The organism is Streptomyces misionensis (assembly GCF_900104815.1).
GTDB classification, from domain to species: Bacteria; Actinomycetota; Actinomycetes; order Streptomycetales; family Streptomycetaceae; genus Streptomyces; species Streptomyces misionensis.
This window is the reverse complement of record NZ_FNTD01000004.1, coordinates 2,516,692-2,571,733: the sequence shown is the minus strand read 5'-3', so window position 1 is coordinate 2,571,733 and position 55,042 is coordinate 2,516,692. Positions and strand designations below refer to the sequence as shown.

57 protein-coding genes and 1 pseudogene (2 of these 58 running past the window's edge) are annotated in these 55,042 nt (G+C 71.9%); 33 read left to right on the top strand and 25 right to left on the bottom strand.

Annotated features, from left to right (window positions below):
• The 4 genes from BLW85_RS13310 to BLW85_RS13295 all read left to right on the top strand — a co-directional run.
• Window positions 1-375, top strand: the 3' end of a protein-coding gene (locus BLW85_RS13310; RefSeq protein WP_070027550.1) for a multidrug effflux MFS transporter. It extends 927 nt beyond the left edge of the window; the window shows 375 of its 1,302 coding nt (coding positions 928-1,302); its start codon lies beyond the left edge, outside the window; it ends in the stop codon at window positions 373-375.
• Window positions 315-1,496: a serine hydrolase domain-containing protein gene (locus BLW85_RS13305; protein ID WP_244174855.1), complete on the top strand. Its 1,182-nt coding sequence runs from the start codon at window positions 315-317 to the stop codon at window positions 1,494-1,496. The genes BLW85_RS13310 and BLW85_RS13305 overlap by 61 nt, the downstream gene beginning before the upstream one ends.
• Before the next feature lie 49 nt (window positions 1,497-1,545).
• Window positions 1,546-2,529: a small ribosomal subunit Rsm22 family protein gene (locus tag BLW85_RS13300; RefSeq protein WP_074992153.1), complete on the top strand. Its 984-nt coding sequence runs from the start codon at window positions 1,546-1,548 to the stop codon at window positions 2,527-2,529.
• Window positions 2,530-2,731: 202 nt separating this feature from the next.
• Complete coding sequence (locus BLW85_RS13295) at window positions 2,732-3,466, top strand: bifunctional DNA primase/polymerase (RefSeq protein ID WP_074992152.1); 735 nt, start codon at window positions 2,732-2,734, stop codon at window positions 3,464-3,466.
• Window positions 3,467-3,471: 5 nt separating this feature from the next.
• On the opposite strand, the gene BLW85_RS13290 is transcribed toward BLW85_RS13295, so the two are convergent.
• From BLW85_RS13290 to efeO, 4 genes are read right to left on the bottom strand one after another with little or no spacing between them, the layout of a single operon-like run.
• Window positions 3,472-4,464: an SCO2278 family lipoprotein gene (locus BLW85_RS13290; protein WP_074992151.1), complete on the bottom strand. Its 993-nt coding sequence runs from the start codon at window positions 4,462-4,464 to the stop codon at window positions 3,472-3,474.
• Window positions 4,418-5,296, bottom strand: a complete 879-nt coding sequence (gene efeU / locus BLW85_RS13285) for an iron uptake transporter permease EfeU (RefSeq protein ID WP_074992150.1) — start codon at window positions 5,294-5,296, stop codon at window positions 4,418-4,420. Before efeU ends, BLW85_RS13290 begins: the two co-directional genes overlap by 47 nt.
• A 3-nt stretch (window positions 5,297-5,299) precedes the next feature.
• Window positions 5,300-6,547: an iron uptake transporter deferrochelatase/peroxidase subunit gene (gene efeB / locus BLW85_RS13280; protein WP_074992149.1), complete on the bottom strand. Its 1,248-nt coding sequence runs from the start codon at window positions 6,545-6,547 to the stop codon at window positions 5,300-5,302.
• 12 nt (window positions 6,548-6,559) lie between these two features.
• Window positions 6,560-7,696 carry an iron uptake system protein EfeO gene (gene efeO / locus BLW85_RS13275; protein ID WP_074992148.1) on the bottom strand — a complete coding sequence of 379 codons (1,137 nt, stop codon included), beginning with the start codon at window positions 7,694-7,696 and terminating at the stop codon, window positions 6,560-6,562.
• A gap of 112 nt (window positions 7,697-7,808) precedes the next feature.
• Between efeO and BLW85_RS13270 the strand changes: the two genes are divergently transcribed.
• Window positions 7,809-8,675, top strand: coding sequence for a hypothetical protein (locus BLW85_RS13270; RefSeq protein WP_079172326.1), 867 nt, complete (start codon window positions 7,809-7,811; stop codon window positions 8,673-8,675).
• On the top strand, window positions 8,668-9,312 hold the full coding sequence (locus BLW85_RS13265; protein WP_070027543.1) for a PhzF family phenazine biosynthesis protein: 645 nt from the start codon (window positions 8,668-8,670) through the stop codon (window positions 9,310-9,312). Before BLW85_RS13270 ends, BLW85_RS13265 begins: the two co-directional genes overlap by 8 nt.
• A gap of 73 nt (window positions 9,313-9,385) precedes the next feature.
• Here the strand turns inward: BLW85_RS13265 and BLW85_RS13260 are convergent, their stop codons facing one another.
• Both BLW85_RS13260 and map read right to left on the bottom strand, forming a co-directional pair.
• Window positions 9,386-10,033: a biliverdin-producing heme oxygenase gene (locus tag BLW85_RS13260; RefSeq protein ID WP_074992147.1), complete on the bottom strand. Its 648-nt coding sequence runs from the start codon at window positions 10,031-10,033 to the stop codon at window positions 9,386-9,388.
• Window positions 10,034-10,173: 140 nt separating this feature from the next.
• Window positions 10,174-11,031, bottom strand: a complete 858-nt coding sequence (gene map / locus BLW85_RS13255; RefSeq protein ID WP_070027541.1) for a type I methionyl aminopeptidase — start codon at window positions 11,029-11,031, stop codon at window positions 10,174-10,176.
• Window positions 11,032-11,091: 60 nt separating this feature from the next.
• Between map and BLW85_RS13250 the strand changes: the two genes are divergently transcribed.
• Window positions 11,092-11,322, top strand: a complete 231-nt coding sequence (locus BLW85_RS13250; protein ID WP_070027540.1) for a hypothetical protein — start codon at window positions 11,092-11,094, stop codon at window positions 11,320-11,322.
• On the opposite strand, the gene BLW85_RS13245 is transcribed toward BLW85_RS13250, so the two are convergent.
• Window positions 11,323-12,600, bottom strand: a complete 1,278-nt coding sequence (locus BLW85_RS13245; protein ID WP_071828632.1) for an MFS transporter — start codon at window positions 12,598-12,600, stop codon at window positions 11,323-11,325.
• A 116-nt stretch (window positions 12,601-12,716) separates the two neighbouring features.
• Between BLW85_RS13245 and npdG the strand changes: the two genes are divergently transcribed.
• Together npdG and BLW85_RS13235 are read left to right on the top strand one after the other, a co-directional pair.
• Complete coding sequence (npdG, locus tag BLW85_RS13240) at window positions 12,717-13,421, top strand: NADPH-dependent F420 reductase (RefSeq protein WP_074992146.1); 705 nt, start codon at window positions 12,717-12,719, stop codon at window positions 13,419-13,421.
• Between the two features lie 101 nt (window positions 13,422-13,522).
• A complete protein-coding gene (locus BLW85_RS13235; RefSeq protein WP_070027538.1) occupies window positions 13,523-13,711 on the top strand; it encodes a hypothetical protein in 189 nt (62 codons plus the stop codon).
• Here BLW85_RS13235 and BLW85_RS13230 read toward each other — a convergent pair.
• A complete protein-coding gene (locus tag BLW85_RS13230) occupies window positions 13,701-14,501 on the bottom strand; it encodes a site-2 protease family protein (protein ID WP_070027537.1) in 801 nt (266 codons plus the stop codon). The genes BLW85_RS13235 and BLW85_RS13230 overlap by 11 nt on opposite strands.
• A gap of 216 nt (window positions 14,502-14,717) precedes the next feature.
• On the opposite strand from BLW85_RS13230, the gene BLW85_RS39380 reads away from it, so the two are divergent.
• From BLW85_RS39380 to BLW85_RS40895, 3 genes and pseudogenes are all read left to right on the top strand, one after another.
• The gene (locus tag BLW85_RS39380) at window positions 14,718-14,861 is read left to right on the top strand and encodes a hypothetical protein (RefSeq protein ID WP_167381404.1); all 144 of its coding nucleotides are present in this window, start codon (window positions 14,718-14,720) and stop codon (window positions 14,859-14,861) included.
• A 34-nt stretch (window positions 14,862-14,895) separates the two neighbouring features.
• Window positions 14,896-15,616 (top strand): annotated as a pseudogene (locus BLW85_RS40900) (AfsR/SARP family transcriptional regulator); the annotation flags it as partial.
• A 571-nt stretch (window positions 15,617-16,187) separates the two neighbouring features.
• A complete protein-coding gene (locus BLW85_RS40895; protein WP_244174854.1) occupies window positions 16,188-18,533 on the top strand; it encodes an ATP-binding protein in 2,346 nt (781 codons plus the stop codon).
• A gap of 13 nt (window positions 18,534-18,546) precedes the next feature.
• Here BLW85_RS40895 and BLW85_RS13220 read toward each other — a convergent pair whose 3' ends face one another.
• The 3 genes from BLW85_RS13220 to panB all read right to left on the bottom strand — a co-directional run bounded on the left by BLW85_RS13220 (window position 18,547) and on the right by panB (window position 21,410).
• Window positions 18,547-19,368, bottom strand: coding sequence for an ABC transporter permease (locus BLW85_RS13220; RefSeq protein ID WP_070027534.1), 822 nt, complete (start codon window positions 19,366-19,368; stop codon window positions 18,547-18,549).
• A complete protein-coding gene (locus BLW85_RS13215; protein WP_074992145.1) occupies window positions 19,365-20,390 on the bottom strand; it encodes an ATP-binding cassette domain-containing protein in 1,026 nt (341 codons plus the stop codon). Before BLW85_RS13215 ends, BLW85_RS13220 begins: the two co-directional genes overlap by 4 nt.
• Before the next feature lie 153 nt (window positions 20,391-20,543).
• Window positions 20,544-21,410, bottom strand: a complete 867-nt coding sequence (gene panB, locus BLW85_RS13210; RefSeq protein WP_074992144.1) for a 3-methyl-2-oxobutanoate hydroxymethyltransferase — start codon at window positions 21,408-21,410, stop codon at window positions 20,544-20,546.
• Between the two features lie 227 nt (window positions 21,411-21,637).
• On the opposite strand from panB, the gene BLW85_RS13205 reads away from it, so the two are divergent.
• From BLW85_RS13205 to BLW85_RS13190, 4 genes are all read left to right on the top strand, one after another.
• Entirely contained in the window at window positions 21,638-23,224 is a 1,587-nt protein-coding gene (locus tag BLW85_RS13205) for an MFS transporter (RefSeq protein ID WP_208624837.1), read from the top strand.
• Between the two features lie 103 nt (window positions 23,225-23,327).
• Entirely contained in the window at window positions 23,328-23,963 is a 636-nt protein-coding gene (locus BLW85_RS13200) for a TetR/AcrR family transcriptional regulator (protein ID WP_070027530.1), read from the top strand.
• 258 nt (window positions 23,964-24,221) lie between these two features.
• Window positions 24,222-25,190: an endonuclease/exonuclease/phosphatase family protein gene (locus BLW85_RS13195; protein WP_074996057.1), complete on the top strand. Its 969-nt coding sequence runs from the start codon at window positions 24,222-24,224 to the stop codon at window positions 25,188-25,190.
• A gap of 91 nt (window positions 25,191-25,281) precedes the next feature.
• The gene (locus tag BLW85_RS13190; RefSeq protein WP_074992142.1) at window positions 25,282-26,496 is read left to right on the top strand and encodes an MFS transporter; all 1,215 of its coding nucleotides are present in this window, start codon (window positions 25,282-25,284) and stop codon (window positions 26,494-26,496) included.
• Window positions 26,497-26,565: 69 nt separating this feature from the next.
• Here BLW85_RS13190 and BLW85_RS13185 read toward each other — a convergent pair whose 3' ends face one another.
• From BLW85_RS13185 to BLW85_RS39790, 3 genes are all read right to left on the bottom strand, one after another.
• Window positions 26,566-27,039 carry a ricin-type beta-trefoil lectin domain protein gene (locus BLW85_RS13185; protein ID WP_074992141.1) on the bottom strand — a complete coding sequence of 158 codons (474 nt, stop codon included), beginning with the start codon at window positions 27,037-27,039 and terminating at the stop codon, window positions 26,566-26,568.
• A 156-nt stretch (window positions 27,040-27,195) separates the two neighbouring features.
• On the bottom strand, window positions 27,196-27,603 hold the full coding sequence (locus BLW85_RS13180) for an ATP-binding protein (RefSeq protein WP_074992140.1): 408 nt from the start codon (window positions 27,601-27,603) through the stop codon (window positions 27,196-27,198).
• Window positions 27,600-27,821, bottom strand: a complete 222-nt coding sequence (locus tag BLW85_RS39790; protein ID WP_070027526.1) for a hypothetical protein — start codon at window positions 27,819-27,821, stop codon at window positions 27,600-27,602. The genes BLW85_RS13180 and BLW85_RS39790 overlap by 4 nt, the downstream gene beginning before the upstream one ends.
• Window positions 27,822-27,984: 163 nt before the next feature.
• Between BLW85_RS39790 and BLW85_RS13175 the strand changes: the two genes are divergently transcribed.
• The 5 genes from BLW85_RS13175 (at window position 27,985) to BLW85_RS13155 (ending at window position 31,223) form a co-directional block, all read left to right on the top strand.
• Window positions 27,985-28,818: a helix-turn-helix domain-containing protein gene (locus tag BLW85_RS13175; RefSeq protein ID WP_074996056.1), complete on the top strand. Its 834-nt coding sequence runs from the start codon at window positions 27,985-27,987 to the stop codon at window positions 28,816-28,818.
• Entirely contained in the window at window positions 28,790-28,987 is a 198-nt protein-coding gene (locus BLW85_RS13170; protein WP_074992139.1) for a DUF397 domain-containing protein, read from the top strand. The genes BLW85_RS13175 and BLW85_RS13170 overlap by 29 nt, the downstream gene beginning before the upstream one ends.
• Before the next feature lie 229 nt (window positions 28,988-29,216).
• Window positions 29,217-29,771 (top strand): hypothetical protein, encoded by a 555-nt coding sequence (locus BLW85_RS13165; RefSeq protein ID WP_074992138.1) that lies wholly within the window; start codon window positions 29,217-29,219, stop codon window positions 29,769-29,771.
• Window positions 29,772-29,949: 178 nt separating this feature from the next.
• Window positions 29,950-30,366, top strand: a complete 417-nt coding sequence (locus BLW85_RS13160) for a hypothetical protein (protein ID WP_070027523.1) — start codon at window positions 29,950-29,952, stop codon at window positions 30,364-30,366.
• A 101-nt stretch (window positions 30,367-30,467) separates the two neighbouring features.
• A complete protein-coding gene (locus tag BLW85_RS13155; protein ID WP_074992137.1) occupies window positions 30,468-31,223 on the top strand; it encodes a hypothetical protein in 756 nt (251 codons plus the stop codon).
• An 82-nt stretch (window positions 31,224-31,305) separates the two neighbouring features.
• Here the strand turns inward: BLW85_RS13155 and BLW85_RS13150 are convergent, their stop codons facing one another.
• The 3 genes from BLW85_RS13150 to BLW85_RS13140 all read right to left on the bottom strand — a co-directional run bounded on the left by BLW85_RS13150 (window position 31,306) and on the right by BLW85_RS13140 (window position 34,836).
• Window positions 31,306-33,261, bottom strand: a complete 1,956-nt coding sequence (locus tag BLW85_RS13150) for a S53 family peptidase (protein WP_074992136.1) — start codon at window positions 33,259-33,261, stop codon at window positions 31,306-31,308.
• 238 nt (window positions 33,262-33,499) lie between these two features.
• Entirely contained in the window at window positions 33,500-34,135 is a 636-nt protein-coding gene (locus BLW85_RS13145) for a DUF305 domain-containing protein (protein WP_070027519.1), read from the bottom strand.
• Window positions 34,132-34,836, bottom strand: coding sequence for a DUF3105 domain-containing protein (locus BLW85_RS13140; protein ID WP_074992135.1), 705 nt, complete (start codon window positions 34,834-34,836; stop codon window positions 34,132-34,134). The genes BLW85_RS13145 and BLW85_RS13140 overlap by 4 nt, the downstream gene beginning before the upstream one ends.
• Before the next feature lie 141 nt (window positions 34,837-34,977).
• On the opposite strand from BLW85_RS13140, the gene BLW85_RS13135 reads away from it, so the two are divergent.
• Window positions 34,978-35,430, top strand: coding sequence for an RrF2 family transcriptional regulator (locus BLW85_RS13135; RefSeq protein ID WP_074992134.1), 453 nt, complete (start codon window positions 34,978-34,980; stop codon window positions 35,428-35,430).
• 81 nt (window positions 35,431-35,511) lie between these two features.
• Here BLW85_RS13135 and BLW85_RS13130 read toward each other — a convergent pair whose 3' ends face one another.
• Window positions 35,512-36,699 carry a globin domain-containing protein gene (locus tag BLW85_RS13130; RefSeq protein ID WP_074992133.1) on the bottom strand — a complete coding sequence of 396 codons (1,188 nt, stop codon included), beginning with the start codon at window positions 36,697-36,699 and terminating at the stop codon, window positions 35,512-35,514.
• Window positions 36,700-36,967: 268 nt separating this feature from the next.
• Here BLW85_RS13130 and BLW85_RS13125 point away from each other — a divergent pair, with 268 nt between their 5' ends.
• The 4 genes from BLW85_RS13125 (at window position 36,968) to BLW85_RS13105 (ending at window position 41,517) form a co-directional block, all read left to right on the top strand.
• On the top strand, window positions 36,968-38,329 hold the full coding sequence (locus BLW85_RS13125; RefSeq protein WP_070027515.1) for a glutamine synthetase family protein: 1,362 nt from the start codon (window positions 36,968-36,970) through the stop codon (window positions 38,327-38,329).
• A 1,088-nt stretch (window positions 38,330-39,417) separates the two neighbouring features.
• Window positions 39,418-39,825, top strand: coding sequence for a hypothetical protein (locus BLW85_RS13115; RefSeq protein ID WP_074992132.1), 408 nt, complete (start codon window positions 39,418-39,420; stop codon window positions 39,823-39,825).
• Between the two features lie 178 nt (window positions 39,826-40,003).
• Complete coding sequence (locus tag BLW85_RS13110; protein WP_074992131.1) at window positions 40,004-40,789, top strand: 2OG-Fe(II) oxygenase family protein; 786 nt, start codon at window positions 40,004-40,006, stop codon at window positions 40,787-40,789.
• Window positions 40,786-41,517: an SDR family NAD(P)-dependent oxidoreductase gene (locus BLW85_RS13105; protein ID WP_074992130.1), complete on the top strand. Its 732-nt coding sequence runs from the start codon at window positions 40,786-40,788 to the stop codon at window positions 41,515-41,517. The genes BLW85_RS13110 and BLW85_RS13105 overlap by 4 nt, the downstream gene beginning before the upstream one ends.
• A gap of 167 nt (window positions 41,518-41,684) precedes the next feature.
• Here BLW85_RS13105 and BLW85_RS40120 read toward each other — a convergent pair whose 3' ends face one another.
• Entirely contained in the window at window positions 41,685-42,125 is a 441-nt protein-coding gene (locus BLW85_RS40120) for a hypothetical protein (RefSeq protein ID WP_167381357.1), read from the bottom strand.
• A 469-nt stretch (window positions 42,126-42,594) separates the two neighbouring features.
• On the opposite strand from BLW85_RS40120, the gene BLW85_RS13095 reads away from it, so the two are divergent.
• Window positions 42,595-42,984 carry a hypothetical protein gene (locus BLW85_RS13095; RefSeq protein WP_074992129.1) on the top strand — a complete coding sequence of 130 codons (390 nt, stop codon included), beginning with the start codon at window positions 42,595-42,597 and terminating at the stop codon, window positions 42,982-42,984.
• Between the two features lie 241 nt (window positions 42,985-43,225).
• Here BLW85_RS13095 and BLW85_RS13090 read toward each other — a convergent pair whose 3' ends face one another.
• Entirely contained in the window at window positions 43,226-43,825 is a 600-nt protein-coding gene (locus tag BLW85_RS13090; protein ID WP_074992128.1) for a hypothetical protein, read from the bottom strand.
• Between the two features lie 128 nt (window positions 43,826-43,953).
• On the opposite strand from BLW85_RS13090, the gene BLW85_RS13085 reads away from it, so the two are divergent.
• Entirely contained in the window at window positions 43,954-44,583 is a 630-nt protein-coding gene (locus tag BLW85_RS13085) for a response regulator (protein ID WP_074992127.1), read from the top strand.
• 10 nt (window positions 44,584-44,593) lie between these two features.
• Here BLW85_RS13085 and BLW85_RS13080 read toward each other — a convergent pair whose 3' ends face one another.
• Complete coding sequence (locus BLW85_RS13080; protein WP_070027506.1) at window positions 44,594-45,478, bottom strand: alkaline phosphatase family protein; 885 nt, start codon at window positions 45,476-45,478, stop codon at window positions 44,594-44,596.
• A 127-nt stretch (window positions 45,479-45,605) separates the two neighbouring features.
• On the opposite strand from BLW85_RS13080, the gene BLW85_RS13075 reads away from it, so the two are divergent.
• Window positions 45,606-46,496, top strand: coding sequence for a DUF72 domain-containing protein (locus tag BLW85_RS13075; RefSeq protein ID WP_074992126.1), 891 nt, complete (start codon window positions 45,606-45,608; stop codon window positions 46,494-46,496).
• On the opposite strand, the gene BLW85_RS40590 is transcribed toward BLW85_RS13075, so the two are convergent.
• Both BLW85_RS40590 and BLW85_RS13070 read right to left on the bottom strand, forming a co-directional pair.
• Entirely contained in the window at window positions 46,493-46,615 is a 123-nt protein-coding gene (locus BLW85_RS40590; RefSeq protein ID WP_279628595.1) for a hypothetical protein, read from the bottom strand. The two genes, BLW85_RS13075 and BLW85_RS40590, sit on opposite strands and share 4 nt — an antisense overlap.
• 72 nt (window positions 46,616-46,687) lie before the next feature.
• Window positions 46,688-47,287 (bottom strand): TetR/AcrR family transcriptional regulator, encoded by a 600-nt coding sequence (locus BLW85_RS13070; protein ID WP_074992125.1) that lies wholly within the window; start codon window positions 47,285-47,287, stop codon window positions 46,688-46,690.
• Window positions 47,288-47,401: 114 nt separating this feature from the next.
• Between BLW85_RS13070 and BLW85_RS13065 the strand changes: the two genes are divergently transcribed.
• The 3 genes from BLW85_RS13065 to BLW85_RS13055 all read left to right on the top strand — a co-directional run bounded on the left by BLW85_RS13065 (window position 47,402) and on the right by BLW85_RS13055 (window position 52,349).
• Window positions 47,402-48,151, top strand: a complete 750-nt coding sequence (locus BLW85_RS13065) for an SDR family NAD(P)-dependent oxidoreductase (RefSeq protein WP_074992124.1) — start codon at window positions 47,402-47,404, stop codon at window positions 48,149-48,151.
• 14 nt (window positions 48,152-48,165) lie between these two features.
• Window positions 48,166-48,915, top strand: coding sequence for an SDR family oxidoreductase (locus BLW85_RS13060; RefSeq protein ID WP_074992123.1), 750 nt, complete (start codon window positions 48,166-48,168; stop codon window positions 48,913-48,915).
• A gap of 434 nt (window positions 48,916-49,349) precedes the next feature.
• Window positions 49,350-52,349: a bifunctional [glutamine synthetase] adenylyltransferase/[glutamine synthetase]-adenylyl-L-tyrosine phosphorylase gene (locus BLW85_RS13055; protein WP_070027501.1), complete on the top strand. Its 3,000-nt coding sequence runs from the start codon at window positions 49,350-49,352 to the stop codon at window positions 52,347-52,349.
• 14 nt (window positions 52,350-52,363) lie between these two features.
• On the opposite strand, the gene BLW85_RS13050 is transcribed toward BLW85_RS13055, so the two are convergent.
• Together BLW85_RS13050 and BLW85_RS13045 are read right to left on the bottom strand one after the other, a co-directional pair.
• Window positions 52,364-53,218: a phosphatase PAP2 family protein gene (locus BLW85_RS13050; protein ID WP_070027500.1), complete on the bottom strand. Its 855-nt coding sequence runs from the start codon at window positions 53,216-53,218 to the stop codon at window positions 52,364-52,366.
• A 106-nt stretch (window positions 53,219-53,324) separates the two neighbouring features.
• Window positions 53,325-54,359: a LacI family DNA-binding transcriptional regulator gene (locus tag BLW85_RS13045; RefSeq protein WP_070027499.1), complete on the bottom strand. Its 1,035-nt coding sequence runs from the start codon at window positions 54,357-54,359 to the stop codon at window positions 53,325-53,327.
• Between the two features lie 377 nt (window positions 54,360-54,736).
• Between BLW85_RS13045 and BLW85_RS13040 the strand changes: the two genes are divergently transcribed.
• Window positions 54,737-55,042: the 5' portion of an extracellular solute-binding protein gene (locus BLW85_RS13040; RefSeq protein WP_070027498.1), read on the top strand. It continues 966 nt past the right edge of the window; the window shows 306 of its 1,272 coding nt (coding positions 1-306); it begins with the start codon at window positions 54,737-54,739; its stop codon lies beyond the right edge, outside the window.

Below are 55,042 nucleotides of genomic sequence, written 5' to 3'. Positions count from 1 at the left end.
ATCGCGCTCGCCGCCACCGCGCTGCTGCTGATGGCCGGCGGCGTCTTCGGCCAGGCGGGACTCGTCCCCGTGGCCGCCGCGCTGTTCGTCCTGATGTCCGCCATGGGCATCACCCTGCCCAACGCCCAGTCCCTCGCCCTGCTGCGCACCAAGCACGCCGCCGGGTCCGCCTCCGCGCTGCTCGGCACCTCCTCCTTCCTCGTCGGCGCGGTCGCCTCACCGCTCGTCGGGATCGCCGGGGAACGCACCGCCGTCCCGATGGCCGTCGTCCAACTGGCGGGCGCACTGGTCGCGGGAGCCTGCTTCGTGGGAATGTGCCGTCCCTGGAACACGCGGGAGCACACCCGTGCGGGGTCGGAAGGAGACGAGAACTGAGCGCCCCGAGACTGCGCGCCGGCACACCGGAACGGGCCGGGCTCGACCCCGCCGCGCTCGGCCACCTGGTCGGCGAGGTGCACGCCCTCACCGAGGGGCCGCGCCCCTGGGCATCCGGCGCGGTCGTCCTGGCCGGACGCGGACCCGTGATCGCCGTGGCGGAGGCCGCGGGCTGGGCCGTACGGTACTCCGCCTGCGACCCCGAGACCGGCGCCGGCGTCGAACTGCCGGCCGCCGACCGGGTCCCGGTCACCGTCGCCACCCCCTTCGACCTGGCCTCGCTGACCAAGCTGTTCACCTCGGTCGCCGCCGTGCAGCAGATCGAGCGCGGCACCCTGGGGATGGACGCCCAGGTCGGCCACTACCTGCCCGAGTTCCGCGCCGCCGCCGAACACGGCATCACCGTGCGGCAGTTGCTCACCCACACCTCCGGCCTGCGGCCCGAACTCCCGCTGTACGACTGCCCGGACCGCGCCGCCCGGCTGGCGATGCTGCGCGCCGAGGCGCCGACGAGCACGCGGGGCGGCTACCGCTACTCGGACCTGAACATGCTGCTGCTCCAGTTCGTCCTGGAGCGCGTCACCGGACGCCCCCTCGACGTCCTCGTGCACCACGGCATCACCCGGCCGCTCGGCATGACCGCGACCCGGTTCGGACCCTGCCCGGGGGCCGCGGCCACCGAGGACCAGTGGCGGCCGTGGGCCAAGGCCGACCGCGGGATGCTGCGGGGCGTCGTCCACGACGAGAACGCCTGGGCGCTCGGCGGGGTCGCCGGCCACGCCGGGCTGTTCTCCACCGCGGGCGACCTCGCCGTCTTCTGCCGCACCCTGCTCGCGGGCGGCTCCTACGGCACCGCGCGCATCCTCGGCCCCGACTTCGTGGACCTCCTGCTCTCCCCGCCCGGACTGGGCTTCGCCGTGGACCAGCCCTGGTTCATGGGCGAGCTGGCGGGCCCGGACGCGGCGGGGCACACCGGGTTCACGGGCACCTCCCTGGTCGTCGACCGGGCGACGGACACCTTCCTGGTGCTGCTGGCCAACACGGTGCACCCGCGCAGGCGGCCGGCGGACAGCCTGCCGCGGGCGCGGATGGCGACATGGCTGGCGAGAGCCGTCGTGTGAGCGGGTCACGGCGGACCGGCGCGCGCGGCGGGCGCCATAGAATCACCGGGTGAACGACCCCGTACAACCGGCCGAAGCCCTGCGCAGGAGTCTCGCCGAGCTGCTCGACGGGCTGCCGCCCACCCAGGCCGCGGGCGCCGTCGACCGGCTGATCGCGACCTACCGCGGCGACACCCCGACGCACGCGCCGATCCTCCGCGACCGCGCCGACGTCGCCGCCTATGCCGCCTACCGGATGCCGGCCACCTTCGAGGCGGTGCGCTCGGCCCTCGCGGCGTTCGCGGACGCGGTGCCCGGCTGGGTGCCCGGCAGCCACGTGGACGTCGGCGGCGGCACCGGGGCGGCCACCTGGGCGGTGACCGACACCTGGGCCGGAAAGCGGCCGGTGACCGTGCTCGACTGGGCCGAGCCCGCGCTCGCCCTCGGCCGGGAACTGGCCGCCGCCAATCCGGCCCTCGCCGGCGCCCGCTGGCAGCGCGCCCGCATCGGCGCGGGGCTCGACCTGGAGCCGGTGGACCTGCTCACCGTGTCGTACGTGCTCAACGAACTGACCGAGGCCGACCGCGCGGCGCTCGTCGACGCCGCCGCGCGCGCCGCCCGGTCCGTCGTGATCGTGGAGGCCGGCACGCCCGCCGGGTACGCACGGGTCATCGAGGCCCGCGACCGGCTGGTCCGGGCCGGGTTCCGGGTCGCCGCGCCCTGCCCGCACAGCGCCGCGTGCCCGATCGTGCCCGGCAGCGACTGGTGCCACTTCGCCGCGCGGGTCGGCCGCTCCTCCCTGCACCGGCGGGTCAAGGGCGGCTCGCTGGCGTACGAGGACGAGAAGTTCTCCTACGTCGCCGCGACCCGGCTGCCGGCCGAGCCCGCCGACGCCCGGGTGGTACGGCGCCCCCAGATCCGCAAGGGCCAGGTGCTGCTGGACCTGTGCGAGCGGGACGAGGCGCTGCGCCGCACCACGGTCACCAAGCGCCACGGCGACCTGTACCGGGCGGCGCGGGACACGGACTGGGGCGCGGCCTGGCCCCCGCGGTGACCCTCCCGGCCGGGCGCCCAGCCGGTGCGGCGGGCGGCGGCGCACTTCCGTCCCGGGGGCGTGCGCCGGCGCGTCCGGGCCGTCACCCGGTGTGAGGTGCGTCTCGCCGGAATCCCTCCCGTATCCGCCTGCGACCCCCCGAAGGGCACGAAGGTGGGACCATGAGGCATGCTGTCCGCACACCAGCGAGGCGAGGGGATAGATGAGCGGGACGTTCGGCGGCCGGGGCGGCCGACAGGGCAGACTCTCCCAGTGGCTGCGTGGACGCCGCCCGAAGGAAGCCGCCGACGACGGCGGCCGTGAGGCCCTGCTGCTCGCCGCCGGCGGCGCGGGACTGCCGCTCGCGCCCGCCGCGCACCCCGCGCCCGGCTACGGGTGCTCCTGCGACCGGGTGGGCTGTCCCACCCCGGCCCGGCACCCGGTGTCGTTCGCCTGGCAGACCCAGTCCACGACCGACCGCGCCCAGATCGAGCGGTGGGCCCGGCACCAGCCGGAGGCCAACTTCATCACCGCCACCGGCATGGTCCACGACGTCCTGGACGTACCGCTCCAGGCCGGGCGGGAGGCGCTGGAGCGGCTGCTCGCGGAGGGCGTCGAGGTCGGGCCGGTGGCCGAGAGCGACGACGGCCGGATGCTGTTCTTCACCCTCACCCGGGGCACCCCCGAGGACGAGGACGAGTGGTGGCCCTGCGAGCTGGACTGCCACCCCGAGACGATGGCCGAGCACCCGGGGCTGCGCTGGCACTGCCGGGGCTCCTACGTCCTCGTCCCCCCGGCCCGCCTCCCCGGCGACGGCCAGGGGGTCCGCTGGGTGCGCGGTCCCGAGCACCCGCTCCCCGAGCCGCTGACCCTGCTGGAGGCGCTCACCGACGCCTGCGCCCGCCACGCCGGCGACGGCTCCCCGCACATGGACCCGGCCTGGCCGCTGCGCCACTGAGCCGCTTACTCCCCCTTGGCGGCGGTGAGCCCCTGCACCCGTCCCAGCATCGAGATCTTCCCCTTGCCCGCCGGGTCGAGGGCCACCTCGCCGGCTATCGACTCCAGGGTCAGCGACTGGTGGATGTCGCCGGTGGTCAGGGCCTGGACCGCCTTGCTCGGAGCGGGGACCGAGGTGCCCGCGGCGGCCGTCTGCTTCTCGTAGTGGTGGGTGGTGAAGAAGACCAGCGCGCCGCCGTCGGCCGTGCGCAGGGCGAGGGGGGCGTAGTCGTCGTGGGTCAGGGGCTGGTCGATGTACTGGCGGACCAGACCCGGCTTGCGCGCCATGTTCGTGCGGTAGGCGCGCAGCGTGCTCGTGCTCGGCCCGTCGGCGAAGCCGTCGCCGCCCTTCTTCAGGTAGGAGACGTAGGCGCGGCTCAACTCGGCCGGTTCCGCGGCCAGTCCGGGCGATCGCGCCGGGACCGCCTCCGCCCAGCCGGCCTCGTCCTTCTTGAACTCCGGTACGTCGCGCGGCGCGACCAGCGTCAGGTACGCCACCCGCCAGCGCTCGCCCAGGTCCCCCCGGGTGAACACCAGCAGCCAGCGGTAGCCGCCCCCCTTGTTGCCGCGCGCGTCCGCCACGAACCAGCGGGGCCAGCCGGCCTTCTTCGGGATGGTGATCTTCACGTCCGTCAGCTTCAGCGGGACGTGACTCGCGTTGCCCGACGGGCTGTTGACGTGCCCCGCCTTCAGCCGGGCACCGTCGATGTCGGCGAGCGGGCCGGTGACGTAGGGCGCGTCGAGGGAGCGGTCGTACGCCTTGTCGGCCTTGTTGTAGGCGTCGGTGAAGGCGGCCACCGCCTTCGTCGCCTCGGCCCGGGTGGCACCGGGCAGCACCTCGCGTTCCCCGTGCACCACCACGCACCCGCTCGCCGTGAAGGACATCGCGGCCAGCGTGGCCGCCATCAGTGCGTCACGGCCGCGCCGGCGAAGCCGTCGAGGACTGCGTTCCCTGGTCATCGGGCTCCTTCACCTTCCCCTTCCCGGAGGCGAACCCTACCGGGGCGAGGAACACCATGAGCACCGGGACCAAGTACAGCGCCCACACCGTGACCTGGACGACCGTCGGGTCCGGCTGGAAGTTGAACACGCCCTTGAGGAGCGTGCCGTACCAGCTGTCCGGCGGGATGGTGCCGCTGATGTCGAAGGCCAGCCGGTTGATGCCGGGGATCCAGTCGGCCTCCTGGAGGTCGTGCACGCCGTACGCCAGCACGCCCGCCGCGACCACGACCAGCATGCCGCCGGTCCAGGTGAAGAACTTCGCCAGGTTGATCCGCAGCGCGCCCCGGTAGAACAGCCAGCCCAGCAGGACGGCCGTGGCGATGCCGAGGGCGACGCCGATCAGCGGGCGCGGGGTGCCGTCGCTGGCCGCGTGCACCGAGGCCCACACGAACAGTGCCGTCTCCAGACCTTCCCGGCCGACCGCGAGGAACGCCGTGGCGACCAGCGCGCCGGTGCCCATGGCGAGCGCCGCGTCCAGCTTGCCGTGCAGCTCCGACTTCAGGTGCCGGGCGGTGCGCCGCATCCAGAACACCATCCAGGTCACCAGGCACACGGCGATGATCGACAGGGAGCCGCCCAGTGCCTCCTGCGCCTGGAACGTCAGCTCCTGCGAGCCGAATTCGAGCGCGCAGCCGAAGCCCATCGCCAGCGCGATCGCGATGCCGATGCCGGTCCAGATCGGCCGCAGGGCGTCCCGGCGGCCGGTCTTGACCAGGTAGGCGATCAGGATGCAGACGACGAGCGACGCCTCCAGTCCCTCCCGCAGGCCGATCAGGTAGTTGGAGAACACGGGCTACGCCTCCTTCGAGAACAGTGAACGGCCCCACCAGTCGGTGGCGTCCCGGACCCCGGGCGGGATCGCGAAGACCGCCGAACCCACGTGCTGGATGTACTCGTTCAGCGCGTCGTGCGCCGCCAGCCTGCGTTGCAGCGGGATGAACCCCTCGCGCACGTCGCGCTGGTAGGCGAGGAAGAACAGGCCCGCGTCGAGACGGCCGAGGCCGTCGGTGCCGTCGGTGAAGGAGTAGCCGCGGCGCAGGATGGTGATCCCGCCGTTGGCGTCCGGGTGCGCGAGGCGCACGTGCGCGGTGGGCTTCATCGCCTTCAGGAACGGCTCGTCGTGCTCGCCCGCCTTGCCGACCGGCGCGCCCTCGCGCTTGTCCCGCCCGAACACGTCCTCCTGCTCCTGGAGCGAGGTGCGGTCCCAGGTCTCGATGTTCATGCGGATGCGCCGGGCGACCAGGTACGACCCGCCGGTCATCCAGTCCGGGCCGTCCCCTTCGCCGACCCACACGAACTTCTTCAGCCGGTCGGTCTCGGTGCCCGCGATGTTGCGGGTGCCGTCCTTGAAGCCGAACAGGTTGCGCGGGGTCTGCGCGTCCGGGGTGGTGGAGGAGGTCTTGCCGAAGCCGAGCTGGGACCAGCGCACGGCGACCTTGCCGAAGCCGATGCGGGCCAGGTTGCGGATCGCGTGCACGGCGACCTGCGGGTCGTCCGCACAGGCCTGGACGCACAGGTCGCCGCCGGTGCGGGCCTTGTCCAGGTTGTCCCCGGGGAAGTGGGGCAGGTCGGCCAGGGCGGCGGGCCGCTGCTCGCGCAGCCCGAACCGGTCGAAGAGGGACGGCCCGAAGCCGATGGTCAGGGTCAGCCGGGACGGGCTGAGGCCCAGCGCCTCGCCGGTGTCGTCCGGCGGGGCCTCGGCGAGCCCGCCGTAGGCGCCCTCGCCGACCGCCTTGCCCGCGGTCATCCGCCGGGCCGCGGCCGTCCAGTCCTTCAGCAGCTGGACGAACTCCGCGCGGTCGTCGGTCTTCACGTCGAACGCGGCGAAGTGCAGCCGGTCCTGCACGGGGGTGGCGATACCGGCCTGGTGGGCGCCGTGGAACTCCACCGCGCCGTCCGTCCCGGCCGCCTCCGCGCTGCCGGAGCCTGCGTTGGTCAGCGCCACCGCGCCCCCGGCGGCCACGGCCCCGAGCGCGATCCCGGCCCCGCCCCAGCCGATCAGCGCCCGGCGCGAGGGCCTGGTCTCCTGAGCCTCGGTCATCGACTCCCGCTCCTACTTCACGACCGCGGCGGCGAGCTTCGACAGCGGCTCGGCGAGCGCGTTCACCGCGTCCGACAGCTCCTTGCGCTGCTCGCCGGTGACCTTGTCGTAGGAGACGAACTCGTACGAGGTCTTGTCCGCGCGGTACTTGTCCAGCACGCCGTCGAGCGCGGCGAACTGCTTGTCCAGCTCCTTGACGAGCGCCGGGTCGTTCTTCACGGCGACCGGCTTGAGCAGCTCGTACGCCTTCCGCGCGCCCTCGACGTTGCCCTTGAAGTCGACCAGGTCGGTGTGCGAGTAGCGGTCCTCCTCGCCGGTGACCTTGCCGGTGGCGACCTCGTCCAGCAGCTCCTTGGCGCCGTTGGCCATGGAGGTCGGGGTGATCTCGGCGGTGCCGACCCGCTTCTGCCAGTCCGTCAGGTCGGTCACCAGCTGCCCGGCGAGGGTCTTCTCCTCGGCGCCGATCTTCTTGTCGGCCCACAGGGCCTTCTCCAGCCGGTGCCAGCCCGTCCACTTCTGGCCCTTCTCCAGGCCGTCGGCGCGGGTGTCCGTCTTCGGATCGATGTCACCGAAGGACTCGGCGACCGGCTCGGTGCGCTCCCAGCCGAGGCGGGAGGGGGCGTAGGCCTTCTTCGCGGCGTCGAGGTCGCCGGCCTTGATCGCGTCGGCGAACTTCCCGGCGAGCGGCACGGTGGCGTCGGCCTGGTCCTGCGCGTACTGCCGGTACTCGGCGACGGCCTTGTCCAGCGCGGGGTCGCGCCGGGCGGCGCTGGCGCCGCCGGTGACGGTGAGCGGCTGCCGGACGCCGTGGCCCTTCATGCCGGGGCGGCAGGCTATCTCGTACGAGCCCGCCTTCACCTCGGCGGTCAGCGTGTACTTGGTGCCCGGGCCGATGTTCTCCTTCTCGGAGACGATCCGGTCGTCCGGGAACAGGATCTCGACCTCGGTGGCCTTCGAGCCCTTGTTCTCTATCTTCAGCGTGACCTGACCCGCGGGGACCGACTTCGCGGAGGTGTCACAGGCGGAGTCCGCGGCGGTGACCTGGATGGCCTTGCCGTCCTCGGCCTCGCTCTTGGCGGTGCAGGCCGACAGGGCGGTCAGTGCTGCCGCGGTGGCGGCTGCGGCGACGGTCAGACGGACGGCACGCATGCGGGCTCCCTGCGATCCAGTTTGGTGAGGCTGCCCTAACTTACCTGAGCCTTACCCTTCTCATACCCTTCGGGGTGCGTGATCCGGATCTCACGCCGGGGAGGCTGCGGCCATGGGGAGGGCGCACAGGGAACCGCTGGGGCGGGAGGGCGTGGTGCTGCGGGTGCGGGGCCGCGCGGACCCGCCGCCGCTGCGGTTCGAAGTGGCCGACGCGGGGCGCCTGCTGCTGCGCCAGGGCGCGCGGATCCTGCTGCTCGGGCGCGTGACGGAGGGGAACCAGGGCGTGCGCCTGCGCCGGTACGAGGGCTACCGCTCGCCGCTGCCGCCGGTGCGGTCGGCGCTGATGCGGGAGGCGGGCGACTGGGCGCACACCTACGCGCGCCGTCTTGAGGAGGCGCCGGAGGGCCCCCTGTACGAGGCGCGCTGGCACCTCGGCGTCCGCCACTGGTTCCCGCCCTACGTCTGGCACGGGGAGGACTTCGTCCGGGAGTGGCCCGCCTGTCACCTCGACTGGTCGGCCGCGGGCTGGAACGGTGTGGTGCCCCTGCGCCGGCTGTCCCCGCCGGACGCGGCCCGCGTGAAGGCCTACCGCAAGCACGCCCGTGCGGGCACGCTCGCGCCCGTGCTGCTGTGGTGGGTGAGCTGCCTGGACGGCTGGCTGCTGCTCGACGGGCACGACCGGGCGGTGGCCGCGCTGGCCGAGGGGCTGACCCCGCCCTGTGTGGTGCTCACCCGGCTGTCGGACGAGGAGGACTGGCGCCGGGAGGCCGACGGGATCGCCGAGGCGTACCGGCTGCTGGTGGAGCGGCCCGCCGCCGGTGAGGAGCGGCGACGGCAGGTCGTGCTGCGGGCCTACGGCGATACCTTGGGGGGCCTGCCCCTCCAGGAGGCCCGCACGCGCTCCTGGCCCCTCGCCGGCGGCGCCCCCGCCTGGGACGCGCTCGCCGCGCGGGCGGTGTTTCAATGCCCGGGTGACTGACTACGACGTACTGCGCGTCTTCTGCGGCCCGACCGGCGGCTACGGCAACGAGCTGGGTGTCGTCCGCGACGGCTCCGCGCTGCCCGAGCGTGCCGACCGGCAGGCGCTCGCCGCCAAACTCGGCTTCAGCGAGACCGTGTTCGTGGACGACCCCGAGCGCGGAGTGATCGACATCTACACGCCCTCCGTGCGGCTGCCGTTCGCCGGGCACCCCTGCGTCGGCACCGCCTGGCTGCTGGACGTCCCCGAACTCGTGGTCCCCGCGGGCGTGGTGGGCGCCCGCCAGGACGGCGAGTTCTGCTGGGTCGAGGCCCGCCCGGAGTGGCCCGAGCCGCGCACCCTGCGCCAGTACGCCACCCCCGCCGAGGTCGACGCGCTCGACGTGCCGCCGCCCGGCGAGTGGGTGTACGCCTGGGCCTGGGAGGACGAGGCCGCGGGCCGGGTGCGGGCCCGCGCCTTCCCCGGCCGGGGCGACGGCATCGCGGAGGACGAGGCGACGGGCGCGGCCGCGCTCCAGCTCACCGCCCGGCTGGGCCGCGCCCTCAACATCACCCAGGGCAGGGGCTCCCAGCTGCTCACCGCGCCCCAGCCGGAGGGCTGGGTGGAGGTCGGCGGCCGGGTCTTCCTCGAACGCTGAACGCTGAACGCTGAGTGCCGGGCGCCGAGCCCTGAACGCCGGGCGCCGGTCGTGGGCGCCGGGTGCCCGGCGTTCAGGCGCTCAGCCGGAACTCCTCGCCCAGCGCCCCGAACACCGCCGTGTTCAGGGCGAACGCCCGCCCGCACTCCCCGGCGACCCGCTGCTTCTCCAGGTCGTCCATCGCGATCCCGTCCAGCAGCTCCCGGTAACTCCGCTTGAACGCGGCCGGGTTGGCGATCTCCTCGAAGACGTAGAACCGCACCCCGTCGCCCTTCCGGTCGAAGCCCCACGTCCGCTCCGCTCGGTCCCGGATGACCTGGCCGCCGGAGAGGTCGCCGAGGTAGCGGGTGTAGTGGTGGGCGACGTAACCGCCCGGCCACCGCTCGGCGCACTCGCGTATCCGCTCCGCGTACGCCCGCGTCTCGGGCAGCGGGTCGAGCCCCGCCCGCCACCGCGGCCCGCGCAGATGCGCCAGGTCCCGCTCCAGCGCGGCCAGCCGGTGCAGCTCCGGCCGGATGAAGGGCCCCGCCACCGGGTCCGCCGCCAGCCGCCCGGCCGCGCCCTCCAGGGCCTCGTAGACGAACCACAGCTGCTCCGTGTAGCGCGTGTACGCGTCCACCCCCAGCCGGCCGCCGAGCAGGTCGCTCATGAAGGCCGAGGCCTCCGCCGCCGCGTGCTGCTCATGGGTGGCGGTGCGGATCAGCGTCGAGAACGACTCCATGGAACACTCCTCGGTTTGCCGACGTGGTGTCGGCAAGTTTACCGACAGCGTGTCGGAAACACACCAGGAGAGGGCCGGTGGGCATGCGAAAGGGCCCGCCCCCGGGTGGGGCGGGCCCTTCTGCGTGCAAGGTGGAACGCCTACGGCAGGGTCAGGATGTCGGCGCCGTCGTCCGTCACCACCAGCGTGTGCTCGAACTGCGCGGTCCGCTTGCGGTCCTTCGTCACCACCGTCCAGCCGTCCTCCCACAGGTCGTACTCGTGGGTGCCCAGCGTCAGCATCGGCTCGATGGTGAAGGTCATGCCGGGGCGCATCACCGTGGTGGCGTGCGGGCTGTCGTAGTGCGGGACGATCAGCCCGGAGTGGAACGAGGTGCTGATGCCGTGCCCGGTGAAGTCCCGGACCACGCCGTAGCCGAAGCGCTTGGCGTACGACTCGATGACGCGGCCGATGATGTTGATCTGCCGGCCCGGCTTGACCGCCTTGATGGCCCGGTTCAGGGCCTCGCGGGTGCGCTCGACCAGCAGCCGCGACTCCTCGTCCACGTCCCCGACCAGGTAGGTGGCGTTGTTGTCGCCGTGCACCCCGCCGATGTACGCGGTCACGTCCAGGTTGACGATGTCGCCGTCCCTGAGGACGGTCGAGTCCGGGATGCCGTGGCAGATGACCTCGTTGACCGACGTGCACAGCGACTTCGGGAAGCCGCGGTAGCCCAGCGTGGACGGGTAGGCGCCGTGGTCGCACATGTACTCGTGGGCGACCTTGTCCAGCTGGTCCGTGGTGACGCCGGGCGCGATGATCTTCGCGGCCTCCGCCATCGCCCGCGCGGCGATGCGGCCGGCGGTCCGCATCGCCTCGACGGTCTCCGGAGTCTGCACCTCCGGCCCGGTGTACGGCGCCGGCGCGGGCTTGCCGACGTACTCGGGGCGACGGATGTTGCCCGGGACGGAACGGATGGGGGACTGTTCCCCCGGTACGAGCAGCGACTGGCCAGACATGCCGGCGAGTCTATCGAGCGCACATGGGGGAACATGTCGTTGGCGAGAGGAGCTGATCCAATGCCCCTGTTCAAGAAGCGCACCGCGGGCAAGCCGGGTGAGTGGTACTACTGCCTGGAGCACAAGAAGGTCGAGGAGGGCCCGGACTGCCCGGGCAAGGACCGCTTCGGGCCGTACGCCTCCCCGCAGGAGGCCCAGCGGGCGATGGACCTCGCCGCCGAGCGCAACCTCCAGTGGGAGAACGACCCGCGCTGGCACGACACGGCCGGGACGGACGCCGACGAGGAGTGATCACGCCTCCCCGGGCACGGCCGCGGCCCGCCGCTCCCGCATCCGCACCGCGTGGACGTTCGTCCGCGCGTCGTACGTCATGAGCCCCGGCAGGCACAGCGCGAGCAGGCCCACCGCGCCCGCGCAGGCCAGGCCGCCGGAGACGACGGAGGCCCGCAGCCCGGTCAGGGCGGCGAGGCCGCCCGCGCGGACCTGGCCCAGCTGGGGCCCCACCGAGTAGGACAGCAGTTCGATCCCGGCGAGCCGGCCGCGCAGCTCGTCGGGGATCGTCTGGTTCCACATCGCGGACCGGAAGATGCCGCTGACCATGTCGAAGGCGCCGCCGAGCGCCAGCAGGGACAGCACCAGCCAGACGTTCCGGGCCAGGCCCGCCCCCGCGACCGCGAGGCCGAAACCGGCCGCCGACAGCACCACCATCAGACCGTGCCGGCGCACCCGCGAGGCCCAGCCGCTGGTCAGGCTCACCAGCAGGGAGCCCGCCGGGATGCTCGCGTACATCAGTCCGAGCGCCCAGTCGGCGCCCAGGTCGTCGGCGAGGAACGGCAGCACCGCGAGCGGCATGGCCAGCGACATCGCCGCGAGGTCCACGACGTAGGTGCCGAGCAGCTCCTTGCGGCTCCACGCGTACCGGGCACCCTCCGCGACGGCCCGCAGCGACGGCTTCGCGGCCTCGTGGGCGGCGGGGGAGGCGGCGATCGGCACGATGTACGCCAGCGAGACGGCGAAGGTCAGCAGGTCGGCGGCGTACGCCCAGCCGAGGCCCGCGTAGGCCACCACCACCCCGGCGAGTGCCGGGCCCGCCACCCCGCCGACCGTCCAGCGCAGCGAGTTCAGCGAGGCCGCGGCGGGCATGTCGGCATGGGCGACGATCCGCGGCCACAGCGAGTCGAGGGCCGGACGCTGCACGGCGCCGAGGGCGGAGGACAGGGCGGCGACGGCGTACAGCGGCCAGACCGCGGGGTCCGGCAGCAGGGCGTTGAGCAGCAGCGCCGCGCTGAGCAGGCCCTGACCGGCCTCCGTCCACAGGATCAGGCGCCGCTTGTCCAGCGCGTCGGCGAGCGCGCCGCCGTACAGCCCGCACACGATCAGCGGCAGCAGCTCGACGGCGCCGACGGCGCCCACGGCGGCGGTGGACTCCGTGAGGTCCTTCAACTGAACGGGCAGGGCCACGAAGGTGAGGAAACTGCCGAAGTTGCTGATCAGCCCGGACTTCCACAGCCGTCGGAAGTCCGCGGACGCCTTCCAGGGGGAGAGGTCGGGGAGCAGGGCGGAGGTCACCCGGGCATGCTCGGGCGGCGGCGGTGCGGCGGCAACCCCTTTTCCGCTCCCGGCCGTCCGCGCCCTCGCCTTCCGTCCCGGCCGTCCGCCCGCACCCGGCGACGTAGAGTCACACCATGACCTCTAGCGACAGCGCACAGAAGGCCCCCGCCAAGGACCCCTGGGACCTGCCCGACGTCTCCGGACACGTCGTCGGCGTGCTCGGCGGCACCGGGCCGCAGGGCAAGGGACTCGCCTACCGGCTCGCCAGGGCCGGGCAGAAGGTGATCATCGGCTCCCGGTCCGCCGACCGCGCCCGGTCCGCCGCCGAGGAACTCGGGCACGGCGTCGAGGGCGCCGACAACGCCGAGGCCGCGCGCCGCAGCGACATCGTGATCGTCGCCGTGCCGTGGGACGGCCACGGCGACACGCTGAAGTCGCTCGCCGCCGAGCTGGCCGGCAAGCTCGTCGTGGACTGCGTCAACCCGCTGGGCTTCGACAAGAAGGGCGCCTACGCGCTCAAGCCCGAGGAGGGCAGCGCCGCCGAGCAGGCCGCCGCGCTGCTGCCCGACTCCCGGGTCACCGCCGCCTTCCACCACCTGTCGGCCGTGCTGCTCCAGGACCCGGAGATCGAGCGGATCGACACCGACGTCATGGTGCTCGGCGAGGCGCGCGCCGACGTGGAGATCGTGCAGGCGCTGGCCGGGCGCATCCCCGGCATGCGGGGCGTCTTCGCGGGCCGGTTGCGAGGCGCCCACCAGGTCGAGTCGCTGGTCGCCAACCTGATCTCGGTCAACCGCCGCTACAAGGCGCACGCGGGGCTGCGGCTCACCGACGTGTGACCTTCCGGCCCGCGAGTCCGGGCCGACCTTCCTGTGAGCCGCCGCCGGCCATGGGGGACACTGTTCGCCGTAGCAGTGTCCCCCGACAGGAGCCACCCGTCATGCCCCGCATCGCCCTCTACACCCTCGTCGTCTGCGTGCTCTCCGTGGCCGCGGCCGTCGTCTCCTTCGTCCAGGGCAGCTGGCTGGGGATCGTGTGGGTGCTGCTGGCGGGCCTGTCGTCCAACATGACCTGGTACTACGTCAAGCGGGCCCGCGCCGCCGCGCAGGACCGGCCGGTCACGGGCTGAACGTGCACACCTCGGGGGTGCCGTTCCAGAACCGGTACAGCCAGTAACCGCAGTCGGAGAACGCGGTGTCCACGCCCAGCCCGCGCAGGACCGTGTCGATCAGCGAGAAGAACGCGGTGTTCAGCGACGGCACCCACAGCAGCGCGAACACGAACAGCAGCCCGAACGGCGCGAACGGCTCCACCTGCCGCTTCACCCGGTACGACAGCCAGGGCTCCAGCACGCCGTAGCCGTCCAGACCCGGCACCGGCAGGAAGTTCAGCAGTGCCGCGGTCACCTGGAGCAGCGCGAGGAACGCCAGCGCGTACCGGAAGTCGCGCGGCACGCCGTCCAGCGCGTGCAGCCAGAACGGCGCGGTGCACACGGCGGCGAACAGCGCGTTCGTCAGCGGGCCCGCCGCCGAGATCAGACTCAGCCGCACACGGCCGCGGACACGGGACCGCTCGATGAACACCGCGCCGCCCGGCAGCCCGATCCCGCCCATGATCACGAACAGCACCGGCAGCACGACGCTCAGCAGCGCGTGCGTGTACTTCAGCGGGTTCAGCGTCAGATAGCCCTTGGCGCCGACGGTGATGTCGCCGCCGTGCAGGGCGGTGCGCGCGTGCGCGTACTCGTGCAGGCACAGCGAGAGGACCCAGGCGGCCGTCACGAACAGGAACACCGCGACGCCCGGCCGCGCCGCGTAGCCGGTCCAGGTGGCCCAGCCGGCCACCGCCGTCACGGCCAGGATCCCGACGAACACCGGACTGATCCTCCGGTCGCCGGGTCGGATGGTGGCGGTGGTCATGGGCGGCTCCTGCTGCTGCGACGGGCGGGCGGGTCCGGGAAGACCCCGGCGGACACGGGGAAAACGTCTCGCCCGCGCCGTCCGGTTCCTGGACAGTGGACGAATGCCACGCGAGAAGGTGTTCTACGAGAACCTGCCGTCCCGCCGCCGTCAAGTCCCCGGGACCGGGCGGGGGCTCGTGCCGCGGGCCGCGGGCCCGAACCGGTGCCCGATTCCGTGACCCGGGAACCCGTCGACCGCTGCCCGCGGTCCTTCCAGGAGCGGGATCTCGGCACGGCGGACGGTGCGCGCCGCGTCCGTCGTACCGTTGGCGTCCTCGTCACCCTCGACCTCGACGGGGCGGCCGGCCCCGGCCGGTGACCGCCCCCTGACCGCTTCCCGAGCCTCGGAGACAATGAACCCCGTGCGTTACCGCCTGCTCGGCCCCACCCAGGCGCTCCGCCCCGACGGCACGGCCGTTCCGGTCGGCGGGGCGCGGCTGCGTGCGCTGCTCAGCGTGCTGGCGCTGCGCGCCGGGCGGACCGTGCCGACGGGTGTGCTGGTGGACGAGGTGTGGGGCGCGGACCCGCCCGCCGACGCCGCCGGGGCGCTCCAGGCCCTGGTGGGCCGGCTGCGCCGGGCGCTCGGCGCGGACGCCGTCGCCTCCGCCGAGGGCGGCTACCGGCTCGCCGCCGCCGCGGACGACGTCGACCTCACCCGCTTCGACCGGCTCACCGGCGACGGCCTCGCCGCCCTGGCCGAGGGCGACGCGCCCAAGGCCGCCGCCCTCCTGGACGATGCCCTCGCCCTGTGGCACGGACCGGCCCTCGCCGATCTGCCCGACCGCACCGCGGAGGCCGCCCGCTGGGAGACCCGCCGTCTCGACGCCCGGCGCGCCCGGCTCACCGCCGCCCTCGCCCTCGGCCAGGCGGAGACGGCCCTGCCCGAGCTGACCGCCCTGTGCGACGCCCACCCGCTGGACGAGCCGCTCCAGGCGCTGCGCCTGCGCGCCCTGCGCGACCTCGGCCGCCCGGCCCAGGCACTCGCCGCCTACGAGGACGTCCGCCGGCTGATCGCCGACCGCCTGGGCTCCGACCCCGGCCCCGAACTGCGCGCCCTGCACGCCCGGTTGCTGGACCCGGACGACGACGGACATCCCGGCCCCCCACGGACCGCCCGGGGCACGAACCCCGGCCGGGGCCGCACGGGCGACCGGAGAGGCATGGACGCCGGGAGCGGCGTGGACGACCGGGACGGCTGGGGCGACCGGTACGGCGAGGGCGGTCCGGACGGGTCCACCGGCCGGTACGGGGACGGCGACCGGGGCGGTCGCGGCGACTCCGGCGGTGACGGCGGCTTCGGTGATTTCGGCAGCTCGTCGGGCCGGTACGGCGATGGTGGTCCGGGCGGCCCGGGTGACCGGTACGGCGAGGGAGCCCCGGGTGGCCGGGACGAGTCCGACGGCCCCGACGGCCGGTACGGCGACGGTGGCCGGGACGGTCGTGGTGGTCCCGGGGGCCGGGCGGCCACGGCGGGCGGGCCGGTGGGTCCGGACAGGGGAACATTCCCGCCCGGCTCACCTCCTTCGTCGGCCGGGAGGCCGACCTCGCCGCGATCGGGGCCGACCTCGGAACCGCCCGCCTGGTCACCCTGCTCGGGCCCGGCGGTGCCGGGAAGACCCGGCTGTCCCAGGAGGCCGCCGAGGCGGTGCGGGACTCCGTGCGCGACGGGGTCTGGCTGGCCGAACTCGCCCCCGTGGACGACCCGGACGCCGTACCGCAGGCCGTGCTCACCGCCATCGGTGCCCGCGAGACCGTGCTGCACGGCGCCGGCGCCGAGGGCATGCGCGCCGTGGTCGACGGGCACGACCCGCTGGACCGGCTGGTGGAGCACTGCGCCCGGCGCCGGATGCTGATCGTCCTCGACAACTGCGAGCACGTCGTCGACGCCGCCGCCCGGCTGGCCGAGCGGCTGCTGGCCCGCTGCCCCGGGCTGACCGTCCTCGCCACCAGCCGCGAACCCCTCGGCGTGCCGGGGGAGTTGGTGCGCCCGGTGGAGCCGCTGCCCGAGCCCGTCGCGCTCCGGCTGTTCGCCGACCGGGGTGCCGCGGCCCGGCCCGGCTTCCGCGTCGAGGACGACCCGGAGGCGTGCGCCGAGATCTGCCGCCGCCTGGACGGACTGCCGCTCGCCATCGAACTGGCCGCCGCCCGGCTGCGGATGCTGTCGCCCCGGCAGATCGCGGACCGCCTCGACGACCGGTTCCGGCTGCTCACCTCCGGCAGCCGCACCGTGCTGCCCCGCCAGCAGACCCTGCGGGCCGTCGTGGACTGGTCCTGGGACCTGCTGGACGCCGACGAGCGCGACGTCCTCGCCGGGCTGTCCGTCTTCGCGGGCGGCTGCGACCTGGCCGCCGCCGAGGCCGTGTGCGGGCCCGTCGCCCTGGAAGCCGTGGGTTCCCTGGTCGACAAGTCCCTGGTGGTCGCCGCCCCCTCGGCCGACGGCACGATGCGCTACCGGCTGCTGGAGACCGTCGCAGAGTACGCCGCCGAACGGCTCGCCGAGGCCGGCCGGCGCACCGAGGCGGAGCGCGCCCATCTGACGTACTACCGCGAACTCGCCCGCACCACCGACCCGTTGCTGCGCGGCCCGCGACAGCGCGCCGCCATCGCCCGGATCCAGCTGGAGTACGAGAACCTGCGCACCGCCCTCAGACACGCCGTCGCCGCGCGCGACGAGCAGGAGGCGCTGTGCCTGGTGCTGTCCCTGGTGTGGTTCTGGCAGATGCGCGACCAGCGGATCGAGGCCCGCACCTGGTGCCGCGAGGTCATGACGCTCGGCCCGGACCCGTTCACCGAGCCGGTGCGCCGCGCGGAACCGGTGTGGGAGCGCTGCACCGAGAACCCGCCGCCGTACACCGGGGAACTGCTCAACGAGGCCCGGCGCGGTCTCCACCTCGCCCACATGGCCTGCATGGACACCGAGTTGGACGCCTGGCAGAGCCCCGAGGCGCTGGCCAAGCTGCGCACCGTCGCGAAGGTCTACAGCCCGGGGATGCCGCAGACCTGCCGGGCGCCCGGCATGGTGTGGTTCTTCGCGGTGATGCTCACCGGCGGGGCCGAGCGGATGCGGACGATCGTCGACGCCAACGTGCGGACCTGCCGGGAGACCCCCGGCTTCGAGTGGGAACTGGCCGGCGCCCTCCAGTGGCGGGCCAACCTCCTGGCCAACCGTTCCGCCTGGGCGGGTGACGCCGCCCGCGACGCGGACGAGGCGCTCGCCCTCTACCGCCGCCTCGGCGACGACTGGGGCACCGCCGAGGCCCTGTCCGCGCGCGGCGAGGCCCGGGAGCGCAAGGGCGCCTACCAGGAGGCCGCCCTCGACTACCGGGCCGCCGTCGAACACGCCGAACGGCTCGGCGCCCGCGCCCAGACCGCCGTGCTCTCCGCCCGCCTCGGCAGCGTGCTCATGGAGTCGGGCGAGCTGGAGGAGGGCGAGCGGCTGCTGCGGGAGGTCGTCGCGAGCCAGGAGAACACGCACAGCGAGGCCATGCCCGCCGCCCGGCTCTTCCTCGCCTGCTGGCTGGGCCTGACCGGCCGGACCGGCGAGGCCAGGGAACAACTCAGGCTGCTGCGCGAGGAGTTCAGGGTCTCCAACTTCGTCGTCTTCGATGCCGTGATCCTCTGCCAGGAGGCCCTGCTGGACGCGCTGGACGGCCGGGAGGAAGAGGCCCTCGGCCGGGTCCGCACGGCGATCCGGCACGCCGAGGACCCGCTCGCCGAGGCTGTCACCCCGCAGCTGCCCTCCATCGCCCTCACCGCCGGCGCCATGGCGCTGGCCCGGGCCGGCTCCGGTGCCCGCGCCGCCGACGCCGCCCGCGCGCTGGCCGCCGCCGACGCCCTGCTGCCGACCGGGCACATCCTGTCCGGCATGGAGCAGCGGGCCCGCACCATGGCCGAGGAGCGCATCCGGGAGGCGCTGGACGAGCGGGCGTACCGGGCGGCGTACGCGGAGGGCGGTGGCCTCTCCCTCGTGGAGGCCACCGCCCTGCTCTGAGCCGCGGCGGACGTCAGCTCTTCGTACGGAACTTGTGGATCGCGACCGGCGCCATCACCGCGGTGATCGCCACCGACCAGCCCACGGTCACCCACAGGTCGTGCGCCACCGGGCCGCCCACCATCAGGCCGCGGGCCGCGTCGGCGAGCGTGGACAGCGGGTTGTAGTCGGTGAAGGCCTGGAGCCAGCCCGGCATCGACGCGGTCGGCGCGAAGATCGAGGAGCCGAACTGGAGCGGGAACAGCACCAGGAAGCCCACGCCCTGCACCGACTGCGCGCTCTTCAGGATCACGCCGAGGGTGAGGAACACCCACATGATCGAGGAGGCGAACAGCGCCGACAGGCCCACGGTCGCGAACAGTCCGGGCCAGCTGGTGATGTGGAAGCCGACCAGCACGGCGACGACCATCAGCACGGCGGTCGCGAACAGCATCCGCCCCAGCTCCACGGCGATCTTCGCGAAGAGCACCGAGCCGCGCCCGATCGGCAGCGACCGGAACCGGTCCATCACGCCGCTGTTGAAGTCCTGGCTGAAGCCGGTGCCGACGCCCTGGGACAGGGTCATGCTCATCATCGCCAGCATGCCCGGGATGACGTACTGGACGTACCGCTCCTGGCCGCCGCCGAGCGCCTGCCCGATGGAGCCGCCGAAGACGTACACGAACAGCAGGGTGAAGACGATCGGCATCAGCAGGGCGTCGAACATCGACTCCGGGTCCTGCCGGATCCACAGCAGGTTGCGGCGGATGAGCGCACCCGTGTGCCGCAGGTGCCCGCGCAGCGGGATGCGGACGTCGGCGGCGGCCGGTGTGGCGTTGGTGGTGACGGCGCTCATACGGCGGCCTCCTGGCGGGCGTCGGCGGGCGTGGTGTCCTGCGGGGCACCGGCGCGGTGGCCGGTGAGGGACAGGAACACCTCGTCCAGGCTGGGCAGTTCGGTGGTGATGGAGGAGAGGGTGATGCCGCGCGCGGTGACCGCGCCGACCACGGCCGTCAGCTGCTCGTCGCTGAGGATCGGGACGAGCAGGGTGCCGGTCTCGTTGTCCACGGTGGTGGTGGCGAGGCCGGTGATGCCCAGCTCGTCCAGCATGGTGGCGAGCGGGCCCAGCTCCAGCGGGTCCACCGGGCGCACGCGCAGCGTACGGCCGCCGACGCGGGCCTTCAGCTCCTCGATGCCGCCGGTCGCGATCACCTTGCCGCGGTCCACCACGGTCAGCTCCGAGGCGAGCTGCTCGGCCTCCTCCATGTACTGGGTGGTGAGCAGCACGGTGACGCCGTCGCCGACCATCGCCTGCACCTCCTCCCACACCTCGTTGCGGGTGCGGGGGTCGAGGCCGGTGGTCGGCTCGTCCAGGTACAGCACCGCCGGGCGGCCGATCATGGAGGCGGCGAGGTCGAGACGGCGGCGCATGCCGCCGGAGTACGTGCTCGCCGGGCGCTTGGCGGCCTCCGTGAGGGAGAACCGCTCCAGCAGTGCGTCGGCGCGGGCGCGGGCGTCCTTGCGGGACAGGTCCAGCAGCCGGCCGATCATGTACAGGTTCTCCCAGCCGGGAAGCTTCTCGTCGACCGAGGCGTACTGCCCGGTGAGACCTATCACCTTGCGCAGTTGCCGGGGCTGGCGCACGACGTCGTAGCCGGCCACGGTCGCCCGGCCGGCGTCCGGGGTGATCAGGGTGGACAGGATGCGGACGAGGGTCGTCTTGCCGGCGCCGTTCGGGCCCAGCACGCCCATCACGGTGCCCTCGCGCACGTCCAGGTCGACGCCGTCCAGCGCCTTGGTCTCGCCGTAGTGCTTGACCAGCCCCCGCACGCTCACGGCGTTCCGTCCGCCGCCGGGGTTCTCATCGATTCGCGTCATGGGAAGGACCATGTCAGCCGCCACCGACAAACCACCGACAACCGGCCGACAGCCCACCGACAGACCGCCGGCGCCGGCCCCGCCCGGCGGCGGACACAGGACAGCCCCGCCGACGGGGGAAGATCGACGGGGCTGCCGGTGGTGCCGTGGTGGCTAGTGGACGGAGTGCTCCTCCAGGGGGAACGCTCCGCCGACGACGTCCTCCGCGAAGGACTTCGCCGCGGACCCCATGACCTCGCGCAGGTCCGCGTACTTCTTGACGAACTTCGGGACCCGGCCGGACGTGAGCCCCAGCATGTCCGTCCACACCAGGACCTGCGCGTCCGTCTCGGGACCCGCTCCGATGCCGACCGTGGGGATGTGCAGCGTCCGGGTCACCTCGGCCGCCAGCTCGGCGGGCACCAGTTCCAGGACCACCGCGAACGCCCCCGCGTCCTGGACGGCCTTCGCGTCGCGCAGCAGCTGCGCCGCCGCCTCCTCGCCGCGCCCCTGGACGCGGTAGCCCATCGCGTTGACGGACTGGGGGGTCAGACCGATGTGCGCCATGACCGGGATGCCGGACTCCACCAGCAGCCGGATCTGCTCGTGCGAGCGCTCGCCGCCCTCCAGCTTGACCGCGCCGACCCCGGCCTCCTTGACCAGCCGGGTGGCCGAGCGCAGCGCCTGCACCGGGCCCTCCTGGTAGGAGCCGAAGGGCAGGTCGGCGACGATCAGGGAGCGGCTGGTGCCCCGGACGACGGCCGCCGAGAGCATCGTCATCTCGTCGAGGGTGACGGGCACGGTGGTGTCGTACCCGAGGTGACAGTTGCCCGCCGAGTCGCCGACCAGGAGGACCGGGATGCCGGCCTCGTCGAAGACGGACGCGGTCATCGCGTCGTAGGCGGTGAGCATGGGCCACTTCTCGCCCCGCTCCTTGGCGAGGGCGATGTCGCGGACCGTGATGCGGCGGGTGCCCTTCCCCCCGTACAGCGCCTTGCTGCCGTCGGAAGGCTTGTTCTGGGCAGCCGAAAGCTGCGTCATGGCAACGGCTCCTTCAGTCATCTCGAAGCGCCCGTACGGCGTCTCCGGATCGAGTCCATGGTGGCACCTCGTGCCATCCAGGGCCAGAGCACCCCCTGTGATCCTTGCCGTCGCCCGAAGCCGTCCTTCCGTTTACGGCGAAGTCAACCCTCCGGACGGGTAAGTTCTCGGTAAATTAATTAAGATACGAGACGGTTCCGTATCGGAATCCAATTAGGCTCGAACACATGACTACTTCCGTCCCTGCCTCCCGGATACCCGAGGCGGTGCACCGCCGCCGCTGGGCCATCCTCGGTGTGCTGATGCTGAGCCTGCTCATCGTGGTGCTCGACAACTCGATCCTGAACGTCGCCATCAAGACCATCTCCACCCCGGCCCCGACCGGCCTGGGCGCCACGCAGAGCCAGATCGAGTGGGCGATCAACTCCTACACCCTCGTCTTCGCGGGCCTGCTGTTCACCGCCGGACTCATCGGCGACCGCCTCGGCCGCAAGAAGGTGCTGCTCGGCGGCATCGCCCTGTTCGGCATCGGCTCCGCCCTCGCGGCCGAGTCCGGCTCCCCGGGCCAGCTGATCGCCTACCGCGCCCTGATGGCCCTCGGTGCCGCCTTCGTCATGCCGGCCACGCTCGCCGTCCTGATGAACGTCTTCGAGCGCGACGAGCAGCCCAAGGCCATCGGCATCTGGGCCGGCGGCGTCGGCCTCGCCATCGCCATCGGCCCGATCACCGGCGGCGCCCTGCTCGACCACTTCTGGTGGGGCTCGGTCTTCTTCGTCAACGTGCCGATCGTGATCATCGCGCTCGGCCTGATGCTCTGGCTGGTCCCCGACTCGCGCGACCCCAACCCGGGCCGCCTCGACCCGATCGGCGTCGTCCTGTCCGTCGTCGGCCTGGTGCTGCTGGTCTACGGCATCATCAAGGGCGGCCAGCTGGCCGACTTCACCGACCCGACCGTGCTCGCCACGATCGCCGCCGGCGTCGTCGTGCTCGCCGCCTTCGTCGTCTTCGAGAAGCGCAGCGACCACCCGTCGCTGGACGTCAGCTACTTCAAGAACAAGGTGTTCTCGGCCGCCATGGCCGCCATCGCGCTGGTCTTCTTCGCGCTGATGGGCGTCACCTTCTTCTCCGTCTTCTACACCCAGAGCGTGCGCGGTTACTCGCCGCTCAAGTCGGGCCTGCTGATGCTGCCGCTGGCCGCCGCGCAGATGATCTTCGCGCCGCGCGCCCGCCTGGTGGTCCAGCGGTTCGGCAACAAGGCCACCACCACCGTCGGCCTGGTGGTGATCGCGGGCACGCTCGCGACCTTCGCCACCTTCGACGCCGACACCCCGATCTGGCTGCTGGAGGTCATCTTCTTCCTGATGGGCACCGGCATGGCGCACATCATGACGCCGACCTCGGTCGTCATCATGCAGGCGCTGCCGCGCGAGAAGGCCGGTTCCGCCTCCGCGCTGAGCAACACCTTCCGCCAGGTCGGCGGCGCCCTCGGCATCGCCGTCCTCGGCTCGGTGCTGGCCACCGCCTACCGCAACGGCATCGAGGACAAGCTCGGCCCGCTGCCCGCCGCCCTGCGCGACAAGGCCGGCGACTCCATCGAGGCCACTCTCGGCATCGCCGAGAAGCTCGGCCCCCAGGGCAAGCTCCTGGTCGGCCCGGCCGACGACGCCTTCCTGCACGCCATGCACGTCACCGCCCTGTGGGGCACCGGCGTCGCCCTGATCGGCGCCCTGGTCACGGCCCTGTTCCTGCCGGGCAGGCCGAAGCAGGACGAGCGGCGCGACGAGGAAGCGGAACTGGTCGCCGCGATGGACTGAGACGCCGGCCACACGGCCGACGACCCGGTGTCCACCGAGGCTCAACGGGGGGAGGAGGCGGCTGCGGGACAATTCCCGCAGCACACCGAGAGGACGGAATGACGTGAGCCTTGCCGACAACCAGCCGGGCGCGGCCGGCCCCGCCCGGGGCCGGCCCCGCAGCGAGGCCGTGGAACAGGCCATCCTGGAGGGCGTGATGCAGCTCCTGGAGGACGGCGTACCGCTCGCCGAGATCTCCATCGAGCGCATCGCCCGCACGGCAGGGGTCGGCAAGGCCACCATCTACCGCCGCTGGAGCGGCAAGGAAGAGCTGTTCGTCGACGTCCTGCGCGCCGCCGAACCGCCCGACCCCGAGCTCCCCGGCACCTCCATGCGCGACGACCTGATCGTCCTGCTGGAGTCCCTGCGCCGGCGCGGCCTGGTCAGCCGCGCCTCCGCGATCCTGCACAACGTCTACGTGCAGATGAAGTCCAGCCCCCGGATCTGGGCGGCCTACCACGCGAGCGTCGTCGCGCCGCGCCGCGTCCTGATGCTGGAGGTGCTCCGGCGCGGGCAGCGCGACGGCGAGCTGCGCACCGACATCGACCTCGAACTGGCCAACGACATGTTCGTCGGCGCCATGCTGGTGCGCACCACCATGCGTCCCCAGGGCGACCTCCCCGAGGACCTGGCGGAGCGGATCGTCGACGCGACCCTCGAAGGGCTACGCCCCGTCAGCTCCGGTACGAGATCGCACTAATGTGCCCGTTCTGTCACAGACGCCCGCCACCGGGCGCCTGACCGGAACTCCCCGCACCGCCTGTTCGTCCTCGTCTTGCGTACGGCCGTCATGGGACGGCGGAACGGAGCCGATCATCCCCTAGGGTCGAACCCAGGGGGGCGAACGGTGTGCACGGCAGGCAGTGAGGCAGACGGTATGGCGCAGCAGGCGTACATGACGGAGACGGCTGACGGCGGTTCGGGACCCGAACGCCCGGGGTCCCGGCTGCGGCGTCTGATGCACCGTCTGATCGCTCCCTGGCGGGGCGACGCGGGCATCTGGCGCCGGGGCGCCGTCCTCGCCGGGGCCGCCCTGCTCCTCGCGCTGGTGATGCTGCTGCACGCGCACGTGCCCAACACCGTGGGCAACCTCGGCAGCCTCACCGAGACCTTCCTGCCCTGGCTCGGCGTGTTCGTGCCGGTCCTGCTGCTGCTCGGCCTGTGGCGGAAGTCGGCGATCACGCTCATCGCCGTACTCCTCCCGGCGATCGTCTGGCTCAACCTCTTCGGCGGGCTGCTCACCGACAAGTCGAACGGCGGCGGCGACCTGATGGTGGCCACGCACAACGTCAACGCCGACAACCCCGACCCGGCGGGCACCGCCCGTGAGGTGGCCTCCTCGGGCGCCGACGTCCTCGCGCTGGAGGAGGTCCCCGCCGGCAAGGTCCCGGTCTACGCGCGGGCGCTCGCGCCGACGTACAAGTACCACGCGGTCGAGGGCACGGTCGGGCTGTGGAGCAAGTACCCGATGAGCGGCGTGCGGGCCGTGGACATCAAGCTCGGCTGGAAGCGGGCGATGCGCGCCACGGTGGCCACGCCCGAGGGTCCGGTCGCGGTGTACGTCGCCCACATGCCCTCGGTCCGGGTGAAGCTCAAGGCCGGGTTCACCGCGCGGCAGCGGGACACCAGCGCCGACGCGCTCGGCGAGGCCGTCGCCGACGAGACCCTGCCGCGGGTCGTCCTGCTCGGCGACCTCAACGGTACGATGAACGACCGCTCGCTCAACGGCGTCACCTCCCAGCTGCGCTCCACGCAGGGCGCGGCGGGCAGCGGCTTCGGGTTCAGCTGGCCGGCGTCGTTCCCGATGGCGCGGATCGACCAGATCATGGTCAAGGGCATGGCCCCGGAAAGCAGCTGGACGCTGCCGCGCACAGGCAGCGACCACCTCCCGGTGGCGGCCCGTGTGAACCTGGACACGCGCTCGTAACCTGCTGGAATAGCGGGCCTGGGAGACTTTGTTCATCAGCTGAACAATTCAGCTGCTCCCCCCTTCGCTTTTGAAAGGCACAGGCCCCTCCATGCCCCTGGCCCTGCTCGCCCTGGCCGTCGGCGCTTTCGGTATCGGCACCACCGAGTTCGTGATGATGGGACTGCTCCCGGACGTCGCGGACGACCTGCACGTCTCCATCCCGGCCGCCGGCCATCTGGTCTCGGCGTACGCGCTGGGCGTCGTCGTCGGCGCCCCGCTGCTGGCCGCCGCCACGGCCCGGATGTCCCGGCGCACGGTCCTGATCGCGCTGATGGCGCTGTTCGTCGCGGGCAACGCGCTGTCGGCGTGCGCCCCCGGCAACGGCTCCCTGCTGGCGGCCCGCTTCGTCAGCGGCCTGCCGCACGGGGCGTTCTTCGGGGTGGGCGCCGTCGTCGCGACGAACATGGTCCCGCCGGAGCGCAAGGCCCGCTCGGTGTCGCTGATGTTCCTCGGCCTGACGGTCGCCAACATCGCGGGCGTCCCGGCGGCCACGCTGATGGGCCAGCACCTGGGGTGGCGCGCGACGTTCCTGGGCGTGAGCGCGATCGGCCTGGTGGCGATCGCCTCCCTGGCCTTCCTGATCCCCCGCGACCACACGCACGCCCCCTCGACGGGCCTGCGCGGCGAACTGGCCGCGCTGCGGTCCCTGCCGGTGTGGCTGGCCCTCGGTACGACGGTGGCGGGCTTCGGCGCGCTGTTCGCGGCGTACAGCTACGTGACGCCGATGCTGACCGGGGCGGCGGGGTACGCCGAGACGAGCGTGACCCTGCTGCTGGCGCTGTTCGGCGTGGGCGCGACGGCGGGCAATCTGCTGGGCGGCCGGCTGGCGGACCACTCGCTGCGCGGCACCCTCTTCGGCGGTCTGGCCTCCCTCGCGGCGGTCCTGGTCCTGTTCCCGCTGCTGATGCGGACGGAGTGGAGCGCGGCGCTGGCGGTGACGCTGCTGGGCACGGCGGCGTTCGTGACCGGTTCCCCCCTTCAGCTGATGGTGATGGAGAAGGCCTCGGCCGCCCCCTCGCTGGCCTCCTCCGCCAACCAGGCCGCCTTCAACCTGGCCAACGCGGGCGGCGCCTGGGTGGGCGGGCTCACCCTGGCGGCGGGCTGGGGCACGACCTCCCCGGCCCTGGCCGGAGCGGCGCTCGCGGTGCTCGGCCTGGGCGTGGCGGCGGCGGCGTACACGGTGGACCGCCGCCGGGCGACTCCGTCGACGGGACGGGTGGTCACCACGCACGTGCCGGAGGGGGCGACGGCGGTGCACCGCTGACGTCCCGTTTTTCCGGCCGGCCCGCCCCGACCTGGGCCGCGAGGCCGGGGCGGGCCCGCTCCCCGCGGATCAGGCGTAGGTCAGGCTGATCTGCCGGTCGTTGATCGTCCAGTGCTGGCCGCGGTCGAAGCCGTCGCACTGCCGGGTGCGGACCTCGGGGGTGTTCCAGGTGTTCGCGAGGCAGTAGCCGGACGCGTGGGTCAGGCTGATCTGCTGGCCGCGGACGGTCCAGTGCTGGCCGCGGTCGAAGCTGTCGCAGCGCCGGGTGCGGACCTCGGGGGTGTTCCAGGTGTTGGCCAGACAGTAGTCGGGGGCGTAGGTGAGCTTGATCATGTCTCCGTCGACGGTCCAGTACTGGCCGCGGTCGAAGCTGTCGCACTGCCGGGTGCGCACCTCCGGGGTGTTCCAGGTGTTGGCGAGACAGTAGTTGCCCGCGCGGGCGTCGGAGCCCGGTTCCGCGGCCGTGGCGCTGACGGCCGGCAGGAACGAAGCCGTCAGCGCGACGATCGCCGCGGCGACGGTCTTGCGCAGTCCGAGGGTCATGAGGCATCACCTTTCACACCAGCGGGTTGAGCGACCCACAGGCTGGGCCGATGCGTTGTTTTCCAGCCCATCGGGCGACAAACGGTGACACGCCCCATGTCACCCGAACAGCTCTGAATCGTCATTCAGCCGTGTGAACCCCCGGCGCCCTCCGGCTCACCTCTCGAAGGCCCCGCACCGGCCGGCCAGGCCGGCCGGCTCCCGGTCCGGCACCAGCTCGCACCAGACCGTCTTGCCGCCCGGCCCCTGCTCCACCCCCCATCGGTCCGCCAGCGCGGAGACGAGGACCAGCCCCCGCCCGCCCTCCGCGGTCTCCGCCGCCGAGCGCACGGTGGGCACGGCGCACGGGTCCGGGTCCGTCACCTCGACGCGGACCCGGCCCGGTTCGGCCGCGCCGAGCACCCTGATCCTGACCGGCGCTCCCTCGCCGACGTGCTCGACGACGTTGGTCAGCAGTTCGGTGGCGCACAGGCGGACGTCGTAGTCGTACTCCCGCAGCCGGTGACGCACCTCCGGCACGGCCCTCGGTGTCGCCCGCACGTGCAGTTCGACGGGCCGCGTCACTCGCCCGCCGCCTTCCTGAGCACGGCGGCGAGCGCCCGCGCCGTGGTCGTGTTGCAGTTGCCCAGCGCGAGGAGCCCCGTGGTCTCGCCGTACCTGGCCGCAAAGCTCGGCAGGTGGAGGCCGAGGGACGGCAGCGTGATGCCGTGCAGGGCGAGGGCCGCGCGCAGTTCCTCGACGCAGAGGGTGACGTCGTAGGCCGTGGGGGAGTGGTCCGACATGAAGTTGCTCTGCCTTCTGTGCGTTGCGTGACGAACACCTCACAGAGTGTCGCCCGGTTCGCTACCGTGGAAGCGGTTTCGCGTCCACGACGCGAACAGCGGAATCAGCACGGTGAGTTACGGCGGTGAGCGCGTGGTTCGGCGTAAGGACATCGACGGCTCGATGAGCGTCCCGACCTTCTACGGCAAGGAGCTGCGGTGGAAGCGGGAGGCGGCGGGCCTGTCGCTGGAGGCGTTCCTGGAGGGCAGCTTCTACGGCAAGTCCTACCTGAGCGACATCGAGCACGGCCAGCGCCGGATGCCACTGGACCTGGCGCGGCACGCGGACCGGGTGCTGGGGACGGACGGGTTCTTCGAGAGGCATTGCGAGGATGTGCGGAAGGCGAGGCGGGCCGGGCACGCCGAGTACTTCGAGAAGGTCCTGGAGGCGGAGAAGTATGCCCTCACTATCGAGGAGTGGTGCCCAACGCTCCTCCCAGGGCTGCTTCAGACCCCGGCCTACGCGCGGTCCGTGATCCTGGCCGGTCTTCCCCTGTCACCCGACGCCGAGGTGGACGAGAAGGTCAGCGGTCGAATGGCGCGTGCTGAACTCTTCGAGGTGGACCACCGAACGCCCGAGTATTGGGTGATCCTGCACGAGTCGCTGATCACCGATCCGATTCTGACGGACCAGGGGATGGCCGAACAGCTGCACCGAATCGTGGAGTTGGCTGAACGGCGCCGGATCACTCCGCAGATCGTTCCGCGGATGCGCGCGGCGTACCCCCTCATGGCCGCCTCCGTCATGAGTATGACCTTCGCGGACGCCCCACCGCTTATCTACATGGAGGCGTCCCACAGCGGAGGCACTGTCGATGATCCGGCCCTCGTGGCGCAGTACCGCAAGGCATACGATCGCCTCAGGGCCGTGGCGCTGTCCCCGGACACGTCCCTCGCCATGATCAAGGCTGCGACGGAGGATTACCGAAATGGCAAGCAACCAGACCGACTTGAATGAAGCCATCTGGTTCAAGAGCAGCTACAGCAACGAAAGCGGCGGTAACTGCCTCGAAGTCGCCGACAACATCCCCGGCCTCGTCCCCGTCCGGGACTCCAAGGTCCCCCACGGCCCCGCCCTCCTCCTCTCCGCCACCGCCTGGGCGCCCTTCGTCGCCTCGCTGAAGTAGAACTCCGTCCGGGGTACGTCCGGGTGCCTCCCTGGCCGGTCGAGGGCACGCAGTCCATCTTCCAAGGGGCGGCACCAAGACGGGGATGTCGCGGCAGCCCTGGAACGGGCGAAGCGAGCCGGGTGTCAGGTGGTGAAGAACGGACACCGATGGGGCTGGGTGGTGTGCTGTTAGGCGAACGCATCGATCGTTTCGTCCGGGAGCACCAGCACTGAAAGGACCCGCCGCCGTGCCAGAGTGGAGCTTCACCCTCCTGGTCAACCAGCCTCTCACCGCCGAGCAGGCGGATGTCTTCGACCACTGTGACGCCTTCGCGGACGGGTCCGTCTCCTACACACTGGGCCCCGAGAACCCAGGAGACTTCGCGCGTGTTCCGGATGCGAGCGCGCTGAGGGAACTGTCGTGCGACATCGACGCTCCGACGCTCCTGGACGCCGTCGCCCAAGTGGCCCGCGACCTCCGACTCGTTCCCGGCCTGAGGGCGGTCGGTGTCCGGTACGACGACATCGTGACCCTGGAGGAGGCCACCCAGCGCTCCGGACGGGAGTTGTCCCGGCGGCCGGAGGAGTCCGCCGGGTTTCCGGCCCCCGAACCAGGCGTGGGGGGAACGGAGTTCTACTCCTGGCGCAAGATCGCCGCATGGCTGGCCCGCATCGGCGACGACGTGCCCGAGACGCCCCCGGACCTCCGCGTCGCCGATCTGGCCCTTCGCCTGGCCGATGCCCTCGAAGGCGTCGACGTACCTCCGGGCGTGCTGCGTGCCCTGGGCCTCCCCGCCACCTGACCGTGCCTCCCGTCCCGGTGGGCACTCCGGGGGTTTGGCAGGGTTTCGTAAAGACGCCGGTCGAGACCCAACCCGACCCACCGGCCCACCCATCTGAAGGACCAGCGAGGCGCAATCGGGCGCTTTGGGATCGAAGCGGGTCTCGCCGGACGCCGGGGGACCCAGGGGAGGGAAGTCCATGAACGGGACGAAGAAGACGAGGGCGCGGGGCGTCCGGGGGGCCGTGATCGGCGCGCTGGGGCTGGCCGCGGTGACGCTGGCCGCCGTGCCGGCGTTCGCCAAGGGGGACGTGGAGATCACGGCACCTCGGACGGCGCACGTCGGCAAGACGTTCACGATCACCGCGCACGGCGACGACGACAGCGCCGGCTACCTGCACCAGCTGTGCCTGGAGGAGCGCGCCGGCAAGCAGCCGTGGCACCAGGAGAACTGCACCACCGCGGCCAAGGCCGGCGCGCGGCTCACCGCGCACGGCTCCGCCGCGCACCGCGGCGACCTGCAATTCCGTGCGGTGCTCTACGGCTTGAAGGACAAGCACGACCGCCACCCCGTGCGGCTGCACGCCTCCGACGTCGTCACGGTCCACGTCCGCTAGCCCCGGACGCGGCACGGAAACCGGCCACCGGCCGCGGCGAGCCCGCGCCGGTGGCCGTCCCGCGCGGACGGACTGTCACAGGCGGCTGGCACTCTGGACCCGTGCTGATACACGGTTTCGAGAACGCTCCCCTCGTCGACGGGGAGGAGCTGCCGGCGCTGCCCGGGTTCTGGGCGGCGTACCTGCTGTGGCTGAGCCAGACGGAGGAGTACGACCCCGTCCCGGAGTGGTTCGGTGCCGATGGTGCCGACACCGACGCCGCGTGGCTCGCGCTGACCGACGAGGACCGGTGGCCGGTGTTCCGGATTCCCTTCGGCGGCGGCCACACCGCGGTGGTCCTCGGCTGCAACATCCCCGACGACCCGGGCACGGAGTACCTCGTCACCCACCCCGAGTGGGACCGCACCGGCCACCTGGCCTCCGTCGGCGGCCACCAGGCCGGGCCGGGCCTGTCCTGGCGGGAGCTGGTCCACATCGCCCGCACCCCGGACCACGGCGCCCCGGGAATCCACGCGGAGCACGCGCGCCTGCTCCTCCTGCTGCCCGCCCTCGGCGACCAGGACCTGCCCGAGGAGGCCGCGGACGTCGTCGCCGACGCGCTGGAGCGGGCGGGCATCCCCGCCGAACTGGCCCCGGGCCTCGCGGAGGCACTCCTCGCGGACCACCCGCTGTGGGAGCCCGCCGCGTGGACGCCCTCCGCCGCCTCGCCCCTCTCGGGCGGCCAGGAGTCCTTCCTCGGCATCCTGCACTGCGACGAGCCGATGAGCCCGCGGTGCGGCGTCCGCCTCGCCCAGGGCATCACCCGCGAGCAGAACGACCGGCTGGCCCGCGCCCTCGGCACCTGGCCCGCCGGCTGACCCGCCGACGCGAAGGGGGCGCGGGGCCCGCCAGGACCCCACGCCCCCTTCCGCCCGGCCGGTCAGGCCCGGCGGCAGCGTGTCAGTGCTGCTTCTGGGCGCTCTTCGTGAACGACGTGACGTAGCCGTCCGCCGGGGAGCCCACGCCCGTCACGTCGTCGTAGCCCTTGGTCGCGGACAGCGAGCTGTCCTTGCCGAGGCTGCGGACGGAGTAGAGCAGGCCCTTGCTGTCGTCCACGCTGTTGGCGTAGTCGACGCGGACGACCGCGAGGCCGTGGCCCGTCGGGTTGTCCGTGACGTCGTGGTAGACGCCCTTCTCACCGAACTTGGCGTAGATCGACGGGTTGGCGAAGCCGATCGCCGCGCCGCCGCGCGCCTCCTGCGCCAGGGCCTGGACACCCGCGATGGTCGGCGCGGCCAGCGAGGTGCCGCCGATGCGGTACTCGCTGTACTGCTGCGACCCGTCGGGGAAGGTCTGGGTCTGGCCGACCAGGAAGCCGGTGTTCGGGTCGGCGATGGCCGCGATGTCCGGGACGACGCGGTTGCCGGAGGCGTTGTTCGCCTTGGCGAGCGCGTCCGGGACGACGCCCTTCTGGTAGTACGGCTCGGCGACCGTGCTGCTGGTGCCGCCGCCCGCACCCGAGTTGAAGGTGCCGGGGAAGTTCGTCCAGCTCGTGCCGTCCGCGGACAGGGTCGCCTTCTCGGTGCCCCAGCCGGTCTCCCACAGGTACTTGTCGTTCTTGCCGACCGCGAGGGACGTACCGCCGACGGCGGTCACCCAGGCGGAGTTGGCCGGCGTGTCGACCTGCTTCACACCGGTGTTGGCGACCTGGTCGCCGTCGTCACCGGAGGAGAAGTAGAAGCCGATGCCCTGCACCGCGCCCAGCTGGAACACCTGGTCGTAGGCGGCCGCGAGGTCCGGCGTCTGGTTGGCCTCCACGTCGCCCCACGAGTTGGAGACGATGTCGGCCAGGTGGTTGTCGACCACCTTGCTCAGCGAGTCGAGCAGGTCGTCGTCGTAGCAGGACGCCGCACCGACGTAGGTCACGTCGGCGTCCGGCGCGACCGCGTGCACGGCCTCGACGTCGAGGGTCTCCTCGCCGTACCAGCCGGCGGCACCGCACTCGTCCGTCTTGGTGTACGCGTTCGGCAGCACCTGGTGCAGCTGGCTGGTCTTCCACGCCTTGTCGCCGTTGTTCGCCGCGTACTTGCCGGCGTCGTAGGCGATGGTCGGCGAGGCGTAGGCGTCGGTGATGGCGACGCGGACGCCCTTGCCGGTGTACTTGCCGGCACCGTAGGCGGCGCGCAGCTGCTTGCCGGTGTAACCCTTGACGGCGTACGGCTGCTTCTGGCCGTACGCGCTCGGCAGCGTGCTCGCGATGTTGGAGCCGTAGTACGTGGAGAACGGCCCGGCGTTCTTGAACACGGCGTCCGGCGGCGGCAGCGTGTCGTCGTGGTTCGCCTTGTGCGGGGCGCTGTCCAGACCGGTGACGGTCAGGACGGTGCCCTTCAGGGCGGCCGGGACGGAGGCCGTCTGCGCCGGGGCGCGGTAGGTCTTCGAGCCCTTGGCGAAGTTGTGCAGCTGGGTGCCGAACGCCTTCTCGGCGGCGGCCACGTCACCGGAGACGGCGACGTAGTGCTGGGTGACCTCGGTGACCTTCAGACCGGACGCCGTCAGCCAGGACTTGACGGCCGCGACCTGGGCCTTGGTGGCGCCGAAGCGGGACTGGGCCTGCTTGGCGCTCAGGTACTTGCCGTACTGGGGCGAGCTGGGGTCGGACACGGCCTTCGCGTAGGCGGCGAGGCCCGACGCGTCCTTGCCGGCGAGGTAGACCCGGGCCTTGACCTGGGCGCCGTTCGAGGTGGCGCCCTTGTCCGCCTTGGCGGTGGCCCACAGCGGCTTGGTGCCCTTCAGTACGTCACGAGCGGGGCTGTCCGCGGCGTGGGCCGCGGGTATGCCCAGCGCCAGCGCACCGGCGATCATGGGCAGTGTCGCTGCCATGCTCACGGCGCGCGTCTTGGCGCGGTTGGATCTCATAGAACCCCCTGCGATGCGATACGCATGCACGTAGTAGGTAGGTGCATCGCGGCTCCGTGCGCCGGCCCGCGGCGGTGGTGTCGGCCGGCGAATGGATCACACGATGGGGGCAACTCTGGCCGATGAACCGTTCATGCCAGGGGAACGTAATGGTCAAGAGAAACTCAAGTAACCGTTACGCAGGGGGATTTGGGCAGTTTTTCCTTACGGCTGTGTTACGAACTGACTTGTTCCCTGGTCACGGAAGCGGTTCGGCACCGCGCTCCTTGAGCATCCCGGCCATCACCTGGAGCTCCGACTGCTGCGCGTCGACCATGCCCTGGGCCAGCCGTTTCTCCACGCCCACGGTGCACTTGGCGACACAGCCCTCCGCCATGTGGATGCCGCCCTTGTGATGGTTCGTCATCAGCTGGAGGTAGAAGATCTCGGCCTGCTTCCCGCTGAGCGTCCGCAGCTTCTCCAGCTGGGTGTTGGTCGCCATGCCGGGCATCAGCGAACCGTCCTTCGCGGTGACCATGCCGCCCATGCCCATCCAGGTCATCGGCGGATCGGCCGACACCTTCGGCAGCCCCCACAGATCGAGCCAGCCCAGCAGCATCCCGCGCTGGTTGGCCTGCGTCTGCGCGATGTCGTAGGCGAGCCGCCGCACGTCCTCGTCCTTCGTGCGGTCCCGCACGATGTACGACATCTCGACGGCCTGCTGGTGGTGCACGGCCATGTCCCGCGCGAACCCGGCGTCCGCCGAGTCCGCGCCCGGCGTCCTCGGCGCCGCCGGGCCGTCACCGGAATCGGCGACCGCGTACGTGATCCCGCCGGCCGCGACGAGCGCCGCCGCCGCGGCACCCGCCGCCCAGCCGATGACGCGCCGGCTCACTTCATCACTCCACCGGTGCAGGAGGCGCCCGGCTCGGGCGTCTGCGGCCCCTGGACGAAGTCCGAGAAGAACTTGTCCACTTCGGGGTCCTTCGCGCTCTTGACGGCCACCTGGTGGCCCCACGCGGACAGGATCAGCGGCGCGGACTGGCTCTCGTACGGGCTCATCAGCGAGTACGGCGTCTGCTTCACCTTCGCCGCCAGCGCCTCGACATCGGCCTTGCTCGCCTTGTCCGTGTACGTCACCCAGACCGCGCCGTGCTCCAGCGAGTGCACCGCGTTCTCGTCGTGCAGCTGCTGGTTGTAGACGTCGCCGTTGCAGTCGGCCCACACCGGGTTGTGGTTGCCGCCGACCGGCGGGTGCATGGGGTACGACACCTTGGTCGTCACATGGGTCCGCGCCAGCGTGCCCTTCCAGACGCGCACGCCGTCCTTGCCGGTGGTGAAGTGGCCGGAGTCCCCGGAGCTCTTGCTGTCGACGTTCTTGCCGCTGTCGCCGGCGGCCGCCGCGGAGTCCTTCTTGCCGGAGTCGGAGCCGGAGTCCACGAGGGCCACACCGCCGACCACGAGCCCGGCGACGACCACCACGGACGCGGCGACGATCAGCACCCGGTTGCGGCGCTCGCGGGAGCGCTCGGCGCGCCGCATCTCCTCGATGCGCGCCTTGCGCGCCGCGTTGCTGCTGTTGTTGGCGGAACCCATGAGGCGTTGTCCTTCTGGGGGAAAGGGGCGGACGGGGGGTGGGGCCCGCTGATCGTAATGGCGCGGTGGAGGGCTGCCGTAGACCGCGTGCGACAATCGGGAATATTTGCACCGCGGATGCGTATTATTTACGCTCGCGATATGCGGCTGCTGCGCTCCACCGACCTCGCCCTGCGCATCCTGATGCGCCTCGCCGTCACCACCGATGACACGCCCGCGACCCGCAAGGTCGCCGAGGACATGGGCGTGCCCTACACGCATGCCGCGAAGGTGGTCGCCGAGCTCCAGCACATGGGTCTGGTCGACGCCCGCCGCGGCCGTGGCGGCGGTCTGGCGCTCACCGAGCGGGGCCGTACCGCGTCGGTCGGTGCGGTGGTCCGCAGCTTCGAGGGCGAGGACGAGGTGGTGGAGTGCGAGGGCCCCACCCCCTGCCCGCTGCGCTCGGACTGCCGCCTGCGCGGTGCCCTGCGCCGGGCGCAGGACGCCTTCTACTCCTACCTGGACCCGATCACCCTGGACCAGATCGTCAAGGACCCCACGGGCCCGGTCCTGCTGGGCATCACGATGGGCCCCTCCGGCACCCCTCTCTCCTGAGACCCCGCCGTCGCCCGGCGCGCGGGCAAGGCGAAGGGCCGCCCACCGGTCTCACCGGTGGACGGCCCCCGCGCGGTGTGCTCAGTTGCCCGAGGCGAGCCACAGGTCGGGCCCGAAGACCTCGTAGTGGATGTCGGCCGGGGCCACGCCCTTCTCGATCAGCTGGGCGCGCACGGCGCGCATGAAGGGCAGCGGGCCGCACAGGTAGGCGCGGGTGCCGGAGGCCACCGGGATGCCGGACAGGTCGACCAGACCGGTGCGGGTGCCGGGCTCGGCGTCGCGCTCGTAGAAGAAGTGGGCGGCGCAGTCCGCGAGCTTGCCGGCGTAGGCCTGGTGGTCGTTGCGCAGCGCGTGGTCGGCGGGGGAGCGGTCGCCGTGCACCACGGTGACCGGGGCGTCGTGCCCGTCGGCCGCGAGCGCGGCCAGCATCGCGACCATGGGGGTCACGCCGATGCCGGCGGAGGCGAGCAGCAGGGGCCGCCCGGCGATGTCGTCGAGCACCAGGTCGCCGAACGGCTCCGAGAGTTCGAGCACGTCGCCCACCCGGACGTCGGCGTGCAGGTGGTTGGAGACCTCGCCGTCGGGGGTCGCCCCGCCGTGCACCCGCTTGACGCTGAACTGCCGCACCGACTCGCCGGGGGCGCCGGACAGGCTGTACTGGCGTATCTGGCGGGCGCCGTCGGCGAGCTTGACCCCGACGGAGACGTACTGCCCGGCCCGGAACTCCCGCACCGGGGCGCCGTCGACCGGGCGCACCCGGAAGGTGACCACGTCGGCGGTGTCCTCCTCGCGGCCCACGACCTCCCAGGCGTGCAGCTCCTTGGAGCCGCTCTCCTCGTAGAGGCGCTTCTCGATGGCGATGAGCGCGTTGGCCATCAGCCAGTAGACCTCGGTCCAGGCCTCGGCGACCTCGGGGGTGACGGCGTCGCCGAGGACCTCGGCGATGGCGGCGAAGAGGTGCTCGTGGACGACCGGGTACTGCTCGGGCACCACGCCCAGGGAGGCGTGCTTGTGGGCGATGCGGCTCAGCATCACGTCCGGACGCTCGTCCGGGTGCTGCACCAGGTGGCCGGCGAACGCCGCGATGGAGCCCGCGAGCGCCGACTTCTGGGCGCCGGAGGCCTGGTTGCCCCGGTTGAACAGGTCACGCAGCAGCTCCGGGTGCGCCGCGAAGAGGCGCGAGTAGAAGCGGTCGGTGATCTGTTCGATGGCCGCGCCCACGGCGGGGAGGGTGGCGCGGACGATGGCGGCGGACTGCTCGGACAGCATCGCGGACTCCTTGACGATCTCGACTGGTCAAACGCTATGGAAATTTGCATCTTGGATGCAAATTAAATGGGCGTGTTCTGCCTCACTCCGTCACCGGGCCCGGCCATGACGTATCCCGGCGCAGGCAGGCAAGATGGGCGACAGGGCAGTACACCTGCCGTAGAGGAGGCGTTCAGAACGCGGACGCCGGGGCGATCAAGGTCCGCAACACGCACGAAACGCGGTTGTGGTGGGATGCTCCTGACCAGCAAGGATGGGGAATCGGAAGATGGACAAGCAGCAGGAGTTCGTGCTCCGGACCTTGGAGGAGCGCGACATCCGGTTCGTACGCCTGTGGTTCACGGACGTGCTGGGCTTCCTGAAGTCCGTGGCGGTGGCCCCCGCCGAGCTGGAGCAGGCCTTCGACGAGGGCATCGGCTTCGACGGCTCGGCCATCGAGGGCTTCGCCCGCGTCTACGAGTCCGACATGATCGCCAAGCCGGACCCGTCCACCTTCCAGATGCTGCCGTGGCGCGCGGAGACGCCCGGCACGGCCCGGATGTTCTGCGACATCCTGATGCCGGACGGCTCCCCCTCCTTCGCCGACCCGCGCTACGTCCTCAAGCGCGCCCTGGCCCGCACCTCCGACCTGGGCTTCACCTTCTACACCCACCCGGAGATCGAGTTCTTCCTGCTGAAGGACCGCCCGCTGGACGGCTCCCGCCCGACCCCGGCCGACAACTCGGGCTACTTCGACCACACGCCGACCAGCGTCGGCATGGACTTCCGCCGGCAGGCGATCACCATGCTGGAGTCGATGGGCATCTCGGTGGAGTTCTCCCACCACGAGGGCGCGCCGGGCCAGCAGGAGATCGACCTGCGCTACGCGGACGCCCTCTCCACGGCCGACAACATCATGACCTTCCGCCTGGTCATGAAGCAGGTCGCGCTGGAGCAGGGGGTCCAGGCCACCTTCATGCCCAAGCCGTTCTCCGAGCACCCGGGCAGCGGCATGCACACCCACCTCTCCCTCTTCGAGGGCGACCGCAACGCGTTCTACGAGTCGGGCGCGGAGTACCAGCTGTCCAAGGTCGGCCGCTCCTTCATCGCCGGCCTGCTCAGGCACGCGGCCGAGCTCTCGGCGGTCACCAACCAGTGGGTCAACTCCTACAAGCGCATCTGGGGCGGCTCCGAGCGCACGGCCGGCGCGGGCGGCGAGGCCCCCTCGTACATCTGCTGGGGCCACAACAACCGCAGCGCCCTGGTCCGCGTCCCGATGTACAAGCCCGGCAAGACCGGCTCGGCCCGCGTCGAGGTCCGCTCCCTCGACTCCGGCGCCAACCCCTATCTGGCCTACGCGGTCCTGCTGGCCGCCGGCCTCAAGGGCATCGAGGAGGGCTACGAACTGCCGCCGGGCGCCGAGGACGACGTCTGGGCCCTCTCCGACGCCGAGCGCCGGGCCATGGGCATCGAACCCCTCCCGCAGAACCTCGGCGAGGCCCTCACCCTCATGGAACGCAGCGACCTGGTGGCCGAGACCCTGGGCGAGCACGTCTTCGACTTCTTCCTGCGCAACAAGCGGCAGGAGTGGGAGGAGTACCGCAGTGAGGTGACCGCGTTCGAGCTGCGGAAGAACCTGCCGGTGCTGTAGGGGAAGGTCAGGGCGGGTTTCCCATTGATTCGACGGGTGGGGCCGATGGTCGTGGACCGTCGGCCCTGCCGTCTCTCACTGAACCTGGGCCGTCCGGCGCCGGAGCGGTGCCCTCGAGAGTAGCGACGAGCGTGCGGCGCCTGACATCACCGGCTGACACCAACAAGGACGAACAGCAGCGGTCGGCGTCGGACCTCAGTGGACGATCGCCCGGGCGCAGGCGCGGTTGGTCGTCATTGACGGACCGCTGGCCGACCCCCGCCGCCTTGACCCAGCCGTGATCCATCGATCCGATTCTGAGGTGGCTGCGCTGAGGGCCTGTCCTCGGATTCACCAGAAGTGAGATCGTCCCCGATCGCGGCCGAGAAGTCTCCGGATCAGCAAGTACGTGCCCACGGCAATCAAGGTCGCCCCCAAAAGGATCAAGGCCACCCCGATAGTGATCAAGGATGTCCCGATAAGGACCAGAAGTGCCCCAAGCAGGACCAAGAGCGTCCCGATAATGAGGAGAAAGATCGCGAGGACGGTCACGGTTGTCTCCTGTCCTCCCTCCCGCTCTGCCTCCTTCCCTGCTCCCGTGGGAACACACCGCCTCACGCTCACTGACGGCTTGCCGCGGACACGAGGTCGGCTGCTTCGGGACGAAGAGGTCGGCGATGGCACCACCGGGCCGTCTGTGGGCCGTCGAAGGGTGGCCCGCAGTGACCGACAACGACCAACGATGGCCCTTCGATCGCAGGTCAGCCCTGCGTCGGTACTGATTCCGTGAGGTCGCTGCCCCGGCCGCAGGCCCGGTCCGGGGCGGGCGTCAGCGCCCCACGATGCCCCCGTATTTTTCACACACCCCCCACATGGCGGATGATGATCTTCTGTTCGCAATCTCAGGGGGGAACATGCGCGCTCGCGGTACCGCCGTGGCGGTCATGGCCATACTCGCGACCACCCTCGTCGGCTGTGGTGGCAGCGGCGAGCCGGGAAAGATTCGGGTGACGGTCACGGAGACCGTGACACCCGGAAGCACGGCCCGGACGGGAAGCGCCACTCCACGGGCGGGCGACGCGAGGCCGGGCAGTGCGGCGCTGAGGGAGGTGCGGAAGTTCAGCTCCCCGGGGGACGACGAGTACGAGGCCGCGGCGGGCACCGTCACCGTCCTGTCCTACACGCAGCCCGTCCCCTCACATGTCTCCGCCGCGGAGGAGGTCGGAGCCGCGGGTTACGTGTGGGGAGCGCTGGAAGTGAAGATCTGCGCCACCGATGGCGAGTTCACCACCTCGTCGCAGCCCTGGACGCTGGCGTACGCCGACGGCGCCCGCATCGAACCGAGCAGGACCACCTACGACGACTTCCCCAAGCCCGAGTACATCGAGGACGCCGACGTGACCGCGGGCGACTGTTCACGGGGGAAGATCGTCTATCCCGTGCCGGGCGGCGAGCGACCGGTCGAGGCGATCTACAGCACCGATGACACCCCCGCCATGAAGTGGTCCCTGTCCTAGGGGTTGTCCTCGAACGTCGGTCGGACTGTCCGTCAACTCCTGTCTGTAAAAGGGCAGTTGTCGATGTGATTGGCGACCAGCTCCTACGACTTGCGAATCCGCCAGTACCGCAAGACAGTGATTACAGAGCTTCTTCCTGCATCTACTCGCTCGCGCTTGTTCGAGGCGAGGTACTCCGATGCATACCGATTTAAACCGTTCTCTCTGCGGTCGCCGCTGGCTGGTACGCACGTTCCCCTTCCGCCACGTCCTCGCGGACAGCGTTTTCACCCCAGCGCTGCACGAGCAGTTGACAGCCGAACTGGGTGACCTCCTCGACGCGTCCGGCGGGCACGGGTTCGAGCGGAACATGCGCGGCTTCGAGGCGACAGGGCACGGCTTCCGTCCGGGCTACCGGGGAGCCTTCGACATCTTCTTCTCCGCGGAGTTCCGCCGGCTGATGTCATCCGTTTTCGACGCACCTCTCACATGCGACGTGGATGCGAGCCTGCATCATCACGAGCCGGGCGCCCGAAGCGGCCATATACACAATGACCTCAATCCAGGCTGGTTCCCGGCCCGGCCCCAGGATTCGCCTGACTCCGCCGTGAATCTCTCGGATCCCTCACGCTGCGATTACCGGTTCGGTGAGACCGGGGAAGCCGGGTTGGAGGTAGTGGAGCGGGTGCGCGCCGTGGCGCTCCTCTACTACCTGCACAACGGGCCGTGGGTTCCGGGGAACGGGGGCGAAACAGGACTGTATCTCGACAGGACGGGCCCCGTCGCGGAACCTTTCCTCGTGGCCCCTCCGAAGGACAATGCGCTGCTCGCATTCGAGTGCACGCCTCGGTCTTTTCACACCTACCTGGAGAGCCGTGTGCCACGCAATTCATTGATCATGTGGTGGCACCGTCCCAAGGAGGACGCGGTGGCCCGGTGGGGCGAAAAGGCGATCGTGCCGTGGCTGAGAGGGCAGCGGAAATGACCGACCAGCAATCCCCGGATGACACGAGGGTATGTCTGCTGCTGGGCGCCGGAGGACGACTGGGGCGGAATTTCTGCCGCTACCTCGGCACACGCTATCGCATCGCCGCTGTGTACCACAAAGACGGCGACGGCATCGTGCGGCACCAGGAACGGGTGGTCGATCCTCTCGCTCCGGCGCATCAATCCCCCGACATGCGGACCTATTTCTATCCGATCGTCGCCGACCTGGCCACTCCGGACAGTGCCGAGCGCATCGCCGAACTCGCCCTTGCGGCCTTCGGGCATATCGATCTCATCGTCAACGGCGCCGTGCACTACGATCTGGGCCCCGCCACCTCGGTCGATTTTCTCGAACGTCTCCCTTATCAATTTACCCTCAATGCCGTGCGGCCTCTCCAGGTGGCCGTGGAAGTGTACCGGCAATCCTGGCAGTCGACGCCGGAGGAGAACCGACGTTCCCGTCGGAATGTCATCAACCTGTCCTCGGTCGCCGCTCTCCACGTGTATCCCGACTTGGGCCAGCTCGGCTACAGCTCGTGCAAAGCGGCGCTCATCATGGCGAGCCGGCATTTGGCGTCAGAGCTCGGACCGGCGGGAGTCCGGGTGAATGTCGTCGCCCCCAACACCTTTCCGGCAATCGTCAGCGTCGAGCAGGTGCTCGCGACGGTGTGCGACTTGGATTCCGGATCCGCCACCGGCGAGGTCCGAGTGGTCGATCGAAAATAGAGTAATGCTCGACCTGGATACGAGAAAGAAAGGAGGGTGTGGAACATGTCCAACGGAAACGGCAGCATGGCGCTGTTTGAGGTCCCCGTTCCGGAGCCTCAGGCGCAAGCGATCCAGAACCAGTTGAACCAGTCCGGCCAGCTCTCCAGTCAGATCAGATCGGCCGCTCAAGGCGTCACCGACCCACGGGTCACCGACATCGGTACGGCATTGTCGAACGTATTCAGTTCGATTTCCCAGGGGAAGTCGATGCAGGAGGTGAAGGCCCGCGTCCAAGATCTGCAGAGCTCGCTCGCGAAGAACGGAAACGTCCTCACCACCGCGGCATCCGGGATACTCCAACACGCGCTGGACGCGGAAACCGCGGTCGAGAACGCATTCAATGCGATCGGCAATGTCAACCTCAGCAACTCCTCGACCATCGCTGACGCGCTGAGCGCGATCGTGAACGCGTTCATCGCGATCGGCCGCGTGGCGGTCGACTTGGGAGGCGCCCTCCTGGGGCTGAGCGGTGCCGCTCCGCTCGCAGCGGCCGTCGCCGTTGCCGACACCACCATGCAGCAGTCCGCCGAGACGGTCACGACTGCCGTGAACGCGATTGAGGCCACGTCCGAACCGGGAGAGCCGGGAGAACCAGGGCAACCCGGAGAACCTGGCGAGCCCGGGGAGCCCGGCCAACCGGGGGAGCCTGGGGGGCCTGGAGAACCGGGGGAGCCCGGAGAACCTGGCGAGCCCGGGGAGCCCGGCCAACCGGGGGAGCCTGGGGAGCCCGGACAACCAGGGGAGCCCGGAGAGCCCGGCCAACCGGGAGAGCCCGGAGAACCCGGAGGACCTGGAGAACCCGGAGAACCCGGAGAACCCGGAGAGCCCGGAGAACCCGGAGGACCTGGGGAGCCCGGAGGACCTGGGGAGCCCGGAGGACCTGGGGAGCCCGGAGGACCCGGAGAACCCGGAGGACCTGGGGAGCCCGGAGGACCCGGAGAACCCGGAGAACACGGCTTCGAGCGGAAGCTGGAGGAGTAAGTCGCCCATGAGGCAACGGGGGACGAGATCCGGAGGGGTGGAGAAAGGAACGCCATGAGTTTCGAGAGCGAGTTCACGTTCTGCATGCACGGCGCCGGCTTGCCGACGCCCGCGGAGGCGCTGACCTCTGCCGAAGAGGTGCTTCACTTCCTTGAGGAGTTCCACAACGCCGCCGAGCTCGCCGGGGGAACGGACGTCACGCTGACGGCGCTGGAAGCGGCGGGATTCACCGGGCTCGGCACCGTCGCGGCGGAAGCGGGGGCCGTCACGGCCGCCGCGTACGCCGGCGCGGTCGCCGGGTGTCTGCTGGCCGCGACCGGCAGCACCGTCTGGGACCTGCTGGCGCAGACGGGCACAGACCAGAACCCGGCGGTGGTGCACGACGTCGTCGTGGCGGCCAACGACGCCGGAGTCGCCGTCCCTTCCGAATTCGCGGTCGCCTGAAGGCCGGTGATACGGGGCTACTGCCGCTCGGTGGCAGCCCCGGTTGCGGAGCATTCGGCGCTTGGCAGCCTGGAGTTGGCAGTTTCTGCCCTATGCGCTGACCGGGGGCAACGCCGAGGAGCGCGCCGAGGTCGTCACCGGTCTCGTCCGGGCCGGCTGCGCGACGGGCCGCCGGGAATTCCCACCTCCGCAGGCGCGCGCGTGCTTCCGGGCTTCCGGTACCCGCTACCCGGGCCGGTGCTCACCGGCCCGGGTCGGGCCAGGTGTCCACGAGGGCTCGCAGGTCCGGGTAGCGGGGGCCGGGGACCGGTTCGTCGGCCGGCTCGCCGTTCAGCCAGCACACCCGCTGGGTGCCGCCGTCCCCGGTGTCGAACAGGCAGCACGCTCCGCCGGCGGCGGCGGTGAGGCCGGTGAACACCTCCCGGACGGTGGCCGACCGTTCGAACATGCGGCTCATCGTCGACGTCGCCGCCCAGAACTCCATCGACGCGTAATCGGGGTGCAGCGGGGACTCGAACCGGACCGTCAGATAGACGTACCCGATCGCGACCCGCCCGTCCGCCTCCGGCTCGTGGCCGCAGTGCTCCGCGTACTCGCGCACCACGTCGTCGACGCCGAACAGGAGGGACGTGTCGAGTTCGAGCGTGCCGCCCGCGGAGCAGTCGACCGGCTCGCTCTCGAAGCGGGACGTGAACGGGAGGGCGAGCCGGTCGCCCCCGGGCAGCGTGAGCGCGAGCGGCGGCACGTCACGGGAAGGCGGCGCCAGCCCGGCCAGGTCGGTCAGCGCCCTGGCGACGTTCCGGGGAGGCAGATGGATGTCGTAGCCGTAGGTCAGTCCCATGTCCTCCCCCTTCGCCGGGCCGGACCGCACCTTCTCATGCCCCTGGGGATCGTCGCCCGGGAATTACCGGCCCGGGGCCGTCCGCCCCTGCGACAATCGCGGCACGCCACCGATCCCGAGGGAGTGCCGTGAAGGACGCGACGGAGCTGATCAAGGCCCTGACGGGACTGGCCTGGCCGCTCATGGCGGGCCTGGTGCTGTGGCGGCTCTTCCCGCTGATCAAGGAGATAGCCAGGTCACGGGGGTTCACGATCAAGGTCGGCGAGGCGCAGCTGTCGGTCCAGGAGTACTCGGAGAGCCTGATCCGGACCACGGCCGACATCCAGGGCAGGCTGGCGGCCGTCGGCGCACCGGCGGCCGCGCACACCCTGGACTCGGTGCTCTGGGTGGACGACCGCCCCGAGAACAACGCCACCGAGGTGGCCCAACTCCGCGAGCTGGGCGTCGAGGTCACCTCGGTGAAGTCGACCGACGAGGGGCTGCGGGCCCTCGCCCGCGCCCGTCGCCCCTTCGGCGCGGTCGTCTCGGACCTGAGCCGCAGGGAACGCGGCCGCACCCACCGCGCCGCCGGCCTCGAACTGATCCGGGAACTGCGCGCCCAGGGCGACACGGTCCCGGTCTTCGTCTACGCGACCCCCCGCGCGCTCGCCCAGCGCGCGGAGATCACCGGGGCCGGCGGGGACGGGGTGGCCAGGTCGTCCACGGAACTGTTCGAACTCCTGCGGGGCGTGGGCGAGTTCCCGGCGCGGCGGAGCTGAACCGGCCGCCTCAGGAGGCCCAGATGCCGCTGATGTCCTTGGCGGAGGCCGCGTTGCCCGCGTGCGTGCTCAGGCCCTGCGTGTCCTCCAGGGTGCGCAGCACGTCGTAGTGGTTGTAGGTGGTGGAGCTGGAGGACCCGGCGGTCACCGGCTGGCCGTAGAGCACGGTCGGGATGCGGTTCCCGCTCTTCGAGTCGTCCTCGTCGAAGGTGACCACGAGCAGGCTGTTGTGGGTCTTGGCCCAACTCGCGTAGCCGCCCAGGTTGTTCTTCAGCCAGGTGTCACCGGTGGACACCGAGCAGTCGTGCATGTCGCTGCACAGGTTCGGGGTCACGAACGACAGCTGGGGCAGGGTCGAGTAGTCGGTCGGGAACTGGGCGAAGGTCTTCGCGCTCGACGTCGGCACGTTGCCGAACCCGAACCAGGGGTTGTGCTTGCGCGCGTACGATCCGCTGCTGCACGTGGTCGAACCCTGGCTCGGCAGCGACTCGTTGTAGCTGGCCCAGCTGCGCCCGGCGGCGATCAGCTCCGAGGCCAGGTTGGGGGCGGACGAGAAGCCGGGGGTGTAGCAGCTGTCGTCCGTGATGCCCTGCGTGGCACCGGAGAACAGGTCGAAGTAGTTCGGCTGGCTCGGGTGCGTCAGCGCGTACGACTGGGTGAGATTGGCGCCGCCGGACTTCAGCGAGTTGATGTACGGCGCGCTGGAGGACCCGATGACCTGGCTGTACGAGTGGTTCTCGAAGACCACGACGACCACGTGGTCGGGGCTGGGCACGGCGCCCGCGGCCTGCGCGGCCGCGCCGCCGGGCCCGGCCCACAGGCCGGCCGCGGCGGCGAGGGCGGCGGCGGCCGTCACGACGGTGCGGGCGCGGCGGAACGGGGAACTGCCGGACACATCGACCTCCGGGGGGAAGCGGGGCTGGCGGTACCGACTAAGCATGCACACGCCAAGATTCCCTTCTCCTGCCGTGTCCGAACCCCGCGCGTGAAGACCGGATGAACTACTGGGTACCCCCGCTCCCATGGCGAACATCCTCATCGGCACCTGCGGCTGGACCGACCGCGCCCTCCTCGCCTCCGGCTGGTACCCGCCGGGCCGGCGCGACACCGAGGGCCGTCTGCGCCACTACGCCACCCGCTTCCCCGTGGTGGAGGCGGACTCCCCGTACTACGCCCTGCCCACGGCCGCCACCACCGCCCGCTGGGCCGAGCGCACCCCCGACGGCTTCCGCTTCGACGTCAAGGCGCACGCCCTGCTCACCGGCCACCCGACCCGCCCCGCCGCGCTCCCCGCGGACCTGCGGGGCCGGGCCCGCGACGACGCCCTGCTGGCCGAGGTGTGGTCCCGCTACGCCGAGGCCCTGGAGCCGCTGCGCCGCGCCGGCCGCCTCGGCACGCTCCTCTTCCAGTACCCGCCCTCCCTCACCCCCGGCCCCCGCGCCGAGGCATTCGTCCGCGCGGCCCGTGAACGGGCCCGCGACTGGCCCTTCGCCGTGGAGTTCCGCGACCCCGCCTGGTGGCACAGCGACCGCACCGCCCCCTTCCTCGCCGACCTGGACGCCACCGCCGTGGCCGTGGACACCGTCCGGGGCCTTTCCGGCTCGCTGCCCCCGGACGCGCCCGTCACCACGCCCCGGCTCGGCCTGGTCCGCTTCCACGGCCGCAGCCCGCGCTGGGGCACCGGCACCAAGGAGGACCGCTTCCGCCACACCTATTCCGCGGCGGAACTGGCGGAATGGCTGCCGCGCATCCGCCGGCTGGCCGACCGCACCGACGAACTCCACCTGCTCTTCAACAACTGCTGCGGGGACGCGGCCGTCCGCGCGGCGGAGACGATGCGCACCCTCCTCACCGGCGCGCTGCCGGCCCCGCGAACGGAGATCCGCTCCTTCGAGACGCCTGGGCCGATCTAGCCTTTGTCGACGGCGAGTTCGCCGTTCAGGATCACCATGCGCAGGTCGCGGAGGCCACCGATGTCCGCGGTGGGGTCGGCGTTCAGCAGGAGCAGGTCGGCGCGCTTGCCGGGGGCCACCGTGCCGAGTAGGTGTTCAGGACTGGTGCATGGGGGACGGCCGGGCCGTCCGGGGCCTTGCGGGAGGTCCGGTCACGCCCGCAACCCGTCCACCGCCGCGTCGACCGCCGCCAGGGCCGCGGTCCTGTCGAGCCCCGCCCTCGACACGAGCGACAGACCCTGGACCAGGTAGAGCAGCATCCGGGCCTGGGCCTCGGGGCGGGCGCCGTCCGTGACCTCGCCGGCGGCCTGGGCGCGGCGGAGCGCGTCGGCGACGATGTCGGTGAACCGCCGGTACGAGCGGGTGACGATCTCCGTCGCCTCGCCGTCCTGGGGGACGAGTTCGGCGGTCGTGTTGCCGACCAGGCAGCCCTGCGGCACGCCCGCGTCGGAGACCAGTTCGTCCAGCCGCACGGGATGGGACAGGATCTCGCGCAGGGCGGGCAGGAGCGGGCTGGTGTCGAGCGCGGCGGTCAGGTGCCGCTCGTACACCTCCCAGTAGAGCCTGACGGCTTCGAGGTAGAAGCGGCGCTTGTCGCCGAACGCCCCGTAGAGGCTGCCGCGTTCGACGGCCAGTGCGTCGACCAGGTCCTGGATCGACGTCGCCCCGTATCCCCGGGACCAGAACAGTTCGAGTGCGCGCTCCAGCGTCTGTTCCCGATCGAACTCGCGGGGGCGTCCGGTTCGTGCCACGTGCTTGATCCTACGACTTCTTGACTGGTCGTTCAAGAAGTCGTAGCTTCCTCGGGTACTTCTTGAACGGACGCACAAAAGTCGGCCGCGCAGGCCGGCGTGAAGGGCGAAGCGATGGAATTCGCAGGCAAGAGGGCACTCGTCACCGGGTCCGGCGCGATCGGCGGACTCGGGCACGCGACGGCCAAGGTGCTGGCCGCGGGCGGAGCCGACCTGGTCCTGACCGGCACCGATCCCGAGCGCGGTGCCCAGGTGGTGGAAGACCTCCGCGGGGCCGGGGGCGAGTCCGCCGCGACGGTGCGCTTCGTCGCCGCCGACCTGTCCGACGTGGCGGGCGTGCGACAGCTGGCCGAGGACGCCGGAGCCGTCGACATCCTGGTCAACAACGCGAGCGTCATGACGTTCTCCCCGACCACCGGGCAGGACCTCGCGGACTACGACGCGGCCTTCGCGGTCAACGTGCGTGCTCCGTTCCTGCTCACCGCGCTGTTCGCGGAGAAGATGGCCGCGCGCGGCGGCGGCAGCATCGTCAACGTCAGCTCCACCGCGGCCGGTCTCGGCATGCCGGGCATGGCCGTCTACGGCGCCACCAAGGCGGCGCTCGAATCGCTGACCCGCACCTGGGCGGCGGAATTCGCCGAGTCGAACGTACGGGTCAACGCCGTCGCTCCCGGCCCGATGCGCACCGCGAAGGTGGTCGCGGCGATGGGCCCGGACATGGGGGGCATGGGCCTGACCACCGCGCTCAAGCGCACCTCCGACCCGGTCGAGGTGGCCCACGTGATCGCCTTCCTCGCCGGCGACCGGGCGAGCTACATGACCGGGGCGGTCGTGGCCGCCGACGGCGGCCGCACCGCGATCTGAGGGGGGACAGGACCATGGAACGTCTTGCGGGAAAGCACGCGCTGATCACCGGGGGGACGAGCGGGATCGGTCTGGAGACGGCCCGGGAATTCCTCGCCGAGGGGGCGACCGTCGCCATCACCGGCCGTTCCCGGGAGCGACTGGACGAGGCGGCCCGGCAGCTGGACGGCCCGCTGCTGACCATCGTCAGCGACGCCGGCGACGTACCCGGCCAGGCGGTGCTCGCGGCGCGGCTGCGGGAGGAGTGGCCGAAGCTGGACATCCTGATGAGCAACGCCGCCGACGTCACCCACCTCCCGATCGAGGCATGGACCGAGGAGGCGTTCGACCGGCTCCTCGCGACCAATCTCAAGTCGCCGTTCTTCCTGATCAGAGACCTGCTGCCACTCTTCTCCCGGCAGTCGTCGGTCATCCTCGTCGGCTCGGTCTCCGCGTACATCGGACACGACAACGCGACGGTCTACGGCGCGGCCAAGGCGGGCCTGCTCTCCTACACGCGGGGGCTGACCCATGAGCTGAAGGACCGGGGCATCCGCGTCAACGGACTGAGCCCGGGCCCGACGATCACCAACGTGTTCGCGTCCCTCGGGCCCGAGCGCCGGGCCGCCCTCTACGAGGAACTCCGGCGGACCGTGCCCCTCCACCGCCTCGGAACCGCCACCGAACTGGCGAAGGCGGCGGTCTACCTCGCCTCGGACGAATCCGCGTACACCGCGGGGACCGTGCTGCGCGTCGACGGGGGCATCGGGCAGCTCGCGTACTAGGAGAGGTCTCCGCACGGCGGCGGTCACCGCCACCGTCGCCGTGCCGTGGAAGACGTGCGCCCGCCGACCGGGGCGGCCCTTGGAGGGCTGCCTCCGCCCGGCGGGCGCGGTCTGGACGCCCGGCGTGATCCCGGGCCGCCGGCGCGCACGCGGAGCGCCCCGGACGGGCACCCACGTACTCTCCGGGGGTCGTTCCCCGACCCGTGCCGCCCACGACGCCGAGGGCCGGGTGCCCGCGCGGGGGCGGACCCCGCGTGACGGTCCGCGGCACGCGGTGCCCATGCTGCGCCCATGGCTCCGGACCCGGGCCGACGGGGGCGAATCCGGGGGGCACGGCACCGGCCGTGATCACCACGCGCGGCACCTCCCCCGGCACGGCCCGGCGCGGGCGACTACGCTCCACCCAGGACCAGTGACCCGAGGGGAGCCCCAGAATGACGCCGGGCCGCAGAAGCAGCACCTTCACGCGCCTGCTCCGACACGGCTTCACCGACGCCACCGCCGCCGAGCGGCTGCTGGACACCCCCGAACTGGCCCCCGTCCGCGACGACCCCTTCCTGCTGGAAGCCCTGGGCGCCACCGCCGACCCCGACCTCGCCCTGCACGGCCTGGTCCGCCTCCTGGAGGCCCAGCCCACCCCCGCCGCCCACCGCGAACTCCTCGACACCCTGATCGCGGCCAAGCCCCTGCGGGACCGCCTCCTCGGCGTGCTGGGCGCCTCGGCCGCCCTCGCCGACCACCTCGCCCGCCACCCCGGCGACTGGCAGGCCCTGGTCACCTACGAGTCCCAGGACCTCCACCCCGGCCTCGGCGAGTTCGAACGCGGCCTGGCCGGGGCCACCGACCCCGTCGCCCTGCGCATCGCCTACCGCCGCTGCCTGCTGTCCATCGCCGCACGGGACGTCTGCGGCACCACGGACGTGGCCGAGACCGCCGCCGAACTCGCCGATCTCGCCACCGCCACCCTGCGCGCCGCGCTGGCCATGGCGCGGACCGAGGCCCCGGCCGACGCCGCCGCCTGCCGTCTCGCCGTGATCGGCATGGGCAAGTGCGGCGGCCACGAACTGAACTACGTCTCCGACGTGGACGTGATCTTCGTGGCGGAAGCGGCGGAGGGCACCGACGAGACCAAGGCCCTCACCGCCGCCACCCGCCTCGCCTCCCACCTGATGCGCATCTGCTCGGAGACCACCGTCGAGGGCTCCATCTGGCCGGTGGACGCCAACCTCCGCCCCGAGGGCCGCAACGGCCCCCTGGTCCGCACCCTCTCCTCCCACCTCGCCTACTACCAGCGCTGGGCCAAGACCTGGGAGTTCCAGGCCCTGCTCAAGGCCCGCCCGGTGGCCGGCGACCAGGACCTCGGCCAGGCCTACCTGGACACCCTGCACCCCCTGGTCTGGCAGGCGGCGGACCGGGAGAACTTCGTGGCCGACGTGCAGCAGATGCGCCGCCGCGTCGTGGACAACATCCCGCCCACCGAGGTCGAACGGGAACTCAAGCTCGGCCCCGGCGGCCTCCGGGACGTCGAATTCGCCGTACAGCTCCTCCAGTTGGTGCACGGCCGCGCCGACGCCACGCTGCGCAGCGGCACCACCCTCAAGGCCCTCCAGGCGCTGGCCGCCGGCGGCTACGTCGGCCGGGAGGACGCCGCCCGCCTCGACGAGGCCTACCGCTTCCTGCGCGCGATGGAACACCGCATCCAGCTCTACCGTCTGCGCCGCACCCACCTCGTGCCCAGAGCCGAGGAGGACCTGCGCCGCCTCGGCCGCTCCCTCGGCCTGCGCGTCAACCCGGTCACCGAGCTGACCCGGGAGTGGAAGCGGCACACCTCGGTCGTCCGGCGACTGCACGAGAAGCTGTTCTACCGCCCGCTGCTGGACGCGGTCGCCCAACTCGCCCCCGGCGAGGCCCGGCTGCGCCCCGAGGCCGCCCGTGAACGCCTGGTCGCCCTCGGCTACGCCGACCCCGCCGCCGCCCTGCGCCACCTGGAGGCGCTGGCCTCCGGAGTGACCCGCAAGGCGGCCATCCAGCGCACCCTGCTGCCCGTCCTCCTCGGCTGGTTCGCCGACTCGGCCGACCCGGACGCGGGCCTGCTCAACTTCCGCAAGGTCTCCGACGCCCTCGGCAAGACCCCCTGGTACCTGCGCCTCCTGCGCGACGAGGGCGCCGCGGCGCAGAACCTGGCCCGGGTGCTGTCCGCGGGCCGCCTCGCCCCCGACCTGCTGATGCGCGCCCCCGAGGCCGTGGCGCTGCTCGGCGACGGCGACGGAGCGGGCCTCGCCCCCCGGGGCCGCGCGGCCCTGGAGCAGGAGATCCTCGCCGCCGTGGGCCGCGCCGAGAACGGCGAACAGGGCGTCACCGCCGCCCGCGGGGTGCGCCGCCGCGAGCTGTTCCGCACCGCCGCCGCGGACATCGTCGGCTCGTACGGCACCGAGGCCAGCCCGGTCGAGGCCGACCAGGGCGCCCTGGTGGACCTCGTCGGCGCGGCCGTCTCCGACCTCACCGCCGCCACCCTCGCCGGCACGCTGCGCGCCGTGGTCCGCTCCGGCTGGGGCGACACCCTGCCCACCCGGTTCGCGATCATCGGGATGGGCCGCTTCGGCGGGCACGAACTGGGTTACGGCTCCGACGCGGACGTCCTGTTCGTGCACGAGCCGCAGGAGGGCGTGGACGAGCACGAGGCCGCCGCGGCCGCGGGCAAGGTCGTCTCCGAGATGCGCCGACTGCTCCAGCTGCCCAGTGCCGACCCGCCGCTGCTGATCGACGCCGATCTGCGCCCGGAGGGCAAGTCGGGCCCGCTGGTGCGCACCCTGAAGGCGTACGAGGCGTACTACCGCCGTTGGTCCCTGGTCTGGGAGTCCCAGGCGCTGCTGCGGGCGGAGCCGGTGGCCGGCGACCCGGAACTGGGCCGGCGCTTCACCGAGCTGATCGACCCGCTGCGCTACCCGGCGCGGGGCCTGACCGAGGACGCCGTACGGGAGATCCGGCGGCTGAAGGCGCGGATGGAGTCCGAGCGGCTGCCGCGCGGCGCCGACCCGAGGCTGCACACCAAGCTGGGCCCCGGCGGCCTGTCGGACGTGGAGTGGACGGTCCAGCTGCTCCAGATGAGACACGGCCACGACATCGAGGGCCTGCGCACGACCCGGACGAGGGCGGCGCTGGCCGCGGCACGGGACGCGGGACTGCTGGGCGAGGAGGAGACCGCGATCCTGGACGAGGCCTGGGTGCTGGCCACCCGGGTCCGCAACGCGGTGATGCTGGTCCGGGGCCGCGCGGGGGACACCTTCCCCACCCAGCCCCGCGAACTGGCCGCGGTGGGCCGCTACCTCGGCTACGGCGAGGGCCACGTCGGCGACATGCTGGACGACTACGGCCGTACGACCCGCAGGGCCCGCGCCGTCATGGAGGAACTGTTCTACGACGACCAGCCCTGAGCCGCGCCGGGACGTCAGGCCCGGGCCGGCTCGGGCGCGGGCCCGCCCGCCACCGCCCGCGGCAGGGCGTACGGCACGGCGCCGTACCAGGCGCGGGCCACCAGGAACCCGAACGACAGGCACAGCACGCCCCCCACCGCGTCCAGCCAGAAGTGGTTCGCGGTGGAGACGATCACCAGCAGCGTCAGCGCCGGGTAGAGCAGCCCCAGCACCCGCACCCACGGCACCGACGCCAGCGCGAAGACCGTCAGCCCGCACCACAGCGACCAGCCGATGTGCATGGACGGCATCGCCGCGTACTGGTTGGACATGTGCTTGAGGTCCCCGGAGGCCATCGAGCCCCACGTGTGGTGCACCATCACGGTGTCCACGAAGTGCCCGCCCCGCATCAGCCGGGGCGGCGCGAGCGGGAACAGGTAGTAGCCCACCAGCGCGCCCCCCGTGGTCGCGAAGAGCGCCAGCCGGGCGGCCGCGTACCGGCCCGGATGCCACCGGTACAGCCACACCAGCACCCCGATGGTGATGACGAAGTGCAGTGTGGCGTAGTAGTAGTTCATGCCGACGATCAGCCAAGTCACCGAGTTCATGGCGTGGTTGACCGAGCGTTCGACGTCGATGCCGAGCGCGCCCTCCGCGGACCAGATCCAGTCCGCGTTGCGCAGCGCCTTGTCCTTCTGCTCCGGGACGGCGTTGCGGATCAGCGAGTACGTCCAGTAACTCACCGCGATCAGAAGGATCTCGAACCACAGCCGGGGTCTGCGCGGCCGCCGCAGCCTGCCCAGCGCACCCCGGCTGTCCCTGTCCGTGACGGCCTGCGGACCGGCCTGTTCCTCGCGACCTTCCCACTGCGTCACGGTCGAGTCACTCATAGGCATCAAGTCTGCCAGAAAAGACTTCTTCGCCCGATCATCCCAAGGTCGGGTCCGCACCGCACCTTCTACGACGCACGGACGAGGCCGCGCGGCGCCCGCGCCGTCAGGAGGCCCGCAGCGCGTGCGGTGCCGAGGCCGTCGAGCCCCGCACCACCAGCTCCGGCATGAACACGAACTCGCTGTGCGGGGCGGGCGTACCGCCGATCTCCTCCAGGAGCGTGCGCACCGCGGCCTGGCCCATCGCCGGGACGGGCTTGCGGACGGTGGTGAGCGGCGGGTCGGTGAAGGCGATCAGCGGGGAGTCGTCGAAGCCGACCACCGAGAAGTCCGTGGGCACTTCCAGGCCCCGCTGGCGGGCGGCCCGTATGGCGCCCAGGGCCATCATGTCGCTGGCGCAGACGACCGCGGTGCAGTCCCGGTCGATCAGCGCCGACGCGGCCGCCTGGCCGCCCTCCAGGGTGTACAGCGAGTGCTGCACCAGCTCCGACTCCACGACCTCCGCGGCGAGCCCCAACTGGTCCTGCACGGCCCGCACGAAGCCCTCGATCTTGCGCTGCACGGGCACGAACCGCTTCGGTCCGAGCGCGAGCCCGATCCGGGTGTGGCCGAGAGAGACCAGGTGGGTCACCGCGAGGGTCATCGCGGCCCGGTCGTCGGGGGAGATGAACGGCGCCTGCACCAACGGCGAGAAGCCGTCCACCAGCACGAACGGCACGCCCTGGGCGCGCAGTCGCTCGTAGCGCTGCATGTCGGCGGTGGTGTCCGCGTGCAGCCCGGAGACGTAGATGATGCCCGCGACCCCGCGGTCCACCAGCATCTCCGTGAGTTCGTCCTCGGTGGAGCCGCCGGGGGTCTGGGTGGCGAGCACGGGGGTGTAGCCCTGGCGGGTCAGCGCCTGGCCGATGACCTGCGCCAGGGCCGGGAATATCGGGTTCTCCAGCTCCGGCGTGATCAGGCCCACCAGGCCCTCGCTGCGCTGCCGCAGCCGGACCGGGCGCTCGTAGCCCAGCACGTCGAGGGCGGCGAGCACGGACTGGCGGGTGGTGGCGGCGACGCCCGGTTTCCCGTTGAGGACCCGGCTGACGGTCGCTTCGCTCACCCCCGCCTGCGCAGCGATGTCGGCAAGCCGTGTGGTCACGCCACCGGACTGTACCGGTCGTCTCTCGCCTTGCCCACCGCCCGGACGCCGGGCACGTCCGGTCGGACGTCCCGCTGCGGGTTGCTGCCTCATCGCACTCCCTCGTGTTGGTGGTGGCAAGAGCTTGCAGAGTCTTGCACAAGTCGGCTGCCGCCGCCTCACCGGCTTCATTGCACGGTTGCGAGCCGGTCGAGGCCGGGTTACGGCGCGATAACCATCGTGTTCCCTTGCACTTTTTTTCTGCAAGGTCTTTCGCAGCGCTTACAACGCTGTTACGTTCCTGGTCGCCCGGCCGCGGCAACGGCGCAGTCGGCAAGTCGCAGGGGCGGGCGGGACCGCCCCCTGTACCACTCGGGCTTTACCCTCAAGGAGAACTCATGCGGCGTGGCATAGCGGCCTCCGCGCTGGTGGCGTCCCTCGCCCTGGCGGCGACGGCGTGCGGCGGCGGGAGCAGCGACGGCAAGTCGGACGGGCCGGTGACCATCACCTGGTGGGACACCTCCAACGCCACGAACGAGGCGCCGACGTACAAGACCCTGGTGCAGCAGTTCGAGGCTGCCAACAAGAACATCAAGGTCAAGTACGTCAACGTCCCGTTCGACCAGGCGCAGAACAAGTTCGACACGGCCGCCGGTGCCACCGGTGCCCCGGACGTGCTGCGCTCCGAGGTCGGCTGGACCCCC

Bases quoted from the DNA above. Each gene is read 5' to 3' on its own strand.
- BLW85_RS13105 (WP_074992130.1), top strand. From the start codon at position 40,786: ATGACCGACCAGCAATCCCCGGATGACACGAGGGTATGTCTGCTGCTG.
- BLW85_RS13195 (WP_074996057.1), top strand. From the start codon at position 24,222: ATGCACCGTCTGATCGCTCCCTGGCGGGGCGACGCGGGCATCTGGCGC.
- BLW85_RS13140 (WP_074992135.1), bottom strand. From the start codon at position 34,836: ATGGGTTCCGCCAACAACAGCAGCAACGCGGCGCGCAAGGCGCGCATC.
- BLW85_RS13170 (WP_074992139.1), top strand. From the start codon at position 28,790: ATGGCAAGCAACCAGACCGACTTGAATGAAGCCATCTGGTTCAAGAGC.
- BLW85_RS13055 (WP_070027501.1), top strand. From the start codon at position 49,350: ATGACGCCGGGCCGCAGAAGCAGCACCTTCACGCGCCTGCTCCGACAC.
- BLW85_RS13250 (WP_070027540.1), top strand. From the start codon at position 11,092: ATGCCCCTGTTCAAGAAGCGCACCGCGGGCAAGCCGGGTGAGTGGTAC.
- BLW85_RS13290 (WP_074992151.1), bottom strand. From the start codon at position 4,464: ATGACCAGGGAACGCAGTCCTCGACGGCTTCGCCGGCGCGGCCGTGAC.
- BLW85_RS13190 (WP_074992142.1), top strand. From the start codon at position 25,282: ATGCCCCTGGCCCTGCTCGCCCTGGCCGTCGGCGCTTTCGGTATCGGC.
- BLW85_RS13130 (WP_074992133.1), bottom strand. From the start codon at position 36,699: ATGCTGTCCGAGCAGTCCGCCGCCATCGTCCGCGCCACCCTCCCCGCC.
- BLW85_RS13090 (WP_074992128.1), bottom strand. From the start codon at position 43,825: ATGGGACTGACCTACGGCTACGACATCCATCTGCCTCCCCGGAACGTC.
- BLW85_RS13050 (WP_070027500.1), bottom strand. From the start codon at position 53,218: ATGAGTGACTCGACCGTGACGCAGTGGGAAGGTCGCGAGGAACAGGCC.
- BLW85_RS13075 (WP_074992126.1), top strand. From the start codon at position 45,606: ATGGCGAACATCCTCATCGGCACCTGCGGCTGGACCGACCGCGCCCTC.
- BLW85_RS13110 (WP_074992131.1), top strand. From the start codon at position 40,004: ATGCATACCGATTTAAACCGTTCTCTCTGCGGTCGCCGCTGGCTGGTA.
- BLW85_RS13205 (WP_208624837.1), top strand. From the start codon at position 21,638: ATGACTACTTCCGTCCCTGCCTCCCGGATACCCGAGGCGGTGCACCGC.
- npdG (WP_074992146.1), top strand. From the start codon at position 12,717: ATGACCTCTAGCGACAGCGCACAGAAGGCCCCCGCCAAGGACCCCTGG.
- BLW85_RS13295 (WP_074992152.1), top strand. From the start codon at position 2,732: ATGAGCGGGACGTTCGGCGGCCGGGGCGGCCGACAGGGCAGACTCTCC.
- BLW85_RS13230 (WP_070027537.1), bottom strand. From the start codon at position 14,501: ATGACCACCGCCACCATCCGACCCGGCGACCGGAGGATCAGTCCGGTG.
- BLW85_RS13060 (WP_074992123.1), top strand. From the start codon at position 48,166: ATGGAACGTCTTGCGGGAAAGCACGCGCTGATCACCGGGGGGACGAGC.
- BLW85_RS13135 (WP_074992134.1), top strand. From the start codon at position 34,978: ATGCGGCTGCTGCGCTCCACCGACCTCGCCCTGCGCATCCTGATGCGC.
- efeB (WP_074992149.1), bottom strand. From the start codon at position 6,547: ATGACCGAGGCTCAGGAGACCAGGCCCTCGCGCCGGGCGCTGATCGGC.
- BLW85_RS13065 (WP_074992124.1), top strand. From the start codon at position 47,402: ATGGAATTCGCAGGCAAGAGGGCACTCGTCACCGGGTCCGGCGCGATC.
- BLW85_RS13220 (WP_070027534.1), bottom strand. From the start codon at position 19,368: ATGAGCGCCGTCACCACCAACGCCACACCGGCCGCCGCCGACGTCCGC.
- BLW85_RS39790 (WP_070027526.1), bottom strand. From the start codon at position 27,821: ATGTCGGACCACTCCCCCACGGCCTACGACGTCACCCTCTGCGTCGAG.
- BLW85_RS13185 (WP_074992141.1), bottom strand. From the start codon at position 27,039: ATGACCCTCGGACTGCGCAAGACCGTCGCCGCGGCGATCGTCGCGCTG.
- map (WP_070027541.1), bottom strand. From the start codon at position 11,031: ATGTCTGGCCAGTCGCTGCTCGTACCGGGGGAACAGTCCCCCATCCGT.
- BLW85_RS13150 (WP_074992136.1), bottom strand. From the start codon at position 33,261: ATGAGATCCAACCGCGCCAAGACGCGCGCCGTGAGCATGGCAGCGACA.
- panB (WP_074992144.1), bottom strand. From the start codon at position 21,410: ATGACGCAGCTTTCGGCTGCCCAGAACAAGCCTTCCGACGGCAGCAAG.
- BLW85_RS13270 (WP_079172326.1), top strand. From the start codon at position 7,809: ATGGGGAGGGCGCACAGGGAACCGCTGGGGCGGGAGGGCGTGGTGCTG.
- BLW85_RS13125 (WP_070027515.1), top strand. From the start codon at position 36,968: ATGGACAAGCAGCAGGAGTTCGTGCTCCGGACCTTGGAGGAGCGCGAC.
- BLW85_RS13235 (WP_070027538.1), top strand. From the start codon at position 13,523: ATGCCCCGCATCGCCCTCTACACCCTCGTCGTCTGCGTGCTCTCCGTG.
- BLW85_RS13160 (WP_070027523.1), top strand. From the start codon at position 29,950: ATGAACGGGACGAAGAAGACGAGGGCGCGGGGCGTCCGGGGGGCCGTG.
- efeO (WP_074992148.1), bottom strand. From the start codon at position 7,696: ATGCGTGCCGTCCGTCTGACCGTCGCCGCAGCCGCCACCGCGGCAGCA.
- BLW85_RS13260 (WP_074992147.1), bottom strand. From the start codon at position 10,033: ATGGAGTCGTTCTCGACGCTGATCCGCACCGCCACCCATGAGCAGCAC.
- BLW85_RS13175 (WP_074996056.1), top strand. From the start codon at position 27,985: ATGAGCGTCCCGACCTTCTACGGCAAGGAGCTGCGGTGGAAGCGGGAG.
- BLW85_RS13215 (WP_074992145.1), bottom strand. From the start codon at position 20,390: ATGACGCGAATCGATGAGAACCCCGGCGGCGGACGGAACGCCGTGAGC.
- BLW85_RS13095 (WP_074992129.1), top strand. From the start codon at position 42,595: ATGAGTTTCGAGAGCGAGTTCACGTTCTGCATGCACGGCGCCGGCTTG.